Source organism: Gemmatimonadota bacterium (assembly GCA_009838845.1).
Lineage (GTDB): Bacteria > Latescibacterota > UBA2968 > UBA2968 > UBA2968 > VXRD01.
This window is the reverse complement of the sequence record VXRD01000030.1, coordinates 1-41,627: the sequence shown is the minus strand read 5'-3', so window position 1 is coordinate 41,627 and position 41,627 is coordinate 1. Positions and strand designations below refer to the sequence as shown.

At 51.5% G+C, this 41,627-nt stretch carries 31 protein-coding genes; 13 read left to right on the top strand and 18 right to left on the bottom strand.

Annotated features, from left to right (window positions below; translation table 11 throughout):
* The 5 genes from F4Y39_04860 to F4Y39_04840 all read right to left on the bottom strand — a co-directional run.
* The coding region (locus tag F4Y39_04860) for an FtsX-like permease family protein (protein MYC13040.1) at positions 1–1,855 on the bottom strand (1,855 nt) is incomplete at its 3' end.
* A gap of 194 nt (positions 1,856–2,049) precedes the next feature.
* The gene (locus F4Y39_04855) at positions 2,050–2,607 is read right to left on the bottom strand and encodes a GNAT family N-acetyltransferase (GenBank protein MYC13039.1); all 558 of its coding nucleotides are present in this window, start codon (positions 2,605–2,607) and stop codon (positions 2,050–2,052) included.
* Complete coding sequence (locus F4Y39_04850) at positions 2,577–3,383, bottom strand: methyltransferase (protein ID MYC13038.1); 807 nt, start codon at positions 3,381–3,383, stop codon at positions 2,577–2,579. Before F4Y39_04850 ends, F4Y39_04855 begins: the two co-directional genes overlap by 31 nt.
* Before the next feature lie 50 nt (positions 3,384–3,433).
* On the bottom strand, positions 3,434–5,278 hold the full coding sequence (locus F4Y39_04845) for a redoxin domain-containing protein (protein ID MYC13037.1): 1,845 nt from the start codon (positions 5,276–5,278) through the stop codon (positions 3,434–3,436).
* A 50-nt stretch (positions 5,279–5,328) separates the two neighbouring features.
* Complete coding sequence (locus F4Y39_04840) at positions 5,329–7,764, bottom strand: FtsX-like permease family protein (GenBank protein ID MYC13036.1); 2,436 nt, start codon at positions 7,762–7,764, stop codon at positions 5,329–5,331.
* A gap of 264 nt (positions 7,765–8,028) precedes the next feature.
* Here F4Y39_04840 and F4Y39_04835 point away from each other — a divergent pair, with 264 nt between their 5' ends.
* Positions 8,029–9,186 (top strand): sigma-70 family RNA polymerase sigma factor, encoded by a 1,158-nt coding sequence (locus tag F4Y39_04835; GenBank protein ID MYC13035.1) that lies wholly within the window; start codon positions 8,029–8,031, stop codon positions 9,184–9,186.
* A 185-nt stretch (positions 9,187–9,371) separates the two neighbouring features.
* Positions 9,372–9,698, top strand: coding sequence for a putative addiction module antidote protein (locus F4Y39_04830; GenBank protein MYC13034.1), 327 nt, complete (start codon positions 9,372–9,374; stop codon positions 9,696–9,698).
* Positions 9,699–9,978: 280 nt separating this feature from the next.
* On the opposite strand, the gene F4Y39_04825 is transcribed toward F4Y39_04830, so the two are convergent.
* The 7 genes from F4Y39_04825 to F4Y39_04795 form a co-directional block, all read right to left on the bottom strand.
* Complete coding sequence (locus F4Y39_04825; GenBank protein MYC13033.1) at positions 9,979–11,970, bottom strand: hypothetical protein; 1,992 nt, start codon at positions 11,968–11,970, stop codon at positions 9,979–9,981.
* A 16-nt stretch (positions 11,971–11,986) separates the two neighbouring features.
* Positions 11,987–13,951, bottom strand: a complete 1,965-nt coding sequence (locus F4Y39_04820; GenBank protein ID MYC13032.1) for a hypothetical protein — start codon at positions 13,949–13,951, stop codon at positions 11,987–11,989.
* A 100-nt stretch (positions 13,952–14,051) separates the two neighbouring features.
* Positions 14,052–15,125, bottom strand: a complete 1,074-nt coding sequence (locus tag F4Y39_04815; GenBank protein MYC13031.1) for a PorV/PorQ family protein — start codon at positions 15,123–15,125, stop codon at positions 14,052–14,054.
* A 12-nt stretch (positions 15,126–15,137) separates the two neighbouring features.
* A complete protein-coding gene (locus F4Y39_04810) occupies positions 15,138–17,222 on the bottom strand; it encodes a hypothetical protein (GenBank protein ID MYC13030.1) in 2,085 nt (694 codons plus the stop codon).
* Between the two features lie 78 nt (positions 17,223–17,300).
* Positions 17,301–20,411 (bottom strand): TonB-dependent receptor plug domain-containing protein, encoded by a 3,111-nt coding sequence (locus F4Y39_04805; GenBank protein ID MYC13029.1) that lies wholly within the window; start codon positions 20,409–20,411, stop codon positions 17,301–17,303.
* A gap of 108 nt (positions 20,412–20,519) precedes the next feature.
* Positions 20,520–21,425 carry a phytanoyl-CoA dioxygenase family protein gene (locus tag F4Y39_04800; protein ID MYC13028.1) on the bottom strand — a complete coding sequence of 302 codons (906 nt, stop codon included), beginning with the start codon at positions 21,423–21,425 and terminating at the stop codon, positions 20,520–20,522.
* Entirely contained in the window at positions 21,353–22,072 is a 720-nt protein-coding gene (locus tag F4Y39_04795) for an SDR family oxidoreductase (GenBank protein MYC13027.1), read from the bottom strand. The genes F4Y39_04800 and F4Y39_04795 overlap by 73 nt, the downstream gene beginning before the upstream one ends.
* A 165-nt stretch (positions 22,073–22,237) precedes the next feature.
* On the opposite strand from F4Y39_04795, the gene F4Y39_04790 reads away from it, so the two are divergent.
* Positions 22,238–23,602: an aspartate aminotransferase family protein gene (locus F4Y39_04790; protein ID MYC13026.1), complete on the top strand. Its 1,365-nt coding sequence runs from the start codon at positions 22,238–22,240 to the stop codon at positions 23,600–23,602.
* 120 nt (positions 23,603–23,722) lie between these two features.
* Here the strand turns inward: F4Y39_04790 and F4Y39_04785 are convergent, their stop codons facing one another.
* Positions 23,723–24,289 carry a DUF1080 domain-containing protein gene (locus F4Y39_04785; protein MYC13025.1) on the bottom strand — a complete coding sequence of 189 codons (567 nt, stop codon included), beginning with the start codon at positions 24,287–24,289 and terminating at the stop codon, positions 23,723–23,725.
* 29 nt (positions 24,290–24,318) lie between these two features.
* Positions 24,319–25,566 carry a hypothetical protein gene (locus F4Y39_04780; GenBank protein MYC13024.1) on the bottom strand — a complete coding sequence of 416 codons (1,248 nt, stop codon included), beginning with the start codon at positions 25,564–25,566 and terminating at the stop codon, positions 24,319–24,321.
* 59 nt (positions 25,567–25,625) lie between these two features.
* Here F4Y39_04780 and F4Y39_04775 point away from each other — a divergent pair, with 59 nt between their 5' ends.
* The gene (locus F4Y39_04775; GenBank protein ID MYC13023.1) at positions 25,626–27,020 is read left to right on the top strand and encodes a sulfatase-like hydrolase/transferase; all 1,395 of its coding nucleotides are present in this window, start codon (positions 25,626–25,628) and stop codon (positions 27,018–27,020) included.
* 185 nt (positions 27,021–27,205) lie between these two features.
* Here F4Y39_04775 and F4Y39_04770 read toward each other — a convergent pair whose 3' ends face one another.
* Positions 27,206–28,192 (bottom strand): phytanoyl-CoA dioxygenase, encoded by a 987-nt coding sequence (locus tag F4Y39_04770; protein ID MYC13022.1) that lies wholly within the window; start codon positions 28,190–28,192, stop codon positions 27,206–27,208.
* Between the two features lie 96 nt (positions 28,193–28,288).
* Here F4Y39_04770 and F4Y39_04765 point away from each other — a divergent pair, with 96 nt between their 5' ends.
* Positions 28,289–29,035: a creatininase family protein gene (locus tag F4Y39_04765; GenBank protein ID MYC13021.1), complete on the top strand. Its 747-nt coding sequence runs from the start codon at positions 28,289–28,291 to the stop codon at positions 29,033–29,035.
* Positions 29,036–29,180: 145 nt separating this feature from the next.
* Here F4Y39_04765 and F4Y39_04760 read toward each other — a convergent pair whose 3' ends face one another.
* Complete coding sequence (locus F4Y39_04760; GenBank protein ID MYC13020.1) at positions 29,181–29,663, bottom strand: single-stranded DNA-binding protein; 483 nt, start codon at positions 29,661–29,663, stop codon at positions 29,181–29,183.
* A 166-nt stretch (positions 29,664–29,829) separates the two neighbouring features.
* Between F4Y39_04760 and F4Y39_04755 the strand changes: the two genes are divergently transcribed.
* The 8 genes from F4Y39_04755 (at position 29,830) to F4Y39_04720 (ending at position 39,582) form a co-directional block, all read left to right on the top strand.
* A complete protein-coding gene (locus tag F4Y39_04755; protein ID MYC13019.1) occupies positions 29,830–30,777 on the top strand; it encodes an aldo/keto reductase in 948 nt (315 codons plus the stop codon).
* On the top strand, positions 30,716–31,981 hold the full coding sequence (locus tag F4Y39_04750) for an MFS transporter (protein ID MYC13018.1): 1,266 nt from the start codon (positions 30,716–30,718) through the stop codon (positions 31,979–31,981). The genes F4Y39_04755 and F4Y39_04750 overlap by 62 nt, the downstream gene beginning before the upstream one ends.
* Before the next feature lie 14 nt (positions 31,982–31,995).
* Complete coding sequence (locus tag F4Y39_04745; GenBank protein ID MYC13017.1) at positions 31,996–33,930, top strand: NAD(P)/FAD-dependent oxidoreductase; 1,935 nt, start codon at positions 31,996–31,998, stop codon at positions 33,928–33,930.
* A gap of 6 nt (positions 33,931–33,936) precedes the next feature.
* Entirely contained in the window at positions 33,937–36,363 is a 2,427-nt protein-coding gene (locus F4Y39_04740; protein ID MYC13016.1) for an FtsX-like permease family protein, read from the top strand.
* Positions 36,364–36,465: 102 nt separating this feature from the next.
* Positions 36,466–36,885, top strand: coding sequence for a hypothetical protein (locus F4Y39_04735; GenBank protein MYC13015.1), 420 nt, complete (start codon positions 36,466–36,468; stop codon positions 36,883–36,885).
* A gap of 71 nt (positions 36,886–36,956) precedes the next feature.
* Entirely contained in the window at positions 36,957–37,487 is a 531-nt protein-coding gene (locus tag F4Y39_04730) for a MaoC family dehydratase (GenBank protein ID MYC13014.1), read from the top strand.
* A complete protein-coding gene (locus F4Y39_04725) occupies positions 37,484–38,359 on the top strand; it encodes a CoA ester lyase (protein MYC13013.1) in 876 nt (291 codons plus the stop codon). The genes F4Y39_04730 and F4Y39_04725 overlap by 4 nt, the downstream gene beginning before the upstream one ends.
* A gap of 17 nt (positions 38,360–38,376) precedes the next feature.
* Positions 38,377–39,582 (top strand): CoA transferase, encoded by a 1,206-nt coding sequence (locus F4Y39_04720; protein MYC13012.1) that lies wholly within the window; start codon positions 38,377–38,379, stop codon positions 39,580–39,582.
* A 4-nt stretch (positions 39,583–39,586) separates the two neighbouring features.
* Here F4Y39_04720 and F4Y39_04715 read toward each other — a convergent pair whose 3' ends face one another.
* A complete protein-coding gene (locus F4Y39_04715) occupies positions 39,587–40,954 on the bottom strand; it encodes a sulfatase-like hydrolase/transferase (GenBank protein MYC13011.1) in 1,368 nt (455 codons plus the stop codon).
* A gap of 162 nt (positions 40,955–41,116) precedes the next feature.
* Positions 41,117–41,530 (bottom strand): HTH domain-containing protein, encoded by a 414-nt coding sequence (locus F4Y39_04710; protein MYC13010.1) that lies wholly within the window; start codon positions 41,528–41,530, stop codon positions 41,117–41,119.
* Positions 41,531–41,627: the final 97 nt, after the last annotated feature.

The window sequence follows — 41,627 nt, the reverse complement described above, 5'->3', positions numbered from 1 at the left end:
TCAGGGGGCGCACGGGATTGTGCAGACTGCTGTTGTGAAAGTCTTTGAAAATACCAACGACAGTGTAATCCCTACCCCAAAAGTGCAGGACGGTACCCGGTTTTGCGCCGCCCAGTGCCTGAGCGGCTGTTTCGTTCAGGAGCAAGTTTAATTGGCCCTTGTCAGTTAAAGCCAACGGCCTGCCTTCAAGAATGGGGATATCATAGACCTTGGTAAATTTGTGATCTACCGGTAGGATGTGGACACTTATAGAATCCGGCGGGTCCAGCAGTCTGATCGTTACGCGATCAAAGGTATTTTCGGCACCAGGCGGGAACAGCGAAACAGTCGCACCCAAAACATCGGGACCTGTCTCAAAATGGTCTCGAATACTTTCAAAGTGCTCACGCAAGCGTTGATCTTCCTTAAGCAGAGGTATTGTAATCAAGCCTTCTTTCGTAAATCCGAGGTCGCGTGTGCGAATGTAGTTTGTTTGTTGCCAGGCAATGAGGGTACCAATGACGAGGGCTACCGAAATGGCAAATTGGAAAGTTACCAGACTTCGCCGGAGTTGAGATCGCCCGCCGGTTTTCTGTCCTGATCCCTTTAGAACTTGCACAGCGGCAAAAGATGATAAGAACATTGCTGGATATGCACCAGCAGTTAGGCCGACAAAGAGCGCGAGTAATGCAGTACCGACGATGGACCAGGCACTTAGCTGAAAAGAAGAAATTAGTATGCTATTCACTATGGGAAGTGTAAGTTCGACAATGGCGAGTGCCAAAATAGCCGATATCCCGGCAAGGAGAACAGTCTCTCCGAGAAACTGGACGACAAGCTGGGCGCGTGTGGATCCTACGGCCTTGCGCACACCAACTTCCAGGGCGCGGTTCGATCCCCGTGCTGTGGATAGATTTACGAAGTTGACACAGGCGAGTGTCAAAATGATTGTCCCTACAAGGCCAAAAGTATAGCAGCGGTTGATGTCTCCTAAAACAAGACCGGCCTGCTGGTCCCATCCATCCATCTGCAATTGGAAATCGCGTCGGGCATGCAAATGCTGACGACGCAAGGGCATAAGGTCGTAGGTGTCACGCGGATCTGCACCATTGCCCAGATGACGATGTGCAAAATCATGGAGCTTGGAACGAATAGATGGCAGGGGAACATCAGGCGCGAGCCTAACAAAGGTTCTCAGAACGAGGAGTCCAGTTTTGGAAGACCACTTTCGATTCCAAGGAGGATTTCCAGGCGCGGTGGTCCCTTCATGATTGATTAACAGGTCAAACACAAACTCACCCGATGTGGCAACTGGCTGGTCGCGAAGAATACCGCCGATGTAAAAGTCGCCTTCTACCCATTTGTAGTAAATCTTGAGCGTTTGACCGATAACGTCTAAGGAGCCAAAGAGCTTTTGTGCAAAACTTTCGGTGATATAGACGGATCCAGGTGCTAATTGGGGTGGTTGGCTGCCATCGATTAATGGAAAGGTGAAAAAGCGCAGAAAATTGGAATCGGCCATAGTTCCACGCACATCGAAGCCGCGACCTTCAAGACCAGCCCACATGGGCCGCGTGACGAAGCGGGTCATATCCTCAATTTCGGGCAATTCATCGATAAGTGTGGGGCCAGCCCTGTCCTGAGTGCCGAGTGCGTAATATGAGAGGCCGCTACCTAATGGGTGTCGAAGCCTTAGTACCCGATGAATGCGGTCTATGTTATGATGATAGGCATCATAGCTGAACTCATGCTGCAAAAACAGGCTGACGAGGATACAAGCTGCCATCCCCACGGCAAGGCCAAGGATGTTGACGAGCGTGTAAAGATGGTGCCGGAGAAGATTTCGGAAAGATGTGCGAAGATAACTCAAAACCATTTTGAACTCCCATCCTGAATCGTGAGAATATTATTTTTTTTACTTTGTCACAGAAATTTCCTTCAACGATAACTCTTAGCCTGGATATCAAACATCTCGGCGTATTTTCCTTTTAATGCCACCAGACCCTCGTGGCTGCCTTCCTCTATTAATTGACCTTCTTCTAAGACTGAAATGTGGTGTGCCATTCGATCTTATCCACGATAGGCTAACCTTTTGTAATACACACAACTATCCATCTCGCCAAAATCCTGACTCTTAAATTCGGCATATAGCGTTGTTCGATGTTCATAGCCCAATGATTCAAAAAGCTGCTTGGAAGGCAAATTTTCTGTCCAGATAAGTGCTTTAATCATTTCCACGCCTATAGCCTTTGCGTCATCTTCCAAAGCACTGATTAACATTTTCGCGATACCTTGCTGACGGTAATTGGGACAAACAGCAACACTGATTTCAGCTAAATGCCTTTGATATAAGTTCCCCTGAGACACTGTACCTATACCCACGAGCACGTTTTTCTTCAAAGCAACTCGTGTTCTATTGGGTCTATCTATCAATTCTGAAACCCTATCGCTATCCAGCCCCCAGTATGAACAGGGTATAGAGTCAATGTTTAGCCGTTGTGACAGTGAAAGGACATTATCTATCTGGTCTGGGACTAACAGTTCAATATTTATATTTTTTGACATAGTCATTTCGATCTTCAGGATTCTTACTGTCTCTAAGAATATCTGAATAGATGAGTTTGCCATCTCGACAAGGGGCTGTGTTGCGTTTGATTGAACAGCTTCAAAGAGGCTCGAGCGTCCAGACTTTCAGATGGTTGCAATGGGTTGCAGAAGGTGTATTCGAGGCCGCCTCTGTCTTCTTCAAGCGCGTATGATTCCAAACAGTGCATCAGGTCGGGTCGCGCAAGATCAAATGGGACACAATCTGTGGTCGCCAGAACGCCTTCGTGACGGAATCCTGGGACGTCTTTCTCCAAATTGGTAATCCGCGGCATGCCGTATTGATAGGAGATGCTGAGGAATACACAACCTCCGCTTATCAGGAAGTCTCTGGCACCGCGCAGAACGATTCTTCTGTACTCGAATCCGTCATCGTTCTCGCTGGATGGTGGGTTGGCCAGGATAAAATTCACTTTTCCTTTTAGATTCTCCAGTTCGCGGCGGTCTGTGTCGGAAAACGGATCGAAGGAGTCAGAGCGCATGAATTTGGTCTTGGCTTCGGCTCTGTTCAATCGCGCGTTCTCGCCGGCTGTCGCCACATCTTCTTCGGAGATGTCGAATCCAACCACGCGGCGTACTTCAGAAATCCGACTGGCAGCGATGGTGAGACATCCGCCGCCGCATCCCCAATCGATTCCTATGCCGTGAAGCAGGTGTTTGTGTACGCCGATTGCCTCGATTGAGATACGAGTGGCTGGGGTAATAGGAGACGTTTCGGGTGGATGTTGAAGCGCGATTTCTCCAAGTCCATACGTCGCATCGTTTCTTAGAGTGGTCTGGTGTATTGATGTGTGTTCCATTGGGTATCCTTCTTGCTCAACTCTCTGTATTGCATCAATAAGCGACCGGGTTATTTCATCAGGACGATCTGTATCTCTTTCTTCATCAGTTGGACGAAGTCAACATTGTTGGGGTCAAATCCAAAATGCTTGTATCGTATTTTTCCTTCTTTATCAATAACTATTAAGAGGGGAATGCCTTCAACTTCGAAAAGTTGGCCGATACCCGTATCAAAAATAACGGGAAATGTGTAACCCTTTTGCTCAATGAATTTTCGGGCGACATCTTTGGATCGATCCTGACTAATTGTGAGAAAAGCAACGGATGGATCGTTCTTATAAAGGTTCACTAACTCTTGAAAATATGGCAATTCTGCTAAACAGGGTCCACACCACGTAGCCCAAAAGTCAAGTATTAGAACTTTGCCTTGATAGTCTGACAAAGAGACTTTTTTACCCTCAAGGATCTCTGCCTGAAAATCTGGCGCAGGCATACTTTTTTTAATCTGTGCTTCCGAGATCAGTTCATCAATAGTGACGACTTCTTTTTCAGGAACAGATGTTTTTAGCCCGGTAATTTGGCTTCCCAGACGCTCGGCAAACTTACGCACATTCTTATCTTCTCTTTCTGCCAAACTATTTGCGTATGCGACCATTGCATTATCCCATTTTTCTATCTTTTCGTATGCTCTGCCCAACCAGAAATAGCCTTCAGCATCTAAAGCGGAATCTCCAATTTTACCAATTGCTGATGACAAATGCTGAATCGCTTCCGTGTAGTCTTTTTTGACAAATTTGGCACGTCCAAGCAAACTTTCATAATACGCGTCCAACTCTTCACAGATCTTTGAATATCCGCTTTGGCTGCGTGGGGTATCTCCCAAAACAGTACGTCCCCACAACTGGTCCGGACCATCGAATTTTTTAGCCTTATTGAGCAACTGGATTGCTAATGGTATATCTCTCTCTATTTGTATGAGTTGAAAGCCCAAATATGAATAGATGTTGTGGTTACTTGAATTGGAATTCAAAGCCTGGACTGCTACATCTATTGCTTTGGTTGTATCCGATTTGATCCAGTAGTGATAGAGAAAACGGTATGCTTCGAATGGTGCCCGGCGATCATAGAAAGGAGGACGAATTTGTGTTACTTTTTTGGCCAGGGCTATAGCTTTTTGAGGATCTATTTTTTCGTACAGGATATACAAATCCAAATACACATCAGAAAAGGCGAAATCCGTTTGTTCCATTAAAGTCATCGTCTTTTCCAGCAATTCTATTCTTTTTTTCTCGTCTTCTTCTGACTCCGCAAGTGCGCGATAAGCCCAGCAGGCGTCGATTGAATCTGGATATGAAGTGATGATTTCGCGAGATAGGTCTTGTGCGCGTTCAGGTTCTCCCATAGAGGCAAACAACCCTGCTTGTGCGTCAAGCAATTCGATTGAATGGGGCTGGATTTTTAATCCCTTTGAAAGAATATCTTGAGCTTTTTCGTAATTCGGATGGTATGCAAAGAGCAACTGAGTATAAGCGGGCGTAAAGGTCGAATCTACAGCTATTGCTTGCTCCAGTAGTTCAATTCTTTCGTCAGAATTCCGATCAAGAATACGGGCTAAGAGAACATATAGAACAGCATTTTGGGGGTCTTTTTTGATCCGTTCTCTGTATTCGGTGCGTATTTCTTCCTTTCTTTCAAAGAAAAAGAACTCGACATTCTGGTAATATTCATGGGCTTTTTGAAAATTTGGATCTATTTCGATGGCTTTTTTGAATGATGTGCCAGCTTTTTCCCATTCGCCTTCGTAGAGATAATCGATCCCTTGATTAAAAACCGTTTCCGCTGACTCAGTGGCAAATGCGGTATTCAATGGTGCAAAGACGAGAAGAAGAACAAATATGTTGATTGCTTTATACATTTTATCATCTCCTTTTTTGAGTCGAGCCTGTGGATAAAAAAATGCGTTCGCTACTCATCCCGCAGCGCGTCAACCGGATTGGCGCAGGCCGCACGCCAGGCTTGTCCGCCCACTGTGACGAGCACAATCCCCAGCGTCAATAGCCCTGTAGCAATGAACATGAGTGGCTCCAGGTTGATGCGGTAGGCGAAATCATTGAGCCAGGAGGACATGAGATAGTACGCCACTGGCCATCCGATTACGTTGGCTATGATAGTTAGCCACAGGAAATTGCGGGTTAGCAATAGAACGATCTTGCCCTCTGTAGCACCGAGGACTTTGCGAATGCCGATTTCTTTGGTGCGCTGTTGTGTGGCAAACGCGATCAATCCGAGCATTCCCAAACAACTGATAAAGATGGACAACGCGGCAAAAATCCCGCACACTTTTTGTAGCGTTATTTCTGACTGGTAATACGCATCGAGTGCCTGGTCGAAGAATTGATACTCAAAAGGCCGGTCCGGCAAAAACTGCTTCCACACGCTTTCCAGTGTGGCGAGTTGTGTCCTCAAATCGCCGGGTGCCAGGCGTACGGCAACTCGGCTCAAACTGGGGGAGTTTTCCAATATCATGGGTGCAATGCCGTGGTGCAGCGACTGGTTGTGGTAATCTTTAACCACGCCGATTACCTGGGTCTGAATCCGACCATTAGAAGAAAAAAGAGACTTACCCATGGGATCGTCCCATCCGAGTTCCCGTGCGGCTGTCTCATTGATCAGCGCGAACGTTTCCCATTTGTTTTCGTCGATTTGGCGAAAGAAGGGCATACCAACAAGGCTCCTGCCCGATGCAATGGACAATCCAAACAGATCGAGATAGTTGTCATCAATGCTGTTCCAGTATAGCTTGAATGTCGCATCACCGTGCCCTTCGGCTTGCAGAATGCGTCTGTCCGGACCAATCTGTCCAGGCGTCAGGTGAAATGCCGATGCTTTCAACACACCCGGTTGTGCGCGCAATTCATTGAGGATGGTTTCTGCCTGTGGCCTCAGTCCGCGATCTCGCAAAAAGAACGGCAGAATGACGGTGTGTTCCTTTTCAAATCCCAGTTCTTTGGTACGCACGAATGAGAGCTGACTATACACCACCAGTGTCGTGATGATCAAGACCACAGATATGCCGAACTGCAGCACGACCATCAGTTGGTTCAAACTCAGGCGTCGAGATCGCAGCGTGCCTTTTAACGCGCGAACTGGCTCGAATGCAGATAAGATAAATGCCGGGTAGCTCCCGGCGAGCAGGCCCGTACCCAATAATACGCATAATGAAAGCGCCAGGAAGAATACTGTACCCGCGTCGGCCAAATGCAGATCAACGCCCATGAAGTCATTAAAAAAGGGCAGTGCATCGGAGGCAAATAATACCGCCAGTACACCTGCTAATAAGACGATGATCAGGGACTCGCCCAAAAATTGACCCATTAATTGCAACCGTGTTGCGCCCACGACTTTGCGCAGGCCAACTTCGCGCAGCCGGCTGGCTGACCGTGCCTTTATCAGGTTGATGTAATTGATGCAGGCGATCAACAGCACGAGTAGCCCAATGAATAGTAGCGTATAGCAGCGTGTGATGTCTCCGGCATTGATCTCCGCTGTGCCGTAATCCTGCATCGAGTACAGGTGGATGCGGTCGAGTGGTTGTAGATAGAAATCATAGCGTTCGGGACCAGCAAGCTGATGGTCGGCTGCAAAAGCGTGTAATTTTTTTTGTAGTTCAGCAACATCGGCTCCCTGGCGTAACAATACATAAGTCCGCAATGGTCCGATGACCCAATTCGAGGGCCACCCATCCCATACCTGCTGTCGCCATCGGTTTTCCGGATATTGTTCCGATGGTTGTGGATATGTAGTGGTGAGAAAATCGAACTGTAGCTTGTTATTTGATGTCTTGGGTTGGTTTTTCAGGATACCGGTAATTGTGAAATCGCCCTTAAACCATTTGTAGTGAATATTGACAGTTTTGCCTATGGGGTCTTCCTCGCCGAATAGCTTGTGAGCCAATGTCTGAGAGAGAAACGCGGTATGGGGATCGTTTAGCCCGGTTTTAGGATCGCCGACTACCATTGGAAGCGTGAAGACATCGAACATCTCCGCATCGGTTATGCACACGCGCGTATTGAAACCGTGCTCCTCGTTAGATGCCCACATGCCTCTGACGAGCATTCGGGTCACTGCCTCAACTTCGGGGAATTTACCGCGCAGATGAGGAGCGACGGGCTTTGTTCCCAGGTCGTAGCGTTCGCCGCTGACATCCTTAATTTTTCGGATGACTCTGTAAATGCGGTCGCTCTTTTCGTGGTGCTGGTCAAAACGAAACTGATAGCCCACATACAATACCGCCAGCAACATGCACGCAATACCCACAGCCAATCCCAGGATATTCAGGATTGAATAGAAGGCGTGCCGACGCAGATTTCTGAATCCAACGGTGAGGTAATTCCAGAGCATATCGGGCCTCCCTCTCTATTGTGCAGTAAAGTACAACGGGTTATACGATTATGAAGCAAAAACTGTGCCGAAAAAGTCAAATGTTGGAATTACAACAAGTTACGAAAATCACCTGAATTTGGCGTCTTATAAAGTGTCCGATTTTGGTACAGTAGTGTCCGAAAATGAACACCTGGTCGAGGAGAAATGTTAATTGTGAAAAATTCGTGAACCTTATGCCAAAAACTGTATCTATTGTATGAACGCGCGAATTGGGGTACTCTGATGAATGATTCATTACCGGGCGACAAGACCCTGGTTGATAAAGCCTGTGGTGGAGATGAGAGAGCATTTGCCGATTTGATTAACCAGCACCGATCTCTGGTGTTTGGGGTTATATGGGCTGTGCTGCAAGATGTTGATGATACCGAAGATGCCACGCAAGAGACATTTATTCTTGCCTATCGGAATCTCAGCCAACTCGATGATGTCGGCAAGTTCTCATCCTGGCTTTATACAATTGCGCGCAACGTGGCTCTCAAATGGGTGAGAAAGCGAACCCTTGAGGCGCGGGGATTATCAAGGGTGCAGGAATATCAACAGCTCGAGTTTTTGCATCCTGAGAAAGTGGTGGAGTTACAGTACGCATCTGATCTGAAGCGGGCTTTCAGATTGCTTTCCCCGGCGGATCGGATGGTCACTACGCTGTTTTATCTGGTCGGATTACATCAGAATCAGATTGCCAGTATCCTCGGTATTCCGGTGGGTACTGTCAAGAGTCGGTTACACAGATCGCGGAAACAACTGAAAAGGAGGCTTTTAGTCATGGGAAATGGAACACTTGTAGATCAGGAAAATCAGGAAGATTACGGGCGCAGGGTCATTAGCGGAATGAGAGGGGTTATCCACTGGGAGAAATTGATCCAGGGTGATGGCTTGGCAGATTGGCGTCCCGCAAAGGGATATACCGAAGCGTCTTTGCATCGCGTTTGGACGCGCACGGACGATGGCATCGTCGGTGAAGCGGGACCCTCAAGTGACAACGATTCTCCGCTTATCATCGGTGATTCTTCCTGGGGAAGTTATGAACTGTCGCTTCTCATCACGCCCATTTCAGGCGGCAATGCTCAGGTTTTCTTCCGAATGTCCGAAGACGAACGGCGCTGGTATTTGCTGGATTTCTTATTGGGCTGGCAGGCTGTCGCCATTAGCAAGGTTAGTCCCGAGGGGCTAACAAAGCTCAGTGTGGTCAATTATCCCATTGAGCACGGACAGGAATACGATGTGCAAATCGCCGCCCGGGGCGCGTCTCTTACATCATATATTGATGGCAAGTTGGTCAATCAGGTGACTGATTTTAGCTATCAATCGGGACCGATTGCGCTGAATGTGTGGGAAAGCAAAACGGCTTTTCGAGATCTCCGATTCCGTCTTTTGCATTGAAACATGATCTATCCATAGTGAACGGGGCTCAGACTATTGAGTCCCGTTCTTTTTTTATCCACACACCTTTTCGGAACTTGCGATGTTCCGATTGTATTCATTCAGACCCATACTACTTTTCGTTTGCTTTTTGTAGCGTGTACGCTACATTCTGAATATGAACATATTTCCCAGGACGGTACTTAATGACTAAAAAACAGGTCTTGAAACACACGGTCAGTTACGAAGAAGGACTGATAAAAGCACTTGAAGATCCCGAAGAAGCTCGGGCTTATCTGGAAGTCGCACTGGATGAGTGTGAAGCAAGCGGTGAGACCTCTGGGCTGTTATTGGCCTTGCGCGACGTCGCCCAGGCACAAGGTGGGGTTGGTGCATTGGCAGAACGCGCCGGATTGAACCGCGAACATCTCTACCGCGTGCTTTCGAGTCGCAGCAAACCGAAACTCGACAATCTGATGGCTATTATCTCTGCCCTGGGGTTTCGGTTGAGGTTAGATTGTATCAAGCTGTAGCACAGCAATGACCGCTTAGCCCTGAGTGCGCTTGTCTCTGAAACAGGCTATTCCAAATATGATTGTAGCTGCTATGAGTATTCCCAGAGTCCATTTTGGAGGCAAGGGCAATGCAAAAGATACAAGTAGCAATATGAAACCACTAAGGGGACCTATAAACCGACGGAAAGATATTTGACCTTTTCGCCATTTTATGTAGCCGATTACTTGTAATGCAACCAGAATGCCTATGGCGAGGATCAGCAAGATTATATACATGGTTTTCCTCTCCTGAAATAAATTACCACCCGTGAATCCCGTGTCCTTGATCTGGAAACCAGATTACATCTACGAGGAATGCGATTCCGATTGCAAATACAAATCCCACGATTAATCCATAACAACACGGGCGCACCCGCCGGTAGAGCAGGATCCCTCCGAATTGCAGCACCAGCAGCTTGGCCAGCCATACTAAGAAGATGTCCAGGATATAAATGCGCATGTACCAGCTATACATGACCATCAATCCCATGGGATGGATGGGCCACCAGGGGAGCCTCGCCTGAAGTACGGCAAATAGTAGCGCGCCCAGGGTGCCCAATAAGTACACGCCTGTTTTTTCCAGGTCTGGAACAGACCGATCCGTATCACCGACCGCTCCGGCGATGATATTGTAACGTTCGCGCGCCGAACCCTCCAGTGCCCAGGAATGAAAGCTGGCGCCGCCCCAGGTATAACACAGCCAGACCGTATATGAAGCACCAATGATCACGCCGAGGAGCACGCCGATCCAGATCAATTGGTTTGTCTTTGTCGATCTCGCCATGGTCCGTTCTATGTTGGGCAGCGCCGTTGGTACGCGCCAGCCTGCCAGCAAACGGTGATTCACCATGTGCGTGCTTACCAGCGTGGGGGTGGACATATTGCGCGTGCCCACAAACATATCGCCCAGTATGGTCGTTCCGCCTGCCCAAAAGGGGAATAAATAGGCGAAGCCCGTGGCAGCCACGAGCTTCATTGATACAAAGAGGCCGATCCAGAATGCCGCCATCCACAATACCAGTGTTGATGGGCTGTTTCCCGACTGATAAAGCCAGAATGCCATATAGATCAGCCCGCCCGCGAGTACCAGCAAAGTGCTGCGCGGAGACAGGATCATGGTTTCGGCGGATTCGCCTGCAACTGGACTACGGACTTGTCTCCAGACGCGCTTCAGATGCCCGCGTGCTGCCCATATCGCCCAAAGAGCTAATCCCAACATTGCCCCGTTCGAGAAAAGGTTCACGATGACGCCCGCATCGGCTTCTTGTCCGCTCATTCCCACTGTGAACCCCACGCGGTTCATGGCGTATTGTGCCCCCAGGCCTACGAGGTAAACCGACCAGATGCTGAACAGGATGTTCAGGTCGCACAAAAAAGTAAATCCCATCAGGGTGGGCAAGATGCGGTAGGAGAAGGCAAAGGGCGGCAAATATCGGGATAGGGGCGCGCCTCTGCGCCCGGTTCGTCCGAACATGGGGTCAAAAATTGAGATGCGAGGAAAATCGGGGATGAAGTATTCTGCGATGTTCCAGAGGAGGGGAAATGCCGCGATAAAAAATCCCGCCCAGAATACCTTGCTTTGCATAAAGGCGGGCCAACCCGGTTTTCGATCAAATGCTTCGGTGAGTTCCAGGGATACTTCGGCGAGTGGATAGACCAGGCGTTCGTGTTGCGCCCATTGTTTTTGAAATAATGCGGTCAATCCCAGGCCAATGGCCGTGATTGCAAGGGCGATGGATCCCGCCCAGAATATTGGTCCCAACCACGCGCCCCAGGGTACGTCTGACCACAGCCCCTGATAGAAGCCATTGACCACACCCGGACTGTTTAATGGCAGCATCCAGTTGGGCAAGTCGTCAAAGTACAGTTCTTCCCAGCGGTTCTCCGGCGAAGCAAAATAACGCGGTGCAGCCATCATGCCGGCCCACTGCGTTGCCCAGTTAAAACCGGCGAACAAGCCGCCGACCCACAAGAGACAAAATAGCACCCGCATCTCTGTTGCGGACAATGATAACCGGGGCCAAAAACGCTTTAATATCGAGTTGCCCAAGAGCCAGAATACAAAGGGCAATAATACGGTCATTGGCAAATTGGACATTGCCAGGAGACCGGATCGCGTGCTCAGTTCCACATAGGTTGACATTGCACACGCAAATACCAGCGTACCTACCATCGCCAATACGGCTGTTTTGCGTACCCGGTTCTCGGTTTCTGTATTTGGAGTTTCAACGCGGTCAGGCGTTTGTGACAATTGGGCCTCCTCCTCGTTACCATCCGTGTACGAAATGTCGGTTCAATGGAAACCAGATCGCATCTACTATTGTCGAAGCTCCCACTCCCACCAGATATCCCACCACAATACCGTACCAGAATGGCAGCGATCGCCGGTAGAGGCTCACCCCGCCAAAGCGCAATGTCAATGACTTGGCCAGCCATACGATGAAAATCCCAAATCCGTAGCGAAATCGGCTGTCTGGAAAAGCCAGGCCGAACGGGTGAATCGGCCAGGCCGCGTACCGCATGCCCAAGAGCGTCAATAATCCCGCCTCGGCAATACCCAAAAACCACACGATGGTTTTGTCCAGATCGAAATACGCTGGCTGTGTCCCTTCAATCAGCGACACTTGTCTGACCATGTGTCGCCAGTCGGGCATATAGGCATGATTCAATCCGCCTTCCATGTAGCACAGATAAAGCTGTGCGGCACAGGCCACTGTAAATGCCCCCAAAAGAGCAACGGGCAACACGCCTACGATGGTCCATGAGCGCTGCAGCCCATTGCCCAGGAGCTTAAAAAAATGGGGAATTGCTGGCACAGATAGCATGCGGGCTGGTGCTCCGGCGAGCGCGTTTCGGCTTACCACTATCAAACCCGTCAAATCCCGGCTCGAAATATTTAATGTCCCGTAGAGCGCCTTCATAATCTGCCACCCTTTTTCTCCCTGGGGCGCGAGGAACACGTAGCCCGTGGCTGCCGCAAATTTGGTTACGCCGAGGTAGATGACGAATAGAAGGCCCATCTGCACCATTGCCGAGGGCAGGCTGATGCCCATTGAGAGCAAAAAACCGGTGAAAAAAATCGTGGTACTTAAAAATCCCAGCCAGGCCGTGCGATAGGACACGGGTACCCCGTCGTCTTGAGAGCGCAGGTCTCCAAAAGCCTTGTGTAGCGTCTCCTTCAAGTGATCTCGGGCCACCCATACCGACCAGATAACCAGAAAAACCAGTGCCCCGTGTGCCTCCAGCATCAAAATTTCTTCGGGCGTGGCTGTCTGGCCCTGCAACCCGATGGTAAAGCCCGTGCGGTTCATTACTGTCATCTTAAATGCATTGACGAGGAAAAAAAACCAGAAACTCATCAAGATATTCAGCGGGCACAAATAGGCCAGTCCCATCATCAGCGGATGAATGCGCAAATAGATCGTGGGAATATACTGTCCCGTATCTACCGCTGTGGTCAGCCAGTGGTCGTAGATCGTGATGCGGGGCAATGTCAGGACAAAATAGCCGGTGATATTCCAGAAAATCACGCCGGCTGTACACGCAAACCCGGCCCAGAAAACCCAGTCTTTGAATACGTCGGGAACCCGGCTTCCCTCGGATTCTTCCAGGAGTGCCAGGGGTACTGTAGCCAGGGGAAATGACAGGCGTTCGTGCAGGAGCCACTGTTTGTAGAATAGTACGCTGGCAAAAAATCCGGCGAGTACCAGAGACAGACTCCCCACAAACCACCAGAACAGCGGAACGACCCAGTGTGCCCAGGGAATCTCGTCTCTGTGTTCCAATCCCACGTATAGTCGCTCTACTACTTCGCTGCCCCGATCCATAAATAACCACCGGGGCAAGTACTGACCCGCTACTTCCCAGAATCGATTTTCGGGTGATGAAAAGGCCGCGGGTGCGGAAATATCCGTGATTAAATATCCCACCCATCCGATCGCGGGTACAGTGGCGACCATCCACACAATCCCAAAAATCGTCACTACTTCGCTGCGGGATAGTGCAAATCGGGGCGCTGTCAGTTTCAACGCGGTGTTGATCCCAATCCACACCACCAGGGGTAGCAATGCGGTTACGGGCAAAAAACTCTTCATCAAATTCCGCCCGTAATAGGTCGCAAAAAGGCACACTCCCGCAATGGTGATCATGGCCAGAATAAAGGCTCTGAGCGTCACGCCCTGGGGTTCTGCAACTGTCTCTGGTGCCTCAGTAGTGCGTTCGGAAATCGCCACGACAAATCCATTGAGCGCGTGTATTTTTCACAAAAAATAGGCGCCGGCGGATGAGTGTACTCCGCCAGGCGCCTGTTGTACGACGGATGCAAACGCGGCTTTACTGTCCAAAGTCAAATCCGACCGTCACGACATGTACTGAACCCAGACGGCCAAATTCCATATAGGCGTAGTCCACGCTGATCCCGTATTGATCGCGCTTCAGATTGAGGCCCCCGCCAGCGGTGAGGCCCTCTTCGTCGTAGTTGAAGCGGTACCCGCCGCGGATATAGGCCAGGTTTCGCAATCCGTATTCGGCGCCTACGTGCATTTTTTCGTCGCCGTCATTGGGATGCGTAAATTCGGTTGCCACCGTGAGGAGATGGGGCTGATCCTCTGACTGTTCGACCAGATCAAAAGCCGCACCGAGTTTGAATACCATGGGCATTCGCACTTGTGATGGCGGTATTTGGATCTGTTCGTCGTATTTGGTGAATTCGGTATCGGGGCCGAAATTTTGACCGAGCATGGCTATCCGCAGGCTTTTGATTCCGGTGTGATAGTACGTGCCGATATCAATCGCCCAGTTGCCAGTAGTGGCATCGTCTAAGGTTTCCTGGAAGTATTTCACAGTGCCGCCTATCTGCAAGCGGTCTGTGATGCGCCGACCGTAGTTGATGCCCACGGCGAGATCGCCGCCTGAAAATGTGCCCAAGCCGTCTATAACGGGCTGGGTGCGGCCCAGGGTTTCTCCACCGTCACCAAATAGTTCCTGGTTTTCCGTGCGTACCATATCCCCGTAATCGAGGGTATTGATGCTGAGGCCAAAAACACCCCACTGGTCAAAATTTTTAACCACAGCACCGGAATAATAGGTAATGTCGGCAATCCAGTTCATGCTGCTGCCCGAAAGGCTGATATTTGTTATGTCTGAGATTGTAGCTGGATTGGTCAATGCGGCGTTGGCATCCGCCTTGCTCATCACTGTTGCAATACCTCCCAGACTCGCCATGCGCGCCGAGGAGGGCAATTTGGCAAATTGCCAGCCCGACCGTCCCACGCGGCTATAGGGCAGGGCCTCAATGCCCGGTCCCACTTCCGCTTCGAACCGCCGCTGCGCGAACCCCTCACTTGCAAATCCCAGCACGAGCAAAAGGATTGGGATTATTGTCCACTTAAATGTACAACGTTTCATTATAGCCTCCGCTTATCGAATGATCATGAACTTCCCAACGTGAGACTGGCCTTCTTGTCCCGCGACGTGAGAGGTTACGTGATAGATGTAAAGTCCCGCGGCCGGGCTTTCGGAAAAGTCCGTCTGGAGATAATTGCCATTGGCCTGACTGCCCCAGGTGGTTTCGCCAAAACCGTCGTGTTCAATAATTTTTATCAGATCGCCCGCAAGCGTGTAAATCCGGATGGTGCATTTGGCCGGGATATTTACAAAAGCCAAACGGTTATTCTGCGCCGGATCCAATAATCCGCTGCGCTGCCGGAAGGGATTGGGTACCACGCGGATCTGGGTCATATCATCTGATGGTGCCTTGGGGGCTTCCGCAGCGAAAAACGTATAGGCCGTTATGCCGCTTTCCAGCCCGTGCCTATCGTAGGAGGTCACAGCAAAGCGGAAAGGGATACCGGGATCGGTCTCGACTTGAAAAACGATCTTATCGCCCTGCTTATAAGCTGCGGCTTCTGAAGCGGAAATATCCGCAAGCTCTTCCCAGGGACCCGTGATGTGAATTTCTGATCGGTAAACCCGATATCCGGCAAAGTCATTTTCACCTGTGCCCGGATCCTGATAATTATCCGGAACGGCCTGCCATGTCAAGGTGAAACCCTGTGTTCCGGTACTGGCGTCGGCAAATGGTTCAGCCTCCAGCTTGGGGTATCCGTCTTCAACAAATGGCTGTGAGCCTACGATTGGGGGCGGGTACTGATCGGCGGGCAACTTGTAGTTATTGGCGATCAGTTCCAGAGCCGAATCCCAGTTTTGCTTTAACGCAGCAATACCTTCTGCCTGGTATCGTTGTGCAGCTTCCAATCCACCGCGTTGCGACACATTGCGGTCCATCTCGCCAAAGCAATAGAGGATGATCAGTTCAATTTCATCGCCGGGCTGAAAAGTGTAGGGACCAATGTAGGAATACAGCATGGGTGATCGCTCGAAGAGATTGCCATCTACCGATCCGTCTTTGGGACGGGATGGGTCGTTCCAAAGGTCAATCCAGCTTGCGCGTTCTTGATCGTGTGAAAAGGCTATCAAATCCTGTTCCCAGCTTTGCCCCGCCCACAGACGCCCGGATTCGCGCGTTGGTACGCGATCGTCGCTCATTCTTCCCGCGAAGTTGCCTGTTCGCGTGCCAGACTCGGCCGCGGCCAGGATATTGTAATGGGGTTCTTCAGGCTGACCGTTGTAAGTCAGATTTAGAATGCCCCACGCCCGGGCTTCTGGTTCGTAAAGCCTGCGATCCAGGGATCCTGCCTCGGTGATATTGCCGGGGTCGCCAGCATCACCTGTCACGTCTCCCGGTGACTCGAATATGCTAAACGAAATGGGCGCGCTTTCCGTGGTGGGCCACTGCACATCGTCGTAAAAAATGAAAATTTTTCGTTCGGGATCCCAGTCGAATTGCATGTCGTTCTTGAACTTGAAGGCGTTGTTCACGAGCTGACCGTTGTTGTATTGCACCTGAGCGGGGAAACACATGTAGAAATCTTCAAAGGGTACGTCATCTACATGTTTGATCTTGATCTTGTGGATGACAAAATCATCGTACTTAGGCACGCTCCACACCATAGTCTTGGTGGTAATTAACATCGCCCCCATTGGCTGGCCCGCGCTGGATGGATCCATTTTGAAGGTCTGGAAAACCCCTTCGGCCCATTGCTCGGCCTCGTTGGTTCCGCCCGTCCCCGCAAAATTGTAATTGTAATTGTTGACCATCGTCTGTGCAGCACCGCCATACGAAGTAATACTGCGTTCTGTTAAATTAATCTTAACCCGTCGTCCCTGATTGTTGACCCAGATCCAGGGTGCAATCATATCCATATGATCCGGTGCCTGGTAATAGCCGGGATATGAAACGACATTGGGAATCGCCGTCTCTGCGTAATTCGCTGCCGTACTCGTGCCCCACCACAATCTCCCGGCGGTAAATTCAATTGGGTTGTTGCCCACGAGTTGGCTCTCGGGCACTGGCTCCGTAAGCACCTGGGCATTTACAACCTCCGGCAACATCAGCACGAGGCACATCACCCAGAGTGGGAGAAGCCTGCGTATTGCATTCATCTAAAACTCCTTTGTTGTTTGAGAAGGGAATTTGCAGGCCGGGTATCGTCCATTCATCTTGATACCCGGCTATTTGTGCTAATACTCAATCGATAACGAGAAGAACAGTTCTCTCGGCTGCAAGTCCGGCCTGTAGATCAACCACTGGTCGGGTTCGACGTGTTCTGCCGGAGATCCATCCTCCTGCAGGTACGAGGCTTTTACCACGGGCAATTGTCCGTCATTCTCCATGTAATTGAACAGGTCCTGTCCGCCGAGTAGCCGCAATTGCTTGCTGTTGAACAAATTGTGTATATCTATGGCAAATTCGCCTCTCATGCCTCCCAACAGTCCGAATCGCTTTGAGAGACGCGCATTGGTGCGGTGATAGGGTCTCCACGACTGGTTCAGCGGCTCGGTGCTGGTGTCTCCTGGAGAATGGTAAGTGAACCGCTCTGGCGAAGCGTAAGTGTAGTGCAAATTCAGGTACCAGTTGCTCAGGGGGTTGAAATTACCCATCACGGGACCGAAGTTGTTGGGCGTGCTGAGCAATGCATTGAGTTTGAATGTGTTGTGCGGGTTCCACAATTCGAGATTGTTTTCGCCAGAGCCGTGATAGCGATTCCGTCCAAGTTGCTTGATAGAACCGTCTGGTTGTGGAATGGGAATGTAGAGGCTCGTGGGACCATAAGCACCTGTGCTGGAATAGGACAGGTCGTACTTGAGCTGGAACTGTGCATTGGGCCAGCGTTTGGTGCTCAATTCCAATTCCAGGCCTCGCGCATCAAGGCGTCCACCTTGAATAGACCACGCGCCGCGGTTTGTGAAGTTAGCTTGAGGCGTCTGTTTTTGCGGGTTGACAGGATCCATAAACAGGTTTACTTGAAGCCCCTGATTCGCGCCGTAAGCATTTTCTCGTCCCATCTGGTAGCCGCGCTTTGTCAGATCTTTGGCGTCCTTGTAATACATGGTCACATCCAGGCCGAGCACGCCAGCAATATCCTGGTCAAAGCCCACTTCGTATTGAATCATCTTCTCGTATCCAATCTCCGGATTGCCCCCTTTGCCCCACCAGTGGAGATAATTGTAGTCTTCCTCTGGATTGTGGTCGTATGTCGGGGGAAGAAGGTGCCCGGTGACGGGTGCCCCGCGGTTCCAGATCGTTTTGTTGCCGGCGATTTGTGTCCAGCCAGGACGCTGGTTAAAATGCCCGTACATAAAGTGCAACACGGTGCTGGCTGTAATCGGATGTGCGATGCCCACGCGGGGTGACAGCGCGACCTGAAGCGGTGTCTTGACCGCATGGGGACCGTCCGGGTCAAAGGACAGAAGTCCGCCCGCGATATTGCCATCTGTGTCCCTTGCCAATGCATAGGGATCCCACATGGTGTAATTCACCATCTTGTTGGCATTGAACATGTCCAGGCGCAAGCCCAGATTTACGATCATGCCCTCGGCTTCGATCTGGTCCTGTAAGTACGCGCTGAAATCCCACGGAGAATAGTCTCGATGCGGCACTTTGTTGAATGGTGTGGAAGGAGGACCGAAGTCACCTGCATGCCATTCGTCTATGTATTGCGGCTCGTAAGAAAAGCCCGCTTTGAACAAATTGTGTTCATTGACCTGGCTGGAGAAATCCAGCTTGACGGTGGTTTTCCAGTTGTAGGAATGAAGCCTGGCTTTATCTACTGGCTGCTGCCTGCGGCTGATCACCGTGCTTATTGGGCTGGTGGGGAACCACTCGGGTGCTAATGGTGCGGTAACGCGGTTTTTCCAGTCTTCAAAGGTATAGTGATAGAGACCTTCGTAGTGCATATCATACCGAACCTGGTGGTACTGAACGCGGAATTCCAGGAATGTCCTGGGGCTGAAAATGTGCGTCAGTCTGGACATCGCCGTGTTGGTGCGAATGTACTGCGGAGGACGCGGAAATCTATTGTTTCCATGCAATACATTGGCAGAATTTGCAGACCACTTCTGTTGATCGTAGGGCGTTTTGATTTCCCCTGTTTTGTGGTTGCCCGTCGCGTGTCCAATGTCGTCTGATGAGAGGTACGACATTTTTGGATATCCGCTATTATCCGTTCCCTGATGCGTATAGGACAATGTGAGTCTGGTTTTGTCTGCTATTTGGTAATTGAGCTTGGAAATGAAGTTCCATTCGGGGCTGTAATTCAAGATGGATGGCCACCGGGTTACGCCTCTGAGGTACTTGCCGCTCAATAGCAAATCTATATTTGAACTGATGGGTCCAAAAAGAGAACCCTCCCCTTCCCACTGATCCAGATCCGCGTAATTGCTCATAGTTTCCGGTGGCGTGGTGAATTCCTGGTATTTCTGCCAGTTGAACTCAGCCGTAGGATTTTGGCCCTGTTCCTGCCAGTAATTATTCCACGAGGCACCCATGTCGTTGTTGTCGAAGTACGCTTTGGTGATCAATGTGTGTTCGATATTTTCTTCGCTGTAAATATTGCGTCCCCAGTGGTACTTGCCGCGTGGGCGCATGCGTGTTTTTGCATTCCAGTGCCAGCGGTCTCGCGCTGATCGCGTTACGATATTGATGATCGCATCGTTGGCCTGGCCGTATTCCGCGTTGTATCCACCCGAGAGCACTTCCATTTCCTGGATGGCTGAGGTATTGGTCACGACAAAACTGGATTGGGTGAAATTATCCCGCATGTCAACGCCATCAACCATATAGGCTGCATTGACGCCAAAGCCTCCGCGTATGGATCCGCGGATACCCACTCCCGATTGGATTTCTACGGCTTCCTCAACCGAGTTGACCCAGCTCAATTCCAATTCCTCAGTGGTCATCGTCTGCTTGCTCCCCGTGAGATCGAGTTCTACGGGGGGGCGTTCGGCCATGACCAGTATCTCAGCGGCTTCGAGGGTTTCTTCACTCAATGTAAAATTGAGCTTTGTGGTCTGGTCGATTTTTACGCGGACGTCTGTCTGTGTGACCTTTGTATATCCCACCATTGACGCCTGTACTTCCAGCAGGCCAGGTGGGACATTGAGGATAAAATAATTGCCATCGGCGTCTGTTGTCGCGCCCAGACGGGTGCCAAGCACGACGACGTTTGCGCCGGGCAATATTTCTCCCGATTTGGCGTCTTTTATTACGCCGGAGACCTTTCCCGTGGTACCTGCAAAGGCTTGAGATACCAGGCAAAGGGAAATGATACACAGCAAACACATTCGATTCATGTGTCAACTCCTTTGTTTGTGGTTTTGACGGGGATGACTTCCCCGCCTGATGACTTGGTTTTCTTCTTCAAAAATTACTAACTCTCGGCATTAAAAGGACCTCCTTTCTCATTGCAAATTGTCCGTTCTCAATATCCAGTCCAACGGGGTCCAGTCCGTTTGGGGTGGTCCCGTTTTTGGGACGTATTGGTATTCGGGGGTTGCCCTCAGCCATCCGTGAAACCCAACGCGGACGTGGTCGCCCCGGTTGGCGGAAGATGCGTGTACCATCAGATAGTGGCATATCGCCACGTCACCCGCCCGTGCGACGACGGGGATTGGATCGTTGAGCGGGATGTCCGGCGCGCCTGTGCTGCCGGTTGTGCGCCATTTTTCTCCGAGGTCGATGTTGTTGGTATAAGCCCACGAAAATACCTGTCGGGGACTGCCCGGCCATACGGTGAATGCGCCGTCGTGTGCATCCGTGTCTGTGAGATAGGCCATGACGAGGAGGAGAAAGTGAGTGGGATATACGGTGAGGCCGTTGCCCTGGCGCGTGCCATCGATATGCGCGCCGCCCGGTTCAAATTGTTTGGGTCCCGGCTGCGGAAATCGCAATATGGGGCTTAATCCCGGCTCATTGGTGACAGCCGGTCCGGCGAGTTCACGCACGATGGCTTTCAGTTTGGGCGAGATACACATGGTCCGATCAATCGCAATGCCTTCCTGGGTTACATGCATGCCATTTTTGTCTGTCGGCCATGTTTTTGACTCATCGGGCACGATGCCGGTTTTATTTTTTAGTTCTTTTAGTCCCGCACGCACGCGGTCTGGATCGACGAGACCCGGGACGATGACAAATCCGTCATTCACAAATTGCGCGACCTGCGCCTGTGTGAGGTGCTTTGTGCCTTCTGGTCTGGAAATAGACATGGAAATATCCAGAGGTTTTGAGGTTGGTATTACAGTCCTGCGGGTAAGAGAATGAGTTCTGGTATTCGCGCACGGGCGGGCGTGGTCGCCACGTACAGGCATGCGTCAGCTACGTCTTCTGGCTTTAAGGCTTTGGCCATGACTTCTGGGGGCGTGGGTACGGGGCGCTTCAAGACGATGGGCGTGTCGCACAATCCGGGGAAGATTACTGTGGTGCGAATGCCGTTTTCCTGTTCTTCCTGGAATGTCCCGTGCGCCAGGCCAGACATGCCGTGTTTGGATGCCTGATAAGATACGCCGGATACATCGGGCGATTGTACGCATCCGGAAGATAGATAGATGATCAGGCCCGATTGCTGTTTTCGCATGACGGGCAAGACCGCTTTTGTGCAGTTGAATGCGCCGGTCAGATTTGTGCCGATCATCATTTCCCACGTTTCGTGGGTTAATACTTCAAGGCTGCGGTCCGGGATGTTCGTTCCCGTGGCGTACACGAGAATATCGATTTGCCCGAATTCATCCAGTGTCGTCTGGATTAAGTGGTTTACCTGTTCTACATCTCGCGCGTCTGTGGGACAGGCGATTGCGCGGTTTCCTATTTCTGCTTTCAGGTTGTCTAATTTGTCTTTGCTTCGCGCTGCCAGTACCACGCTGGCACCTGCCTGGGCATAAGATCGCGCGGTCGCTTTTCCCATTCCCGAACTGCTTCCCACAATTATAGCGACTTTGTTCTCCAGCGCGTGATGCATGGGCCTCTCCTTAGGATTCGCGTCAAATATAGTTATATAAGGTAATAAGGTCTATAAATACGCGCAAGTGTGATGTGAATAAAGAGGCAGTTGCATCCACCTGCCCAGAACCGTATCTTTGTATTGAGAGATTGTGTAGGTACTGAAAAACCGAAAGGACAAAAGATGAGCGATTTGTTGATCGAAAAATATATGGCAAAGACGCCAAAGTCACGCGCTTTGTACCAGCGGGCGCGGGAGACTTTTCCCAGTGGGGTGACGCACGATACGCGCTATTTGATGCCCTATCCGCTTTCTGTTGCTCGGGCACAGGGTGGGCGCAAGTGGGATGTGGATGGGTGTGAATATGTCGATTATTTTGGGGGCCACGGTGCGCTGATTTTGGGGCATAATCATCCGGAGGTGACCGAGGCGGTAAGGGAGCAGTTGAGCAGGGGTACGCATTACGGCGCGTCACACGAGTTGGAATTGGAATGGGCAGAGCAGATTATTCGGATGGTGCCGTGCGCGGATAAGGTGCGTTTTACGTCGTCGGGGACAGAGGCGAGTCTTTTGGGGTTGCGCGTTGCGCGCGCTTTTCAGAATAAGTCTAAAATTCTGCGTTTTACGACGAATTTTCATGGGTGGCACGATCAGGTGGCTTTTGGTGCTTCGACGAGTTTTGACGGTACGCCGCCGAGCGGTATTACGGAGGATCATATTGAGAATGCCGTTTTGTGTGAGCCGAATAATATCGATCAGGTCACGCAGGCACTTGAGAGCCGGGATGATATTGCGGCGGTTATTCTGGAGCCGACGGGTGCGAGTTTTGGGCGGGTTCCCACGCAGGGTGAGTTTTTGCGCCGGCTTCGCGCTCTTACCCGAGAATACGGCGTGTTACTCATTTTTGATGAGGTGATTACGGGTTTTCGCGTGGCGCCCGGGGGTGCTCAGGAATATTATGGCGTGACGCCGGATCTGGCTCTTTTTGCCAAGATTGTTGCAGGTGGTTTTCCCGGTGGCGCGATTGCGGGGCGCGCGGATTTGCTCGATGTGATGACGTATCGCGACGATGCTTCGTGGAATAACAGATACCGGGTGCCACACCAGGGTACGTTTAATTCGAATCCGGTTTCAGCGCGTGCAGGGTTGACGACGCTTAAAATTGTTGCGGAAGATGATATTACTGACCGCGCTAATCAAAATGGCGAGGTGTTGAGAAACGCGCTCAATGATGTTATTCAGAGACGTGGGATGAACTGGCTCGTGTACGGCGAGTTTTCGGGGTTTCAATTTTTGCCGTTGTCCGAGGATCAGACGTACACATGTTCGGATATTTACGATGGCACAGTGCCTCATTCGGTTCTCAAGGGCGGGATTTCGATGAAGCAGATTCACTATCTTCGCTGCGGTTTGATTGCAGAGGGGGTGGATGTGATGCCCTGGCCCGGTGGCGTGATTTCTGCTGTTCACAGCGATGCGGATATCGATCAGACGGCCCAGGCGTTTGATCGGGTGCTTAAAGCGTTTGAGGGGGGCAGTAGTCAGTAGTCAGTGGTCAGTCCCATCCGTCGTCATTGCGGCATGATGTTAGCCGCAATCCAGAAGGTTTTGCCTTTGGGTGGCAGGGCGGAGAACTGAAAGCTGACCACTGAAAGCTGATGGCTGATTTTATACCTTAATGCGTACATTGCGAAAATCAATGGGGCTGCGGTGGTTTTGAAGGCCGATGTATCCGGTTTTCAAGCGGTCTTTGAGGTCCGGGTGTTTGCTTGTGTCACAGGATATGACTTCGCGTCCGTTGATGATGACGTTTACCATTGTTCCCAGGCAGGATACTTCAATCGAGTTCCATTCCCCCGCCGGGTGAGACGGATCTGACGTAGGGGCGACCGCATCGTAGATGGCGCCGTTTGATTTATTGTTGAGTGGGTCGTGAGGTACGTCGTAAATTTGTATTTCCATTCCTTGATAGGCGGGGCGTCCTTCTTCGCTTGTCCGCAGGAATATTCCGCTGTTTCCGCCCGCGCTGTTTCGATAGTCCAGGCGCAGTACAAAGTCTGTGTACATAGCTTTGGGGCGTATCCATCCTCTGCCTTCGCCATTGCATACTATCAATCCGTTTTGGACTTCCCAACCTTCTTCCGGTCCAATAATTCTCCAGTCGTTCAGGTCTGTGCCGTTGAATAAGGGCGTGAATCCCTCCGCTTGTTCTTCTGGGGATAGGTGTGTTGCCATGGGTTTTCCTCCATAAATAGGTTATGCCTCTACGATGTACCAGATTTTTGCCATTTGATGAGCGCGTGGGCGACGGTTTCTACCATTTCTTTGACGTCGGCGTTGTGCGCGTCAATGCTGTCGGGGATTGCTTGTAAAAAGGTGCGGATTGTGCCTGCTTGTTCGCAGATGTGTTTGTCGCCATAGACGTTGTGTTCGGGTTGTCGCGGGTCGATGAGTACTTTTCGATTTTTTAATGGTTTGACATGGTAGTTTTCGAAGATGGTTTGTTCGAGGATTTCCGCTTTTGCCCGTAGATGGTGTGGCATGGATGCTTTGTCGTGCATGCCAATGCTTCGCGTAAAATCCGGTCGCGTAAAGTGGGCGTGGACTTCTATGGATGCATCTGGCTTTTTTTCGAGGAAGTACTGCCACAGTGCCGCGGTTTCTCTGGGCGCGCTTTTGCCTTCTACGAGGTGGTTAATTCCGAATTTTGGGACTTCGCCCATGGCATTGGTTACGCTGCGTCCTTCGCAAACGCCGTCGGGATTTGTGATGGGCATGAGGCAGAATTGTACGTGGTCTAATAATCGCTGTGTGCGTGCGGTTGGGATGGTTAAGCTGTGGGCTACATGCAGGATGCCCCAGGATACGGGTTCGCACGATTGCATTGTGGCATCGACGAGTAGTGTCAGGTCGCGCGGTTGGGTTTCCAATACGCAGATTGGTCGTCCCTGGGCAGAGTGGCCGATTTCCCGGTAGGTCCAGATGTCGTATTGTTGGGATAGTTGTTGCGCTTTTTCGCATATGACGGATGGGTCTTCATAAGGGGCAGATGCGATGCGGATAGTTTCTCCGGGTTGGATGTGGACGGATATATCGATGTGTTCTGCCAGGTGAAAGTCCGTGTTTTCAGATGGTACCCACGCCCATCCTGTGTTTTCTCGCCAGATCCACCAGGGTGGGTACATGTAGTTTGCGCCTTTTTTGCTTAGTAGGAATCGCAGTATTACCCGTTTTGCGCGGTTGCCGAGGTGACGCACGCGCACATGGGCCATGTATTCTTTGGGTACGCCTGCACCGTCGAATAGTTCGTCCAACAGGTACTGGAACCATTGCGGGATTTCTTCTTTTTTGTATCCGATTTCGCTTATGCCAGATTCTATTATTCGCATTTCTCCGGCACTGCTGCACGGAAAGTTGTCGTCGATGATGATGTCGCCGTTTTTGAGTTTCATTTTTAGATTGAGGTGGTTTTTTCGTTGTGCGCGAATCTTTGACTTGCTCTGAGTGTGCATTATATTGTGTCGAGTGTTTTTAATCAATTCCTAAATTTACCAGTGGAAGGGGATTTTCCATGTCCGATGATAGGCCAAATATATTGTATGTGTTTTCAGATCAGCAGCGGGCATCTGCGATGGGGTGCTATTATGGCGATGAGGATCTCAATACGCCTCAATTTGATGCGTTTGCCGCTGAGGGGATGCGTCTGGATGCAGCGGTTTCGAGTACGCCTGTTTGTACGCCTTATCGCGCGATGTTGATGACGGGTAAATACGGCCATCATACGGGGGTGACGACCAATCGGTTTTATCCCGATTTGAGCGTGTATCCGTGTATTGGCACGGCGCTTAGCGCGAATGGTTACAGATGCGGGTATATTGGCAAGTGGCATTTGGGCGAGATTCAGGTCGATGCGGGCGATCCGTTGCGCCTGGGTTTTGACGATGAGTGGTATGTGGGTGATAATGCGCATAATTACTACGAGTGGGCTTATGCCACGGATAGTAGGGACCCGGTTGCGGGTAGTGGCTTTTATCGGCCTCAGATCGAGACGGATAGGGCGATTGCGTATATTAAAAATCGGGCGGGATCTGGACCGTGGTGTTTGTTTATGTCGTGGGGTCCGCCGCATCCGCCGCTTATAGCACCGGATCCCTATGTCGCGCCTTATCTGGATCGGGATTTGAATTTGCATCCGAATACGTCAAAGCTATCAGGTGATAGGGCCAGCGATGTGAGCGATTGGTACGCGCATTATTACGGGATGACTGAGGGGCTGGATATTGAGTGGGGGCGGTTGATGCGCGCGCTGGAAGAGAGCGGGCAGGCGGATAATACGATTGTGATGTACTCATCTGATCACGGCGAGATGCTGGGTAGCCAGGGTTTGCGAGGCAAGCGATGGCCTTATCGAGAATCTACGCAGGTTCCGTTTTTGGTTCGGTGGCCGGGCAAGGTTGAGGCTGGTTGTAGCTTGAGTATGCCGTTTGGCACACCGGATATTTTCCCAACTTTGTGCGGGTTGGCGGGTGTTGATGTTCCGGCTGGTCTGGATGGGGGAGATTTTTCGGGCGCGATTCTGGGGCAGCCCAATGCGCGTACTCAGGCGTATGCCTATACGACGATGCATCACACTTTTGCGGTGTGGCCCGGGTGGCGCGGGGTGCGAACCGAGCGATATAATTACGCGCGTTTGGAGAAGGAGCCCTGGGTTTTGTTCGATCTGGAGAACGATCCTTACGAGGAACGCAATCTGGTGGGGGAAGATCCCAAATTGGTTGCTGAGTTGGATGGGCTTTTGCAGGAGGCGATGGGCGCGTGTGGGGATACATGGCGCGGGGTGAGCCAGGCGTGCGGCGATTGGAAGGCGTGGTTGGGAGAGAAACAGGTTCAGCAGCAAGGGCCGGACGCCGTGTATCCAGGTTCTGAAGCGGTCAGGGAATGGGTGAATAGACGAATAGACGAATAGACGAATAGACGAATAGACGAATAGACGAATAGACGAATCAAGAAATCATCAACCTTACATATCAACCAACCCAATCAAAAGTGTCGTCATTGCGGCAGGGTGTTAGCCGCAATCCAGAGGTTTTGGGTGGTAGGGCGGGGTTCGTTGATTCGTTGATTCGCTGATTCGTTGATTCGTTGATTCGCTCAACATACCATCCCGCGTTTGGCGCGAATGCCATGGGCGGGCGGGTCGTCGCCAATCCAGCGTTCGTCAACGGGGTCCGATGCGAGTTGATATCGCGTGTCGGATGATATGCGGTACTCTTTGGAGTAGTTGTCGGAGCTTGAGTGGAGTGTGTACATCGAAAATATCAGCAGGTCTCCCATTTCGTATTCCGATACCAGCCAGCGTCCGCCCAGTTCTTTGCGGGTGGGTATGGCATTAGAGGAATACGATCCGCTCGAGTTCCACTTTATAGAAGCCCGCTCTTGATTGGTCAAGTTCCGCCCTTCGGCGCGTGCGCGTTCTACTATTTCCTGGGCATCGTCTTTGTTTTCGCAGTATAGATCGACGTCTGTTGATCCATAGCCCGCTTTCAGGTCGTGCAGTTTGTGTGAGTTTTCGAGCAGCATCAATCCGCCCATGTAGGAGGGTACATCGCCATAGGGTATCCAGGCGGTGTAGAGGTTTTTTGTTCCGCGGCCCATATAGACGATGTCGCAGTGTGGATTGGTGGCGGTGTGCAGTCCGGGCTGTTTGGCTCGAAACCAGGTGTAGTCAAAGTAGCGCGCAGGTCCGTCTAAAAAGAAGTCAAAAAACGACATGATCGGGCCTTCGTGGATTACTTTGTCCAGGGGGGGATTGTTGCGCGCGAGTAAGGGCATGAACGATCCCGTTGCGCGTCCGTCAATTTTCTTTTTTGAGGCTGCAATGCCGTCGATTGCCGGATAGCGTTCGTCTAATACACCCGCGCCCATGAGCCGATCCATGACTTCCTGGCGAGCGGCTAATACTTCATCTTTGTTCAGGTAATTTTTGAGAAATAAGTAGCCATTCTCTGTCATTCGGCGGTGGAGTTCGTCGCGATCATTTATCGCGTCATTGGATTTGCGTAAGCCGCCAAAGTCGTCCGACGAGTGGCCCAGGGGTTCGCCCTGATAAGTGAGTTTTAATGCTTTTTCTATTTCCATAGATGCCTCCGGGATATTTTGTTGTGTAATATACGAAAATAATTTAAATAAACAATGCTGTCCTAATGTTCTAATTCGCATTTTTAAGGAGTTTTTATGTTTCTCGCCAATATGACTTCTCCCGATGTCGATGCTTTGTCACGGGATCTGGTGGTTATTATACCCGTGGCTTCGCTCGAACAACACAGTTTGCATTTGCCCGTGTTTACCGATACGATGATTCTTCAGGAGGTGGTCAATCGCGTTGAGAAGCGGTTGTCCCGGGATGTGCTTATTCTCCCGGTTATGTGGCTGGGGTATTCGCAGCATCATATGAAGTATCCCGGTACGGTTTCTGCGTCGTCCGAGACGCATCTGGCGATTATGAACGATGTTCTCGCTTGTATGATTGAACACGGTTTTACGCAGTTTCTGCTCATTAATAGCCACGGGGGCAATGAGCCAAATATTTCGGTTTTGCGCCAGCGCGTTATGGAGAGGCATGAAGATGTCAATCTCTATACGACGACGCCGTATGCCGAACCGTCGAGTAAAAAAATAAATGAGGCTTTGTCGCTGGGGACAAAGGGATCCGGGCATGCGGGTGAGTGTGAGACCGCTATGATTATGGCGATAGATCCCGATCTGGTGAAGACAGATGCGTTACACAGGGATGGGCAGCGCCGTCGGGAGAGTATTCCAGGGCTGCGTCTGTACAAGCGGTTTGATCAGAATACAGATCATGGAGGGTTGGGAGATCCGCGTCCTGCGACGGCAGAGATGGGAGAGCAGATTTTTCAAGTTGCCGAAGATTTTCTGGTTGAGGCTATACAGAAGATTTATCGGGAAGGAAGAGGTCAGTAGTCAGAAAATTAAATATTGTATAAAAGCTGTCATCGCGGCATGATTTTGAGCCGCGATCCAGAAGGTTTTGTCATTACTGTCGTTTCCGTGTTCAAAAAATAAAAAGCCCGCACAGACCGTGCGGGCTTTGTCGTTTGTATCGCGACTAAAATGGCAGGTCGTCGTCTGCAGCATAAGGAGGTGGATCTGAAGCGGTCGTGTCGTCCGATGCAGAATCGTTTGACTGCGGTCTTGACTGCCCTCCGCCCTGAGGCGCGCCACCGCCATAGCTACCGTCCATACCGTCCATTTCGCCGCGGGCATCGAGCATTTGCATGTCGCGGGCAACCACTTCGGTGGTGTAGCGCTTTAGCCCGTCTTGCCCTTCCCAACTGCGCGTTTGCAACTTGCCTTCGATATAGACTTTGCTGCCTTTGCGCAGATACTGGTTGCAGATTTCGGCCAAACGGCCCCATACCACAATGCGGTGCCATTCGGTGCGTTCTTGTCTTTCACCACTGCTGTCGGTCCAGCTTTCGTTGGTGGCGATGCTGAAGTTCGATACGGCTGTGCCTCCTGGCGTGTATCGAAGCTCGGGATCGGCGCCAGAATTGCCGATCAAAATGACTTTGTTGACTCCTCGTGCCATACGTGGCCTCCTCAGGATTAGGTGTACGTTTCAGGGACATGGCACGACCCTGTAAGATTTAGTACGAATATACTTTTGCATGTGGGATTTGTCAAGGTGACATTGGTTAAAATAATGGCGAGGGGTGTTGCTATATCCTATATTGGATACATTCAAAGGAGGTTTTATGGAATATCGCATATTGGGGCGCACGGGTTTGAAGGTTTCGATTATGGGTATTGGCGGCGGTGGGCCTACGCAAATGGGACAAAATACGGGTGTCGATCAGGCGGGCGTGAATCGATTGGTGCAGCGCGCGCTGGATCTCGGTATAAATTTTTTCGATACGGCTGCTGCGTATGGCGAGAGTGAGACGATTATCGGAAATGCACTTAAGGGCGTGCCGCGCGATGATTATATTCTGGCGACGAAATTTCACGCCCATCGTCACAAGAGTGATGAGTTTGTGGGTCCAGAGGAAGTCGTCGATACTATTGAGCGCAGTTTGAAGCGTTTGCAGGTGGATTATGTCGATGTGATGCAGTGGCACGGTGTTCGTCCGCATCAGTATTCTGAGGCTATTGAGGGGCTGTGGCCCACGGTGGAGAGATTGAAAGATCAGGGGAAGTTCGGGTTTACGGGGGTGAGTGAGACATATGCCGAGGACCACAAACACGAGATGTTTTCTATGGCGCTGTCGGATGATTTGTTCGATACGGCGATGGTGGGTTACAATTTGTTGAGTCCGACGCCCGAGCACGAGGTTTTGCCTATGTGTCAGGAGCGAGATGTGGGCGTGATTTGCATGGTTGCTGTTCGGCGGGCACTGGCTCGGCCCGATGTGCTCAAAGAGCGCATTGCGTATGCAAAGGATAAGGGGTTGATTGCGCGAGATGCGCTGGACGATGAGGATCCGCTGGGATGGTTGGTCAAGGGCGATGTTACGTCGTTGCCCGCGGCGGGTTATAAGTACGTGAATGCACATCCCGCGATGGGTGTGGTGCTGTCGGGGACCGCAAATATTGACCATTTGGAAGAAAATGTGAAGGCGATTCTCGGCCCGCCTTTGCCAGATGAAGATATGGCGCGGTTGCGGTCTATTTTTGGCGATGTGTGGGAGCCGTTGGGGAATTAAAGGAGTAGTTTTTTTGAATAATCCAATTTCTGAGTGGAATCGGGATTTTCGTTTGCTGGCGCTTGCGGTTGCTTCGCAGGGGATTTTTTTTGGCGTGCAGTTGACGCTTTACAACAATTTTGTTGTTGATCGCCTGAATATCGACGCGCACGAGTTGGGATATGTGGAAGCCCTGCGCGAGGTGTCGGGTTTTATGAATGCGTTTTTTGTCGCGCTGATGGTGAGGTTCGCGCCTCCTGTTGTGGCTGCGATTTCGCTGATGGTTATGGGTGCGGGCATTATGGCTTATGCCCAGGTTGATTCGGTTTTTTTGCTGGCGGTGTATTCGTTTGTGTGGGGTGTGGGTTTTCACTGCTGGATACCGATGGAGCAGTCGATGGCGCTGCTTTTTTCGCCAGAGGGTAAGAAGGGGAAGTGGTTGGGGCAGTTGCGCAGTGTGAATAGTGTGGCGTGGTTGTTGTCTATTTTGATTTGTAAGTTGGCTTATGATTTTGTCGGGTACAATGGTTTGTTTGTTATGGCGGGTGCCGCTACTGTGGGCGGTGGTTTTGCCATTTTGTTTGCGTCTCGCAAGCGGCCACCCGACGAGCGGAGTTTTGTGTTTAAGCGGCGGTATGGTCTGTATTACGCGCTGAATTTTTTGCAGGGCATGCGGAAGCAGATGTTTATTACGTTTGCGATTTTTGCTCTGGTGAAGATACACGGGATGCCCGTGCATACGACGATGATTCTGGTGCTGATGAATCAGACGTTGATTACGCTGACTGCGCCGACGATGGGCAAGTTGGTGGATCAGTACGGCGAGCGGAAGATGCTGTCGCTCAGTTATATCGGGTTGACTTTTGTGTTTGTGGGCTACGCGGTGGTGACGCATCGACCAACGCTGTACGTTTTGTATTGTGTCGATAATATTATCTTTTTTGGCGGGATTGCGCTGACGACGTATTTGCACAAGATTGCGCCGGAGTCGGATCTCAAGCCGTCGCTTGCGATGGGCGTGACGATGAATCATGTGGCTTCTGTTGCGGCACCGCTTTTGGGCGGTTTCGCATGGCACTATTTTGGCTATCAGGTGATTTTCTTTAGCGGTGCTGTTCTGGCTCTGATTTCGCTTATTGTGAGTCAATGGGTTGATCCCGAAGGGCAGCTTCAGAGGGAGCGGGAAGAGATGCCCGGGGACGTGGCTGCACAACCTGTGTCGTGAGTGGAGAGAGGAAGATGGCTGGTAAGGCGTTTGATACATGGAAACCGATTGTTGAAGATGACGAGGCGATCAGGGCGGCGTTGGAGGATGCGAATATTCCGGCGCTGATGGTTTCGCTGGTGCATTTGACCGGGGATATGGGCATTGTGCGGGGGGAGATTCGTCCACGGGCGAGGAATCTGGCGGATCCACAGGCGGGTGTGAAAGAGGATCAGCAGGCGGTTGTTCGGGAGATTGCTTTTGAGGTGTTGAAGGCTTATCGGGATCGCGGTTGTACTCTGCCTCCTGCACCGAGCCGGGCGCGGGTTTGGGAGATGATGAATTTTATGATTGGAGAGGAGATTCCCGAAGATTACGGGGCGTTTTTGGAGGGGGAGTTGTCTTTGAATGGCGAGGATCCTTTTGTGCCTCCGGGTATGGATGATTTACCCGAGGATAAGAAGAGAGATTTTCGCGTGTTGATTATTGGGGCGGGGATGTCCGGGTTGCTGGCGGCGCATCGGCTACAAGAGGCGGGGATTTCGTTTACGGTGGTGGAGAAGAATGCCGATGTGGGTGGGACATGGCTGGAGAATACGTATCCCGGATGCCGCGTTGACAGTCCGAATCACTCGTATTCCTATTCTTTTGTGCCCAAGAATTGGCCGCAGTATTTTTCCACGCAGCAGGTGCTTCTCGATTATTTCAAGCAGTTTGCAGCGGATTTTCATTTGCGCGAGCATGTTCGATTTCAGACAGAGGTGGTGTGCGGGCGTTTTGATGAAGAGGGCAAGGTCTGGAAGGTTGAGGTGCGGGACAAAGAGGGGGTGCGGCAGACGATTGAGGCGAATGCTATTATCAGTGCTGTGGGGCAACTCAATCGCCCAAAGTTGCCGGATATTGCGGGGCGCGAGTGCTATCGGGGGATTGCTTTTCATTCTGCGCGATGGCCGCGGGAATGCGATTTGGCGGATAAGCGCGTTGGGGTGATTGGTACGGGTGCGAGTGCCTTTCAGTTTGTGCCGGAGATCGCAAAGCAGGCGCGCGAGGTTTTTGTGTTTCAGCGCACGCCGCCCTGGATTCAGCCCAATCCGCATTATCACGCGGATGTGCCAGAGGGGCAACACTATCTCTTGAATCATGTGCCGTTTTACGCCAAGTGGTTTCGGCTGTTTATGTTCTGGCGTTCGGCAGAAGGAATGCTCGGTGCGGCGAAAAAGGATCCGGCGTGGCCGCATCAGGAACGCGCGGTGAGCAAGGCGAATGACAAGGTGCGCCAGCGGATTATAGAATATATCGAGTCGGTGCTGGGCGATGATCCCGAGTTGATGCAGAAGTGTATTCCAGATTTTCCGCCGGCTGGCAAGCGCATGTTGTGGGATAATGGCCTGTGGTTGCGTACTTTGAAGCGGGAGAATGTGCATCTTATTACGGATCCGATTAAGAGGATTACGGAGTCCGGTTTGACGACGCGGTCGGGTAAGGACTATGATTTTGATGTGCTGATTTACGGTACGGGGTTTCAGCCGAGTCGGATGTTGTGGCCGATGACGTTTGAGGGGATTGAGCGCAGAGATTTACAGGCGCATTGGGATGGCGATCCTCGCGCGTATAAAGGTGTTTCTATTCCGGGATTTCCCAATTTTTTTTGTATGTATGGGCCAAATACGAATATTGTCGTGAATGGGAGTATTATCTTTTTTTCCGAGTGCGAGATGAGGTATATCCTGGGGTGTATCAAGTTGCTGGTTGAGACGGGATGCGCTGCGATGGATTGCAAACGGGATGTTCACGATCGGTATAATGAGCGCATTGATGCGGGTAATCTGGAGATGGCCTGGGGCGCGCCAAATGTTCGGAGTTGGTATAAGAACGAGGCCGGGCGGGTGACGCAAAATTGGCCGTTTTCAATGCACGAGTTCTGGAAGCAGACGCGGGCACCTGATTCTGAGGATTATGTGTTTGTTTAAATTCTCATGTTCTCCAACTATTTCACCATCGCATGCCGCAATCTGTGGTCGCACAAGCGCGATACGCTGATCAATTTGCTCAGTCTTATTGTGGGGCTGTCGTGTTGTGTGATGGCGATTGTGATTATTTATTGCGAGATGAGCTATGACCGGTTTCATCCGGATGTGCATCGCATTTATCGGGTTTTGCGAGAGCGGGTGAGCAATGAGCAGACGCAGGTGCGGTGGCTAACTTCGGGGGCACTCGCCCGGACACTTGAGGCGGAGATGCCCGAAGTTGAGTTGGCGTCCAAAAATCGCATTTATCCGGTTGTGGTGCAGTATGAGGACCGGGAGCTTACGCTGGCGCAGGGGCAGGTTGATGACCGGTTTTTTGAGTTGTTTCGCTTTCCTTTTGCTATGGGCGATGCCAGCGCGTTGTCGCAGCCGTATCGGGTTGCGATTACAGAGTCAGCGGCAGAGCGGTTGTTTGGCGAGGCCGATCCCATAGGCAAAGTTATTACGATTCGCGAGCGGTATTACGGCGGCGATTATACGGTTGCCGCTGTTTTGCAGACGCCTCCGAGGTTTTCGTCCATTCAGTTTGATTTGTTGCATTTTACCAATGGGCGGACAGTGGAGGCTATTTTTGATTGGACGCAGTGGCGGGGGTTGGTGCAACAGGCGGGTATTGAGACTTTTGTGCGTTTGCGCGATGGGGTAGATGCGGGTGAATTTGAAGCAAAAATGTCGGGTGTTATTGAACGGCATATGGGCGCAGATGTGCGCCGCATTCTTTCGTTTCGCTTGCAGCCTCTTGCGCGGTTGCATCTGTATGGGGTTCAGGATTACAATTTGCCTTCGGGCGGCGATGTGCAGGCGCTCTATCTTTTTGCGGCTATTGCGGTGCTGGTTCTGGCGATTGCCGCGATCAATTTTGTCAATCTCGCTACGGCGCGTTCGATGTTCCGCGCGCGCGAGGTGGGGATGCGGAAGGTGGTTGGTGCGCGACGCGGTCAGTTGATTCAGCAATTTTTGTGCGAGACAGTTTTGCTCGCGCTTTTCGCTGTGGTTGTAGCCGTGCCCCTTGCGCGCGTCGCATTGTTGGAACTCAGCGCGCAGACGGACGCACATTACGCGTTGGATGCGCCGATGCTGTTCGTGCTCTTGCCGGGGCTTTTAGCGCTTGCCGCGTTCGTGGGTTTGATGGCGGGGGTGTATCCCGCGCTTTATTTTTCCGGGTTTCGTCCGGCTGATGTGCTCAAGGGCGTCGCGTATTTGCCGGGTGCGCGGCTTCGGCAGGTTCTGGTTGTGGCGCAATTTGCCATTGCCATTTTGCTTATGATTGTTGCGGATGTTATTTATCGGCAATTGGACTTTATTCAGGACAAGGATCTCGGTTTTGACAAAGAGCATCTCGTTTTGCTGCCGATCTTTAAGCTGGATCGCCGGCTCAAGACCAATGATGATCCCTGGCTCGTGGCGCAGTACAATACTGTAAAGCAGGCGTTTTTGAAACATCCCAATATTGTTTCGGTGTCTGCTTTTCGCTTTTTGCCCGGGCAAGATGGCGGTGGTTTTGTGCGGATTGTCAAGCCCGAAGGTCATGATCATACCGAGTGGCGGATGCCCGTGCAAGAAGCGGATGAAGATTTTTTTGCTACTTTCGGTGTGTCCATTTTGGCTGGTCGCACGTTTTCATCCGGGGTTGAGCGCGACCGCACGCATGCGTATATTCTCAATGAGACCGCTGTGCGCGCGCTTGGCTGGACAATGGAGGATGCCGTGGGACGGCGTTTTGGGCGGGCGCGTTCAGAAGATGATGCCAGGGGGGCTGTGATTGGTGTGATTGCAGATTTTCACTATGCTTCTCTTCGCGAACCGATTGGTCCGGCGGTTTTTGCTTATCGGCAGTGGTTTTACGATTATCTGGCGTTGCGGGTGCGCGATTTTCCAGAGGTTCGACCTTTTCTCGAGGAGACCTGGGATACATTTATGCCAGCAGATAAGCCTTTTGAGTTTACATTTCTCGATGAGGAACTCGATGCAATTTATCGGGTGGAAAGGGTTTTGGGGCAGGCTGTTACCGCTTTTGCCGGGTTGGTGTGTTTGCTGGCGTGTTTGGGTTTGTTCGGGCTGGCGGCTTTTACGGCTGAACGCCGCAGGCGCGAGATTGGTATTCGCAAGGTGCTCGGTGCGTCTGTTTCAAGTGTTGTTTTGTTGTTGTCCAAAGCGTTTTTGAAGCTGGTGCTTGTCGCCAATCTCATTGCCTGGCCCGTTGCCTATTATTTGACAAATACCTATTTGCAAAATTTTGCGTATCGCGCATCTTTCAGTTTGTGGCCTTTTGTGTTTTCGGGTTTGCTTGCACTTTTAATTGCACTTTTGACCGTTGGTACGCAGGCGTTCAGGGTTGCGAATACCAATCCGGTAGAAATACTGCGGCATGAATAGGTGTGTAACAGGAGTCGCAGCACAATGCCAGTAATCCAGGGGAACTCACGCTTTGCTAACACGTATAATATTGAAATTGATCACTACTATGGAGGTCCTCCTATGTTCTTTACACTTCTTCTCATCACGCTCGTAGTCGCCGCTCTCGTGTCTTTTATTGCCGTGCGTGCGTTTAGTAGCGCGATTACCAGTATTCTTCACCGGCTTATTGATGATGCAATAGCAAGCGCGTGGGTGCGCTATATGAAGTTTGCGATTTTTGTGGTGGGTATTTCTGGGGGTGTGCGTGTCCGTTCTCTGGAGCGTTATATTTTGCCGCAGGAGCATTTCGATCCCGCAGGTAAATCCCGCGATATGCCGCCCTTTGAACTGACTACCGAACGCTGGGTGCTCGAGATCTATCGTACGGTTATCGAATCTCTGCAATCTATCGCGTGGATGTTGCTCGTCTTTTTTATTGTTTCACTCGGTATGTACATTGTCGTGCGTATCTTTGAGATGCGCCGAGGGACGAACGAGTGATGAGTAGAGAGGGGCGATAAAGCGGTGGACATCGGATTGCAGCGAATTATATTGACGCAAAGGGGTCTGGTATGGAGAAAATAGAGAAAAAAGTGATACCGGGCTGGACCGGAAGATGCTATGAGGATTTCGAGGTGGGCGAAGTCTATCGAAGCCGGTTCGGGCGGACGGTGACGACGGCTGACAATCAGCTGTTCACACACCTGACCCTGAATACCAATCCGCTTCACTTTGACGAGGAGTACGCCCGCCGGACGCGGTGGGGAAAGATTCTGGTGAACAGCACGTTTACGCTCGCGCTGGTCGTGGGGATGAGTGTCCCGGACGTGAGCGAGCAGGCGATGGCGAACCTGGGTTGGAGCGAGATCCGGCTTCCGAACCCTGTATTTGTGGGAGATACGCTCTATTGCGAGACGGAGGTGCTCGCCAGGCGGGAGTCGAAGTCTTACCCGGAAGCGGGCATCGTGAAGGTGCGCACGCGGGGCGTGAATCAGCACGGCCGCGTCGTCATAGATCTGACTCGTAGCGTGATGGTCTATAAGCGGGCGCACGCGCCGTTGGAGGATACTTTTCCCGAAATTCACGAGGAGAAAGACGGGTGAAGTCGATGCGGTCCTGGCTTTTTGTGCCGGGGCACCAGCAGCGTATGATCGACAAGGCTCTGGGTCTGCCGGCGGATGTGCTGATATTCGATCTGGAGGACGGCGTCCCGGAGGCCGAGAAGGATGTTGCGCGCAGTCGTGTCGCTGCCGCACTGGATGGCGCGCGTGGCGGCCCAATGCGATTCGTCAGGGTTCACGAGGCCGGTTCCTCCGAATTGGACGCCGATCTGCAGGCGATCGCGCGTGCGGGGCTACAAGGGCTCGTGTTGCCCAAAGTGCAGGGACCGGAGGATGTGCTTCAGGTGTGCCAGTGGCTGGACCGACACGAGACCAGAGCGGGTATTCCATCCGGAGGCGTCGGGCTTCTGGCAATCATTGAGAGTGCCCGGGGTCTGGTTCAGGCTCCTGCGATCGCATCCGTTACACCCAGGCTGGTGGGGCTTATGTTCGGCGCGGAGGATTTCGCGCTGGATATGGGCCTCTTTTCGCATCCGGGACAGGGATTGGTCAATTACGCTCGGTCGGCGCTGGCGGTGGCTGCGGCAAGCGGACAAATCCGGGCTATAGACAAGGTGTTTACGGACATCGGTGATCTTGACGGGCTGGCCGCGGAGGCGCGGCAGGCCAGGGATCTGGGGTTTGCCGGAAAAGCTGTGATCCATCCGGGTCAGGTTGGGGCAGTGAATGAAATTTTCAGTCCCACGGAGGTCGAGGAGAGGTGGGCACGGCGAATTGTTGAGGCTTTTGAACGGCGGGCAGACGAAGGCCCGGCGACTGTAGATGGCCGGATGGTAGATAGGCCGATTCTGGAACGGGCGCGATGGATCCTGGATCGTCTTGAGGGAGAGCCCAATGACCAGCAGGCCGATTGAAAAAGAAGAGGGTTAACTTGCACGACCAAAACCAACATCCTCCCCTGCATGGAATAAGGATTGTCTCGGTGGAGCAGTTCGGAGCGGGTCCGTGGGCAACGATGATGCTGGCGGACCTTGGGGCGGAAATCATCAAGGTCGAGAATCCCGAGACAGGTGGCGATGTCGCGCGTTACGTGCCTCCCTATACCGCTGAACAGGATAGCGTGTATTTCCAGAGTTTCAACCGAAACAAGAAGAGTATGACGCTGAATTTGCAGCATCCAGGCGGGCGGGAGGTGTTGCATCGGCTGGTGGGGATTTCGGATGGGGTGTTCAACAACTTGCGCGGAGACCTTCCTGCCCGGCTGGGTCTGGACTATCCGGCGCTGAGTGCAATCAAGGCTTCAATTGTATGCTGCTCGCTTTCCGCATTTGGACGGCAGGGGTCTCGGGCGGGCGAACCGGGATACGATTATCTGATGCAGGGATATGCCGGATGGATGAGTCTTACGGGCGAGCCAGACGGTCCACCGACGAAGACAGGGCTTTCTCTCGTGGATCTCGGCGCGGGCACCATGGCGTCCCTGGGCATGGTCAGCGCGATTTTTCGCGCCAGACAGACGGACCTGGGGTGCGACGTAGATGTGAATCTGTTCGATACGGCGCTGGCGAATCTGGGATATGTGGCGGCGTGGTTCCTGACCAGAGGGTATCAGGCGCATCGGACGCCCGATTCTTCTCATCCGTCACAGATCCCGTCTCAGGTGGTGCCGACCAGGGACGGATGGCTCGTGATCATGTGCGCAAAGGAGAAGTTTTTTCAAAATCTGGTACGCGTTCTGGGAGTGCCGGAACTGGCGGAAGATTCCCGGTTCTGCTCTTTTGCGGATCGCCTGGAGAATCGGGATATTCTGGTTCCGATTCTGAAGGATCTCTTCCGCAAGAAGACAACCGACGATTGGCTGGCGCTGCTCAAGGGCAAGGTGCCTTGCGCGCCCGTGAATACGGTTGAGCAAGCTTTTGCCGACCCGCAGGTGGCCGAGGATAATATGATACTGGCGTTGCCGCATCCGGAGTTCGGAGCCGTCCGGGTGGTGGCGAGTCCCATAGAGGTCGGCGGCGGATCGGTTGAACCCCGGCGCGGGCCTTCACTGGGAGAACACAACGAGCAGGTTCTGAGTGAATATCTCGGATATTCAGTACCAGAGATTGAGAAACTCCGAAGCGACGGCGCCATTTGAATTTTTATGCGTTGGGCAATTCTGTCCGCAATGCGAATTTTTCCTCGGGCGTTCCCGCGCCTTTTAATACTTCCAGATACGCTTGGTGCAGTCGCTGTGCTTCGGCCATGTTTTGCTGGTTATATATGTTGTTCTTTTGCGCGAGGTCTGTTTGGAGGTCGTATAGTTCCGCCGGCCAGTTGGGTCCGCGATAGTGCAATGTCCAGTTGCCGTCTGTGATGCTGGAGCACACGCTGCGGTCTTCGCGCACTGGCAGGGTTGCCGATGTGACGGCGACTTTCCGTTGTTCTTCTGCTTTTTCGCCTTTTAAGATGGGGGCGACGGATATGCCGTGCAGTCCATCGGGTTTTTTTATGCCTGCCAGATCGAGAATTGTGGGCATGAAATCGACGGGTTGTGTCAGGACTTTTGTGCGTTTTCCCGCTGCGTTGCTGCCGGGTATATATCCCATGAAAGCTGTGTGGGATACTTCTTCGTAATAGGGCCAGTCGCCGTCTGGTCCCTGTCCGCTTTTGCCAATGCGTCCGTGGTCGCCGATATAATGCCCGTGATCAGACATGAAGATCACGGCGGTGTCTTCCCAGAGATTCAGGTTTTCTACTTTTTCCAACAGGTGACCGACCCAGGTGTCCATGAGTGTGACTTCACCTGCGTATAGTGCCCGCGTGTGTTTGATTTCTTCTGCGCTCAGGTAATCGCAATAGTCGTAAATGGGATGGTCGATGACTTCGCCTGTGTAGTCGGGGTTGTACATATTGACGTAGTGCGCGGGGGGATCCCACGGTTCGTGAGGGTCAAAGGTGTCGATGTAGAGGAAGAATTTTTCGTGGGTGTGGTTTGCTTCCAGCCAGTCTGCGGCGCGTTGCATGGTGCGTGCGACAAAGGTGTCGCGTTCTGTTTCCCAGTGTGCTGCACGCCAGCGATAGTGATACTGTTGCATGCGCTCAGGTGTGCGAATTTTTTCGGGGACTGATTCGAGGGGGACGGGTACATCATCTGTGATTGAGCGATCGCCTTCTTGCCCGCGAATCCATTCCCAGCCCAAAAACCCGCGGTCAAATTGATGTCCGTCTCTTACCAGGTGCGGTGTGTCGCATAAGAGCATGGTGACATATCCCGCGTCTGTGAGGAGTTCGGACAAGATGACTTCATCTTCGGGAAGTGGCGTCCAGCCTCGAAAGGGAAAGGTGAGTCTGCCGGTCATCATGTCTGTGCGCGTGGGTATTGTTGGGAATGATGCCTGGTACGCGCGGTCAAAGACCATGCAGCGTTTGGAGAATGCGTCTATATGCGGTGTGCGGATCCAGTTATTGCCATGACAGCCCAGGTGATCGTAGCGCAGGGTGTCGGACATTACGACGATGATGTTCATGGTAGTCCTCCAAAAAAGGTTGCTGAATGCTGAGAATTGAGCTTGAGTAAAATAATTCCTTTTTTTAAATCTGCAATACGAACGCCAGATGGTTCAAAATGGTGTTGTGATCTAAAAAAGCCCCGGGTTTCTCCAGGGCTATTGAATTCATAAGCGTTCTGTCTAAACGGACTCTAATTTGGGCCTACCTCTTGGGTGTTCATTGCGCCATTGCACAATTTTTTGCGCGTCAGGTTCAGATAGAATAATGGGATATGTAGGCCCGTATTGTTTGCCGATGTCTATTCCCGAAGCCCGCATCGAATGGATGGTATTGCGCAATGTGCGTGGTGTAATGTCCAATTTTTCCGCTAATTCTGAAATTGAATAAATGGTTTCTTTTTTTCCATGTAAAATTTTTGCGTGTCCCGAAAGAATATCGTTCAGATCCACATCTTTACTGGCATTTTCAATTGTAATAGATACCAATTTATCTTTATCATTATAGGACAGAATAATGTCCTGATGTTCGCCATCTGATCCGGCATTTTCTGCGCCACCAGATGCAGGTGTAGAACTCAGTGTAATATGAATCATATCATTTTAGGGAAAATACTCTAGGGATTTCATATCAGGGATCCTTTCGTATAAAATATACTCATATGGGAATATTTTTCAATGAAAAAAATGCAAA

What these genes read in the sequence shown, in the direction of transcription:
- F4Y39_04740 (MYC13016.1), top strand. Translation starts at nt 33,937, where the DNA reads ATGTTCTCCAACTATTTCACCATCGCATGCCGCAATCTGTGGTCGCAC.
- F4Y39_04755 (MYC13019.1), top strand. Translation starts at nt 29,830, where the DNA reads ATGGAATATCGCATATTGGGGCGCACGGGTTTGAAGGTTTCGATTATG.
- F4Y39_04800 (MYC13028.1), bottom strand. Translation starts at nt 21,425, where the DNA reads ATGCCTGTACGTGGCGACCACGCCCGCCCGTGCGCGAATACCAGAACT.
- F4Y39_04845 (MYC13037.1), bottom strand. Translation starts at nt 5,278, where the DNA reads ATGTATAAAGCAATCAACATATTTGTTCTTCTTCTCGTCTTTGCACCA.
- F4Y39_04765 (MYC13021.1), top strand. Translation starts at nt 28,289, where the DNA reads ATGTTTCTCGCCAATATGACTTCTCCCGATGTCGATGCTTTGTCACGG.
- F4Y39_04710 (MYC13010.1), bottom strand. Translation starts at nt 41,530, where the DNA reads ATGATTCATATTACACTGAGTTCTACACCTGCATCTGGTGGCGCAGAA.
- F4Y39_04790 (MYC13026.1), top strand. Translation starts at nt 22,238, where the DNA reads ATGAGCGATTTGTTGATCGAAAAATATATGGCAAAGACGCCAAAGTCA.
- F4Y39_04785 (MYC13025.1), bottom strand. Translation starts at nt 24,289, where the DNA reads ATGGCAACACACCTATCCCCAGAAGAACAAGCGGAGGGATTCACGCCC.
- F4Y39_04855 (MYC13039.1), bottom strand. Translation starts at nt 2,607, where the DNA reads ATGGCAAACTCATCTATTCAGATATTCTTAGAGACAGTAAGAATCCTG.
- F4Y39_04775 (MYC13023.1), top strand. Translation starts at nt 25,626, where the DNA reads ATGTCCGATGATAGGCCAAATATATTGTATGTGTTTTCAGATCAGCAG.
- F4Y39_04770 (MYC13022.1), bottom strand. Translation starts at nt 28,192, where the DNA reads ATGGAAATAGAAAAAGCATTAAAACTCACTTATCAGGGCGAACCCCTG.
- F4Y39_04850 (MYC13038.1), bottom strand. Translation starts at nt 3,383, where the DNA reads ATGGAACACACATCAATACACCAGACCACTCTAAGAAACGATGCGACG.
- F4Y39_04760 (MYC13020.1), bottom strand. Translation starts at nt 29,663, where the DNA reads ATGGCACGAGGAGTCAACAAAGTCATTTTGATCGGCAATTCTGGCGCC.
- F4Y39_04830 (MYC13034.1), top strand. Translation starts at nt 9,372, where the DNA reads ATGACTAAAAAACAGGTCTTGAAACACACGGTCAGTTACGAAGAAGGA.
- F4Y39_04810 (MYC13030.1), bottom strand. Translation starts at nt 17,222, where the DNA reads ATGAATGCAATACGCAGGCTTCTCCCACTCTGGGTGATGTGCCTCGTG.
- F4Y39_04745 (MYC13017.1), top strand. Translation starts at nt 31,996, where the DNA reads ATGGCTGGTAAGGCGTTTGATACATGGAAACCGATTGTTGAAGATGAC.
- F4Y39_04795 (MYC13027.1), bottom strand. Translation starts at nt 22,072, where the DNA reads ATGCATCACGCGCTGGAGAACAAAGTCGCTATAATTGTGGGAAGCAGT.
- F4Y39_04840 (MYC13036.1), bottom strand. Translation starts at nt 7,764, where the DNA reads ATGCTCTGGAATTACCTCACCGTTGGATTCAGAAATCTGCGTCGGCAC.
- F4Y39_04750 (MYC13018.1), top strand. Translation starts at nt 30,716, where the DNA reads ATGAAGATATGGCGCGGTTGCGGTCTATTTTTGGCGATGTGTGGGAGC.
- F4Y39_04715 (MYC13011.1), bottom strand. Translation starts at nt 40,954, where the DNA reads ATGAACATCATCGTCGTAATGTCCGACACCCTGCGCTACGATCACCTG.
- F4Y39_04735 (MYC13015.1), top strand. Translation starts at nt 36,466, where the DNA reads ATGTTCTTTACACTTCTTCTCATCACGCTCGTAGTCGCCGCTCTCGTG.
- F4Y39_04835 (MYC13035.1), top strand. Translation starts at nt 8,029, where the DNA reads ATGAATGATTCATTACCGGGCGACAAGACCCTGGTTGATAAAGCCTGT.
- F4Y39_04815 (MYC13031.1), bottom strand. Translation starts at nt 15,125, where the DNA reads ATGAAACGTTGTACATTTAAGTGGACAATAATCCCAATCCTTTTGCTC.
- F4Y39_04730 (MYC13014.1), top strand. Translation starts at nt 36,957, where the DNA reads ATGGAGAAAATAGAGAAAAAAGTGATACCGGGCTGGACCGGAAGATGC.
- F4Y39_04780 (MYC13024.1), bottom strand. Translation starts at nt 25,566, where the DNA reads ATGCACACTCAGAGCAAGTCAAAGATTCGCGCACAACGAAAAAACCAC.
- F4Y39_04805 (MYC13029.1), bottom strand. Translation starts at nt 20,411, where the DNA reads ATGAATCGAATGTGTTTGCTGTGTATCATTTCCCTTTGCCTGGTATCT.